Consider the following 47,982-nt stretch of genomic DNA (forward strand, 5'->3'; position numbering starts at 1 on the left):
AGGCAAGCCGGCCACTGCCGCCGTAGGCTGGAGCCGCCGCAGGCAGTCGGCATCATTACTGCCATTGAGCTGTGCTTCAATACGCCGTCTTAGATGTTGCACTTTGCGCAAGCGCACCACCTCAGGGGGCAAGACGTCCACCGCATTGGCACCACCTTGCAGACGCTGGCAGATATCATCCACCACCAGCAAGTTCTCTTGTTGGTTCTTGCTATCCTGCAGCAACCACTGTGCCAATGCCTCAGCCTGCTGTTCATCCTGGTGATTACTCACCGTTCCGGCCAATGCTTCGGTGGACAGATGATGCCCTTCACGCCGGTATAGTCGTTCAGGGCTGGAGCCAAGAAAAGCGGAATGTGCATCAATGCGCAGCATAAAGTGGTAACATTGGTGATTCACCCTACGGCTGGCGGCCATCAACGCTGGCGCAAACAACGGGCTCTCGAGCGTTAACAACGAGCTACGAGCCAATACCACCTTATCCATCTGCTGACTTTTTATCGCTTTCAGCGCATCGCTCAGCATGATTTCCCAACCGGAACGTACCGGTTGATGTTGCACCGAACGCACTTTCACCTGTAAACCAGCGATCGGTTTTGCCACCAATAGCTTTCCCAGCCAGGCTCGTGCGGCCCTGGCGTCTTCTTGCAGCGCATGTTCAGAGAACAGATTAAGCGTCAGTTCGCCTTTGCCTTTACAACTGAAAATTTCCAAGCGCGGCAATAGCAACAGTGCATCACCGTCGAAAGCATTAAGCCCCCAGAGACGGGCTCCCGGGTGAGCATCAACAAAGGCCTGTGCTTGTGCAGGTTCGGCAAATTGTCTTGCTGAACCGCATACCGCCGCCTCTTGCATCCCATCGCGATGGCACCAGTAAAACTGGGGGAACAGACGCTGTGCCGCCAGCCACTCTAACAACCGCACAGTCAGGTGGCCGGGAACCGCCATGGTGATCTGCCGAAATCCGGCTTCCAAGGGAAAGTCCTGCTCCAACTGCTGGCTTAGCTGCCGCAGCAATCCCGAAAGTTGTTTCACTACCACCTCATTCACCAGACTCGTCGGGGGGAATTATACGGCAAATCAGCATTTAGGGGCGGAAAAATAGTGTCTATTTATCAATGCGCTGACAACACGATTGTTTATTAAAAATAATTATTTTGATTAAAAAACAAGCTCGAGAAAAAGACGGGATCCGCGTTGGCTACCGGGTTCCCATCACCATTAACCCTATCCAGATCAAATTAAGGGTTAAAAATGATGCTCACAGCCTTCCCGCGCTAATGCCACCAGCCCTTTTGGTCAGATGCAAGGAGCTTTTACATGAAAGAAAGATTTATAGGTTGGTTGAAAAACACCCAAAAAAACACCAAAGTCACCCGGTGGCTATCACGGCATCACCAGGCGGTTGCCGACATCCTTCCCGCCAGCAACATCAAAGCCGAGCTATTTTCTATCGACCAAATGGAACGCTACGGTCAACGCCTGGCTCGTTCACATAAACTGGCAAGCGGTAAATCCCCCTACCATTTGCTCAAACGCCTTAATGATAACGAACAGGTTTTGGCGGAAAGTTGCCGCCAATTAAGCAACGGCAAGAAAAGCATTATGACCCCCGCAGGCGATTGGCTGCTGGACAATTTTTACCTGATTGAAGAACAAATTCGCGTGGTCCGCCATCATCTGCCAAAAACCTTTGGCCGCTGGTTGCCCCGGTTGATGGTGCCACACAACTGTCCACGGATTTACGATATCGCCACCGAGGCGATTGCTCATGGTGATGGGCGTTGGGATGCCGAAAGCCTGATGCGCTATATTGCCGCCTACCAGACAGAAGTGAATTTAACGCTGGGGGAACTCTGGGCGTTGCCCGGTATGCTCAGGCTGGCACTGATTGAAAACTTACGCCGAGTGGCGTTAGAAGTAGCCCAGGTGCAACAGGAACGCAATCTGGCGGATAGCTGGGTGACTAAAATGCTCGAGTCGGCAAAAAACGACCCCGCCAACTTGATTATCGTCATTGCCGATATGGCGCGTTCTAACCCGCCGCGCACCAGTGCCTTCGTGGCCGAACTGGCCCGTCGCCTACGGGGCCATGGCACCATGTTGGCGCTACCACTGACCTGGGTTGAACAACGCCTGGCGGAAGTCAGCTTGACCTCAGATGAGTTGATTCATCGTTTCAACCAGCAGTTGGCCTCTAATCAACTCTCTGTCAGCAACAGTATTGCGGGTCTGCGTCAACTGAGCGAAATGGATTGGGCGGAATTTGTCGAAGCCATGAGTCACGTTGACCATACTTTGAGTGAAGACCCCGCAGGCATCTACCCATTAATGCATTTCAATACCCGTGACCACTATCGCCATGTGATCGAAACCCTCGCGCGCCAGTGCCCGCATAGTGAGGTCCAAGTGGCAAAGCAGGCGCTAAATATGGCACGGGCCGCCGCTGAAAAGGCCAATAGCAACCCACGAACGCACCATATCGGCTATTACCTGATTGATGATGGCCGCCCACAACTGGAACAACAACTCCAGGTCCGTTTTGGGCGCATAAGCCGTATCAGTCAACTCTTCAATCAGTACCCGCTGCTCTCTTGGGTCGGTAGCCTCAGCCTGCTCACTACCGCAGCCTGTGCCGTGATATTGCACCATACTTATCACACCGGCATCACTTGGGGGTTGCTGCTGCTGATCTGCCCATTAGTGGTCGTGGTCAGTCAGTTGATGGTCAACTTACTCAGTGAAACTACCAGCCGTAACTGTTCACCAAAACCGCTACCCAGGCTCGATTTCTCCAACGGCATCCCGGAAAAATACCGCACCCTGGTGGTGTTCCCGACCTTGATCAGCCATAAAGCGAATATTGACCAACTGATCAATACGTTGGAAGTCTGTTATCTGGGCAATTCGATGCCGCATCTGCATTTCGCCTTACTGACCGACTTTAATGATGCCGCACAGCAACACCAGGCGGATGATACCGAGTTACTGGCTTATGCCAGCCAAAAGGTCAACGAGCTGAATACCCGCTATAGCAGCGAAGGTGCCAGTCACTTCTTTCTGTTCCACCGGGAACGCCTGTGGAATGAAAAGCAGCAAACCTGGATGGGGTTGGAACGTAAGCGTGGCAAGCTGAATGCCTTGAATGATTGGCTACGCAATCGAAGTAATGGATTTTCCAGCCAAATAGGGCAAGGGTTAACGCAGTTAAAAACCGTTAAATATGTTATTACGCTCGATAGCGACACCATTTTGCCGCGTGAAACCGCCCATCAGTTGATTGCTGCTATGGCACACCCATTGAATCAACCGCAATACGATGCCACACACAATCGGGTAGTGGCTGGCTATGCTGTCCTGCAGCCACGAATGGCAGAAGAGATCCCCACTTATGGTCAGAGCCACTATGCGGCACTCTGTAGCAGCACACCGGGCAATGACCCCTACACGCAGATCTCCTCTGATATTTACCAGGATCTGTTTGGTGAAGGTTCGTTTATTGGTAAAGGGATTTATGACGTCGATGTCTTTTCCCACAGTCTGCAAGGCTCTTTCCCAGAAAATCTGGTCTTGAGCCACGACCTGTTGGAAGGTTGCTATGCCCGCTCGGGTTTACTCAGTGATGTGTTGCTTTATGAGCAATATCCCGGCACTTATCTGGTGGACGTGGCGCGCCGTTCACGCTGGATCCGTGGCGACTGGCAATTACTCAACTGGCTGCGCCCCCAGGTGGTCACTGAGGATGGCAGCCGTGCAACCAATCCGCTGAGCCACCTATCGCGCTGGAAACTGCTGGATAACCTGCGCCGTAGCCTGGTCTCCCCTTGTTTACTGTTGCTGTTGTTCCTTAGCATTGGCTGGTTACCGGATACCGGCTACTGGTTTGCTGTCTTCGCCATTATTCTGCTGCTACCCACGCTGCTGGCACTGTTGCAAGATGGGGTACGCAAACCGCCGCACCAGCCTTATCGCCAGCATTTACAGTTGAAACTCAAAGGATCACTACACCGGCTGGCGCAGGTTGGCCTACGACTAACCGAATTACCCCATGAAGCCCTCTACAGCCTGAAGGCCATTGCTATCACGCTGTGGCGTTTACTGGTGAGCAAACATCGTCTGCAAGAGTGGAGCAGCTATGCTCAATCCCAACAGCACCAGGCGGTCACGCTGGCCAATTACTACTGCAAGCTATGGTTCAACCCGTTGGCTGGCGTACTGCTCTTGCTACTGGCGGCGTTTTCTGGCGCGATCGCTATATTGCTCGCACTGCCATTAGCCATTTTGTGGGTGCTGTCGCCGTTCCTGCTTTATCACCTCAGCCTTGAGCCACTGCGAGTTAAAGCTGCCCTCACCCTTACGCAACGCCGCTACTTGCGCCAGACCAGCCGCGAAACCTGGGCGTTTTTTGCCACCTTTGTCACTGAACAAGAGAATTGGTTACCGCCGGATAACTTCCAGGAGATCCCGGAGCCGATGATCGCCCATCGTACTTCGCCCACCAATATCGGGCTGTCGCTGCTGGCGGATCTCACCGCCTATGACTTCGGTTATCTCACCCTCAGTGGTGCCTTACAGCGCATTACTCTGACCTTGGGCACACTGGAGCGTATGGAGCGTTACCGGGGTCATCTGTACAACTGGTATGACACCCGGACACTGGAACCCCTGAGCCCGCGCTATGTCTCCAGCGTGGACAGTGGTAACTTCGCTGCTCATCTACTGACATTGAGTGCCGGGCTACCGCCGTTGGCTAATCAACCGGTGGTCGACCCGTCACGCCTGCTTGGCGGGCTTGATGACACCCTGTTGTTGCTAGAGCAGCACTGGGGAGCCACCTCCCCCCAAGCCTTGCAGCAGTTGCGCAAACTGTGGCAACGGGCAAACAATGCCCCTCCGGCAGCACTGCAAACTGAACTGAATACGCTGCTTAGTGAGAGCCAAAACCTGCAGGAAAGCGCACGGCAACAGGGCGAAGCGACTCAACGCTGGGCAGCGGCTTTTCAGCAACAACTCAACGAACTCAGCAGCGAGTGGAGCTTATGGTTTGATTGGTTGAACAACAGCCTGCCGGCACTGGAGCAAGTGCCCAGCCTGCACTGGTTAGCCAACCCGCCCAAACAGCTGAGGCTATCAGCAGAGCAGCAACTGCAACTTGATAGCGTGACTCAACTGGCTACCGAACGCCTGGCACAATTGACGCTGTTGCAACAGCGGTTAGAAAACATGGCGCAGATGGACTTCAGTTTCCTGTACGACAAAACCACACATTTGCTGACTGTCGGTTTCAACTGCGATCAAAACCGCGCAGACAGCAGTAAATATGATCTGTTGGCCTCAGAAATCCGCCTGACCAACTATGTCGCCATTGCCACCAACCAAATCCCGCAGCGCAGTTGGTTTGCACTGGGGCGACTGTTTACCCTGATCAATAAAGAACCGGCCCTGATGTCCTGGAGCGGTTCGATGTTCGAATATCTGATGCCGCAATTGGTGATGCCGGCCTACCCCAATACCGTTCTGGTGCAAATGTGCCGTGCGGCCGTAAAACGGCAAATTGCCTGGGGCAAAGAGTGCGGTGTCCCGTGGGGGATTTCTGAATCCGGCTATTTTGGCTTTGATGTGTTGCAAAACTACCAATATCACGCCTTTGGGGTGCCGGGATTAGGCTTGCGACGCGGACTGGGGGATGACATGGTCATCGCCCCTTACGCCACCCTACTGGCGTTGATGGTTGACCCCGACAGTGCCTGCAACAATTTGCTGACGCTGGAAAAAAACGGCGCCAAAGGGCGTTATGGTTTCTACGAAGCACTGGATTACACCGCGTCCCGCCTCAGTTGGGGGCAACTGTATGTGATTGTCCGTTCCTATATGGCTCACCATCAGGGGATGAGCTTCCTGGCGTTATCGCATCTGTTGTTGGATGCGCCAATGGTAAAACGTTTTTCCCGCTACCCTGCTTTCCAGTCAACCCGGCTGGTTTTGCAGGAACGGGTGCCGGATGCCATTGAGCTTTACAGCACCCGCCGCCACTTCGAAACTCATGAAGGCACCATTACACCGGCCAGTTTTGCAGCCCGCGAATTCACCGGTGTCGATTCCTTCATCCCCGAAGTGCAACTGCTGTCTAATGCCAACTATCACCTAATGATCAGCCAAAGTGGGGGTAGCTATAGTCGCTGGCAGGATCTGGCATTGACGCGTTGGCGCGAGGATGCCACCTGCGACAACTGGGGGGCTTTCTGTTACCTGCGTGATCCACAAACCGGTGAGGTGTGGAGTAACACCTGGCAGCCTACCGGAGGAAGCGAGAAAGGGGGTTACCGCGCCACCTTCAACGCCGCTGGTGCGGAGTTCCAGCGCCAGCAGGGGATGCTTTCAGTGAAAACTCAAGTGGTGATTTCACCTGAGGATGATATCGAACTGCGCCGCCTGACCTTGGTTAACCGTGGCAAACAAACGCGTATCATCGAAATTACCAGCTATGCCGAAGTGGTACTGGCCCCAGCCAACAATGACCTGGCCCATCCTGCATTCAGCAATCTGTTTGTACAAACCGAGTTACTGCCTGATCAGGACGCCATTCTGTGCCACCGCCGCCCCCGTGAACCGCAAGAAAAATCGCCGTGGTTGCTGCATATGATGATCCTGCCAGGGGGCAGTAACCAGACCTCGTTTGAAACCGATCGTGCCAAATTTATCGGCCGGGGTCGCACGCCAGCCAACCCGCAGGCGCTGCATCAGAACCGCCCCCTGACCAATAGCGCCGGCGCAGTGCTCGACCCGATCATGGCTATCCGCCAGCAGGTGGTGCTTAAACCCAATCAACCGTTGACGCTAGATATCTTCTATGGCGTTTGTGAAGACCGTGACAGCAGCCTGGCAATGTTGGAGAAATACCGTGACCGCTATATGGCGGACCGTATTTTCGAACTGGCCTGGTCACACAGCCAAGTAGTGCTACGCCAGCTTAATGCCAATGAAGAAGACGCCAATCTGTTTAATCGCTTGGCCAGCGCGGTGGTATTCCCGGCACAGGAGATGCGTGCCGCCAGCAGTGAAATCATCAATAACCGCCGTGGGCAATCCGGGCTTTGGGGCTATTCCATCTCCGGTGATCTGCCTATTGTGCTGTTATCTGTCAGCGACAGTGAGAATATCGCGCTGGTGAAAAAGCTGATCCAGGCACATAACTACTGGCGCTTGAAAGGGCTACAGGTTGATCTGGTGATTATTAATCAGGATCTCGGGGGTTATCGGCAAGATCTGCAAAATCAGATCATGGGGATGATTGCCGCTGGCATGGAGTCATGCCTGACTGACAAGCCTGGCGGGATCTTCGTTCGCTCCGGCGAATTGATGTCGCCGGAAGACCGAACCCTGCTACTGAGCGTAGCGCGGATTTATCTGGATGATCGGCGCGGTGGGCTGGTGGAGCAACTCAACCAACGTTTGCAACAGCCACCAACCCAACAGCAACCATTAGGCCCGCCAACCGCCGCCTCTAAGCTGGCTGTCCTGACTCGTTTACCGCACAACCTGCATTCACCCCAGCTACCTGACATCGATAACCTGCAATTCTACAACGGCTATGGGGGCTTCTCGGAAAATGGCCGCGAATATGTCATCGCCGTTAACGAAAGCCGGGTCACACCAGCACCTTGGGCAAACGTGATTGCCAATGAGATGTTCGGCTCAGTGGTCTCAGAAAGTGGTCAGGCTTATACCTGGTATGAAAACGCCCATGAGTACCGCTTGACCCCGTGGAATAACGACCCGGTGAGTGACCGTAGCGGTGAAGCCTTCTACCTGCGTGATGAAGAGAGTGGGCATATTTGGTCACCTACACCACTCCCCGCCAAAGGGAGTGGTCATTATCTGACGCGCCACGGTTTTGGCTATAGCGTGTTCGAGCACCGGGAAAGCGGTATCGATAGCCAACTGACGGTGCTGGTGGCCAAAGATGCACCGGTGAAGTTGTTCTTGCTCACCCTGACCAATGCCTCTGGGCGAACCCGTAGGCTCTCTACCACCGGATATATGGAGTTTATCCTCGGTGATTCGCGCCAAAAAGCAGCAATGCATGTCGTGACCCGCAGCGCAACCGTGCCTGGGGGTTGCGGCATCCTCGCCAACAACTATTACACCAGTAGTGGTTCGCCACGCACTGCGTTCTTCGGCGTGACTGGCGTACATTGCTCAATCACCGGTGATCGGCGGGAATTTATTGGCCGCAACGGTACGCTGGCCGACCCTGCCGTTCTGAAATTACGACGGTTATCCGGCAAGACCGGCGGCGGTCTGGACCCTTGTGGGGCGGTGCAGTCTGCCATTAGCCTCATTGATGGCGACCAACGCAGTTGGGTATTCGCTCTAGGCCTGGGGCAAGATACTGACGAAGCCGAAGCCCTGCTACGCCATTATCTGCAAGAAGATGTGCTGCATCACGAGTTACACCTGGTGGAGCAACACTGGGACCGGCTGCTGAACAAGGTACAAATCGCCACCCCCTATCCGGCTGTCGATCTGCTGGCTAATGGCTGGCTGCTGTATCAAACCATCGCCTGCCGCCTTCAAGCCCGCAGTGGCTATTATCAATCGGGTGGTGCGTTTGGCTTCCGCGATCAACTGCAAGATACGCTGGCACTGACACACACCCAGCCTGAACGTCTACGCGAACAAATCCTGTTATGTGCTTCGCGGCAATTTATTGAAGGGGATGTTCAGCACTGGTGGCATCCGCCACAGGGCAATGGGGTACGCACCCGCTGTTCCGATGATTACCTGTGGTTGCCTTTGGCTATTTGCCATTACCTTGATGCCACGGACGATCAGGCCGTTCTTCAACAGCAGGTAAGTTATCTGACAGCACGCCCATTGGCAGCGGGTGAAGAGTCATGTTACGAACAGCCGGGTACCAGTACCGAACAAGAGAGCCTGTATCTGCACGGTGTCAGAGCGCTGAAGCATGGCCTGAGACTGGGTGAGCACGGGCTGCCACTGATGGGCAGTGGTGACTGGAACGACGGCATGGATAAAGTCGGATCGGAAGGTCGTGGCGAGAGTGTTTGGCTCGGTTTCTTCCTGTTCTCTATTCTGCAACGCTACGGCAAGCTGGCTCACCAGCATAGTGATCCAGAATTAGCGCAATGGTGCCAACAGCAAGCGGAACAACTGCGCGTTAACCTGCACGCTCACGCCTGGGATGGTGAGTGGTACCGCCGTGGCTACTTCGACAATGGCGAACCTTTGGGGTCGCAGCACAGCGCGGAGTGCCGCATTGATGCCATCGCCCAGAGCTGGTCAGTTCTTTCCGGCGGTGGCGACTCTGCACGCAGTACGCAGGCGATGCAATCGTTGGATAAGCACCTGGTGGATAACCAGGCCGGGATCATCAAACTGCTGACGCCACCTTTTGATGGCAAGGGCCCGAACCCAGGTTATATCCGTGGTTATCTGCCCGGTGTGCGGGAAAACGGCGGACAATATACTCATGCGGCCATATGGGCAGTAATGGCCTTCGCCGAAATGGGCAATATCGAACGCGCCTGGGAATTGATGGCCATGATTAACCCAATCAACCATAGCCTAGACAGCATGGCGGCAGATCGCTACAAAGTTGAGCCTTATGTTGCTACGGCGGATATTTATGCCGTCGCCCCGCATATTGGCCGTGGTGGTTGGAGTTGGTATACCGGTTCCGCAGGCTGGATGTATCGGCTGATCATAGAGTCACTACTTGGGCTAAAACGCCGTGGCAATACCCTGGCCATCAACACCCGGTTGCCCGTTGGTTGGCCGCCAGTTACGCTAACCTACCGTGAAGGAAGCAGCGAATATCGCTTAGTCCTGCGCCAAGGCGAGGGCCACACGCAAGTGTTCATTGACGGTAAACTGCAGCCACAACCGGTGATTACCTTGCTCGATGAGGGGAAAATCTATCAAGTGGAAGTGATATTGGGCATTGAGGGCGATCATCAAGCGTAAAGTGAATGGGTAATCAGCCGCAAAAACAGGGGGTAAAGTGTCGCCTTCCCTGCCTGCGGCTATTACGCTAACAAACAGCGCCGCAGACAGGGAAAGTGTTCACGCTTTAGAAGTTGTATTTAGCACCCAGCATTACCGCAGTATCACTGTAGCCGTTGTTGCCCAGTTGCTGGCCAACGTTGCCCCACAGATTCACCTGCTTGTTGACTTGCCCTTCCACGCCCAGTTTCAGCTCGGCAATATTGGCGGCTCCGTCTTGCTTGACGGTGATGCCATTCATCGTAGTTTTGCATAAAAATAAAAGCACCCAACAACGGGTGCTCTATTGATATTAAGGACAGACACATCGGCCTGCCCTGCTGTACTAATGTTTGTTGTCCAGTTATGACCCGCCAACGATCAAAACATCGGTTTTGCCATCTGCACCAGGGTAATCAGTGGTTGCGGGTAGAGCCCCAACAACAGTACCAACACCGTTGAAATCAGCACCACCACCCCACCGGCGGTCAATGCCCAGTTGTTGGGGGTATCCCGTCTCAAGGTTTCTGGGGCGCTTAAATAGAGGCTGACGATCACACGCAAGTAGTAGTACAAACCAATGGCACTACCGACCACCACCGCACCGGTCAACCACCACAGATGCGCGCTAACGCCCATGGCAACCACATAGAACTTACCAATAAAGCCCAGCGTCATCGGGATACCGGCCAGTGACAACATCATCACCGTCATCACCGCCGACAAAATAGGCTTATGCCAAAACAGACCGCGGTAAGAGAACAGCGAATCGGCATCCGGCCCACGGTAAGGGCTGGACATTAAACTCACCACCCCGAAGGCGCCCAAACTGCTGAACAGATAACCGGTCAGATAAACACCAGCGGTTTCCAGTGCCAGATCGTGGCTTTGTACCGCGATCAGCGCCACCAACAGATAACCCAGATGAGCGATGGAGGAGTAACCCAGCAAGCGCTTAATGTTCGTCTGGTTAATCGCCATCAGGTTACCAAACAGGATCGAACAGAAGGCGATCACCGCCAGCACGATGCGCAGCGCTTCATGATCAGCAGCGGGCGCATACAGGAACAAACGCATCACTACCGCAAAGATCGCAACCTTGCTGGCAGTTGCCAGAAAGGTTGAAACCGGTGCTGGGGCGCCTTGATAAACATCCGGCGTCCACAACTGGAATGGCACCAACGAAAGTTTAAAGCCGAGGCCAACCAGCATCATGCCCATCCCTGCCAACACCAGTGGCTGGTGAACCAGATGTTCCTGCAAACTCTTGCCCAGGCTCGCCAATGATAGGTCACCGGATTCGGCATACAGCAGCGCCATACCAAACAGCAGGAAGCTGGAGGCAGCAGCAGAGAGCACCATATACTTGATGGCGGCTTCTAACGAACGCTTCTGGCGGTAGGCATAACCAATCAGGCCAAACAGCGGCAACGAAACCAGTTCAATGCCGAGGAATAGCGAAGCCAGATGGTTGGCACTGGCGAGTAACAGCCCCCCCATGGTAGCAATCAATACCAGCAGGTAGAACTCTTCACGATTATCCGGGTAACCCGCCAGCCAAGGGTAGGCAAAGGTACAGGTTGCCAGGCTGGCCAACAGCACCAGCCCGCTATAGAACATCGAATAACCGTCAATCCGTACCAGCGGAGTGACGTCTATCGGACCCACTTGTCCGACAAAATAGAGCGAAAGCAGTGCCAGGTTAAGGCCGACGACAGCCAGAGTAGCATTGATAAAGTGGTCGCGTCGCCACGCAATGCACAGCATCACAACCACCACCGTCAATCCGACGATCAACAGCGGTAACAGTGCGATCAGTTGTTGAGGAGTTATTGTCATGGCGAATTACGGCCTTGTAGTTAAAATGGCTGAAACTGACGGACCAAACCAGTGTTGCACGTTGTCCATCGCTGCACTTGAGGTATTCAGAACCGGTTGAGGATAGACCCCCAACAGCACCAACAGCACCACCAACAGCAGAACGATAAACAATTCACGAGCACTCATGCCCGGCAACGGTTGGTCTGACTTCGGCGCACCGTAGTAAGCACGTTGCATCATCATCAAGGCATAAACCGAAGCAAACACCAGACCGAAAGCTGAAATTATCGTGATCACCGGGGTAACCTGGAAGCTACCAAACAGGATCATAAATTCACCGACAAAGTTACCGGTACCCGGCATCCCTAGAGTGGCCACGGCAAAGAACAGGGAAAGCGCAGGGATATACTTGATCCGCCCCCACAAGCCGCCCATCTGACGCATATCGCGGGTATGCAGGCGTTCATACAACTGGCCACAGATAATAAACAACCCGGCGGCAGAAAGACCGTGAGCAATCATCTGGATCACCGCCCCCTGGTAAGCTAATTGGCTACCGGTATAGATGGCAATCAGCACAAAACCCATATGGGAAACGGAAGTATAAGCAATCAGACGTTTGATATCGGTTTGGGCAAATGCCATCCAGGCACCGTAGAAGATACCAATCACCCCCAGCCACATGGCGATCGGGGCAAATTCTGCAGAAGCATTAGGGAACAGCGGCAAGCTGAAACGCAACAGGCCATAGGCCGCCGTTTTCAACAAAATCCCCGCCAAGTCCACCGAACCCGCAGTCGGTGCCTGGCTATGAGCATCCGGCAACCAGCCGTGTAATGGCACCACTGGCATTTTCACCGCGAAAGCGATAAAGAAGCCCAGCATCAGCAGGTATTCCACTTGGTGCGACATTGGCGTGTTCAACAGTTCTACATAGTTGAAGGTCCAGGCTCCGGTGGCATTATGATGAACAAACACCAAACCGAGGATGGCAACCAACATCACCAGACCACTGGCCTGGGTATAGATAAAGAACTTGGTAGCCGCCGTAATACGGGTTTTACCATCCGATGCCTTATGCCCCCACAGAGCAATCAGGAAGTACATCGGCACCAACATCATTTCCCAGAAGAAGAAGAACAGGAACAAGTCAATGGCGAGGAACACCCCAATAACCCCACCGAGGATCCACAGCAGGTTCAGGTGGAAAAAACCCTGATTTCGCTGGATTTCATTCCAGGAACAGAGAATTGCCACCACCCCCAGCAAGCTGGTCAACACCACCATCAGTAGCGACAAACCATCCAGTGCCAGGTGGAAGCTGATACCAAAGCTCGGGATCCACGGCACAGAAAACTCAGACTGCCACTGTGGAATCCCCAACGGCTTAAGTAGTGAATAGTTGCCCTGCCACCACAGTTGCAAGGTGAGAACTAATGTCAGCCCCATCGCGATCAATCCGATCCAGCGCGGCATTTTAGTGCCGAAACGCTCACTCTGCCAACACAGCAGACCACCGATAAAGGGGAGAAGAATTAGCCAAGTTAATATCATGGCGTTTTGTATCCCTTATTCTACCCGTCTCTTTCAAGCTGGAGCGTTGTTGGCTACGTTTACTCACCCCAGTCACTTACTTGTGTAAGCTCCTGGGGATTCGTGCACTTGCCGCCTAGCTCCAATTTGAAATTCTTGGGTGTAAAGCAAAAACGTTGTACATAGCGCTAAATTAACGAGCGCTACGCCCGATAATTGTGTCCAAACTGCTCTGTTAAACCATCATCAACAGCGCCAATACCAGCACGGCACCCACCCCCATAGAGGCGATATACCAGCGGATATAACCGTTCTCACTCACCGCCAAACCACGATTACCCCAGCGGGCAAAGATTGCAGGCAAGTTCATCAGTGAATTCAGTGGATCGCTTTGCAGCAATCTGGCAATCGCCAGGTAGGGTTTGACAAACACCTTGTCATACAGCCAGTCAAAGCCCCAGGCATTAAACCACCAGGTTGACAAGAAACGCCCCGGCGCACTTTGCGCGATGCTGTTTACCAGGGTACGTTTACCTAACCACAGCGCAGCTGCCAGCAGGATACCGATGATGGCTACCACCCCAGAGGTGATTTCCAGCGTCAGCACATTGCCATGTGGCAACTCGGTGGTTGACGGCAGTACCCCAGAAAGTGGTGGAACAATCATCGCACCCACAAAGGTGGACAGCACCAACAGCACCAGCAGTGGCAAGTGGTGAGTAATCCCTTTCACGGCATGGGCTTTGATTTTCTCTTCACCATGGAACACGATAAAGATCATACGGAAGGTATACAGTGAAGTCATAAATGCCCCCACCAGCCCTGCCATCATCAGGTTGAAATGGCCGTTAGCCATCGCGCCAGCCAGGATCTCATCCTTACTGAAGAAACCTGCGGTAACCATAGGCAGTGCCGACAAAGCAGCGCCCCCCACCAGGAAGCAGACATAAACCAGTGGAATGCTCTTGCGCAAGCCCCCCATTTTAAAAATGTTCTGTTCATGGTGACAGGCCAGAATCACTGAGCCAGAGGAGAGGAACAGCAAGGCTTTGAAGAAGGCGTGTGTCATCAGATGGAAGATTGCCGCATCCCAAGCCTGTACGCCCAGCGCCAGGAACATATAACCAATCTGGCTCATGGTTGAGTAGGCTAACACGCGTTTGATATCGGTCTGCACCAGCGCGGCAAAACCCGCCAATAGCAACGTTACCCCACCGACCACGCCCACCAGCTCCAACACTTGTGGCGCCATCAGGAACAAACCGTTCATACGGGCAATCAGGTAAACACCCGCAGTCACCATGGTGGCCGCGTGAATCAAAGCAGATACCGGGGTTGGGCCGGCCATTGCATCTGCCAGCCAGGTTTGCAACGGTAACTGTGCAGATTTACCCACCGCACCGCCCAGTAACATCAGGGTTGCCCAGGTGATCGCAGCGTCGCCCACCGCCAATTTCTGTGGTGCCAGCACCATCAGTTCACGAATATTCAGCGTGCCCAGTTGCTGATACAGAATAAACAGCGCAAAAGCCAAGAACACATCACCCACACGGGTGACGATAAAGGCTTTCATTGCCGCCGCCCCATTAGCCGGGTTTTTATAGTAAAAACCGATCAACAGGTAACTGCACAGACCAACACCTTCCCAGCCCAGGTACATCAGCAACAGGTTATCGGCCAGAACCAGAACCACCATGCTGGCAATAAACAGGTTGGTATAAGCGAAGAAACGTGAATATCCCTCTTCGCCACGCATATACCAGGAGGCGTACATGTGAATTAAGAAACCGACACCCGTGACCACCGACAGCATAGTAAGTGACAGGCCATCCAACACCAGGGTAACCCCAATGTTGAAATTGCCTACCGCCATCCAGGTCCACAGGTGTTGTTCAAACAGCTGAACACCCGTAGCCTGTTGAGCAAGAAAATCCACAGCGGCATAGGCCGTGACCAGTGCTGCCAGGCCAACTGAGCCAACGCCGACGGTTGCGGCCAGGTTTTCACACCAGCGCCCCCGGGAAAACGCCAGCAACAGGAAGCCGAGCAGCGGCAGCAGAATGGTTAAATATAATAGATTCATCCGCGCATCTCACTGACAGTATCAATATTCAGGGTATGACGACGACGGTAGAGCTGTAGCAGCAATGCCAAGCCGACACTGGCTTCAGCGGCTGCCAGGCTGATCGCCAAGATATACATAATCTGCCCATCTGGCTGGTGCCAATAACTCCCCGCTACGATAAACGCCAATGCCGCAGCATTGATCATCACTTCCAGGCTGATGAGCATAAACAGCAGATTACGCCGGGATATCAACCCGCCCAGCCCCAGTGCAAACAGAATTGCCGCCAGGATAAGCCCATGTTGAAGAGGGATCATGCTTGCTCCTCCGATTTTCTTTTCGCCATGTCACTGCTTGCGGCGCTATTACTCAGCACTTCACCGGCTTTTTCTTCACGGCCAATATGGAAGGCAACCACCAGCCCCGCCAACAGCAGCATTGAAGCCAGTTCAACCGCCAGCACATAAGGGCCGAACAGACTGATACCCACCGCTTTGGCATCGATCACTTCCCCGCTGATGTCTTGATCCGCTACACTGCGGATAGCAAAAATCAACACCAGCAATAAAACCAGTGACAACAACGCGGGGCCAATCCAGACAGAGGGTTTCAACCACTCACGCTCTTGCTGTTGTACGGAACCACCCAGGTTGAGCATCATCACCACAAACACGAACAGCACCATGATGGCACCCGCATAAACGATGATTTCCAACGCCCCGGCAAAATAAGCCCCCAGTGAGAAAAAGACTGCCGAGATCGCCAAGAGAGACACGATCAGATACAGCAGCGCATGTACAGGATTGGTATGCGAAATAACGCGCATCGTCGCGACTATCGCAATCAAACCTGCCAGATAAAAGGCAATTTCCATGCTTGCTCCTACGGCAACAGACCTTTGACGTCGATCGGTTTGGCTTCATTTTCGGCTTCGCCCTTGGCTTTGCCGTCAATCGCCATACCGGCCATGCGGTAAAAGTTATATTCCGGATATTTACCCGGCCCCGAGATCAACAGATCTTCTTTTTCGTAGACCAAATCCTGCCGCTTGAACTCACCCATTTCAAAATCAGGGGTCAATTGGATCGCGGTAGTTGGGCAGGCCTCTTCACACAAACCGCAGAAGATGCAACGTGAGAAGTTGATACGGAAAAACTCCGGGTACCAACGCCCATCTTCATGCTCGGCTTTTTGCAGTGAAATACAGCCCACCGGGCAGACCACGGCGCACAGGTTACAGGCCACGCAACGCTCTTCACCATTGGGATCACGCGTCAGCACGATGCGACCACGGTAACGCGGTGGCAGATAGACTGGTTCTTCCGGATACATTAGGGTTTCGCGTTTGGCGAAGGCATGCAGGCCAATCATCCAAAGACTGCGCACCTGGGTGCCGAAACCAACCACCAACTCTTTCAATGTCATGGTTTATTCACCCCTTATTCAGCTTGATACAAAATGACCGCAGCGGTTGCCAACAGATTCAGCAGCGTCAATGGCAGACAAACTCGCCAACCAAACGACATCACCTGGTCATAACGCGGACGTGGCAGCGAAGCACGGATCAGAATGAACATCACCATGAAGAAGGCGGTTTTCAGTGCGAACCAGATAAATGGTGGCAAAAACGGCCCATGCCAACCGCCGAAGAACAGCGTGACAATCAAGGCTGATACCGTCACGATGCCGATATACTCCCCCACAAAGAACAGACCGAACTTCATGCCGGAGTATTCAATATGGTAACCATCCGCCAGTTCCTGTTCAGCCTCGGGTTGGTCAAAGGGATGACGGTGACACACCGCAACCCCGGCAATGGCAAAGGTCAGGAAACCAAAAAATTGCGGGATGACATTCCAAACATGGGCTTGCGACTCGACAATCGCCTGCATGTTGAACGAGCCCGCCTGGGCGACGACGCCCAACAGCGACAGGCCGAGAAACACTTCATAGCTTAGCGTTTGCGCAGAAGCACGCATCGCCCCCAGCAACGAGTATTTGTTGTTACTCGACCAGCCAGCGAACAGCACTGCATACACCGCTAACCCAGCCATCATCAGGAAGAACAGAATGCCGATGTTAAGATCCGCCACCACCCAAGTCGGGCTGACCGGGACAATGGCAAAGGCCAGTAACAGGGAAGTAAAGGCGATCATCGGTGCCAGGGTAAAGATCACCCGGTCAGCAAAGGTCGGTACCCAATCTTCCTTGAAGAACATTTTGATCATGTCAGCGACTAACTGCAGTGATCCCCCCCAGCCAACACGGTTTGGCCCATAACGGTTCTGGAACAGCCCCAACAGGCGGCGTTCGCCAAAACTCATAAAGGCACCGCAGGTGACCACCACGAGCAGGATCACCACCGCTTTTAGAATGGCGATCAGAATGTCGATTACCTCAGGTGTAAACCAGCTCATCGTGCTGCCTCCCGCAGATTTTCAACCATTTCCCCCACCAGTATCGGTGGGATCCCTGGCAAGCCAAGCGGCAGACCGATCTGGCCCTGGCTTAAGGTTTCACTCAAACGTAGCGGCAAACGTAACGTTTGACCCACACAGTCGAACTCCAGCATCGCACCGGCGTTAACACCCAGTTGTGCGGCATCTGCAACGTTGAGCATCACGTAAGCGGGTGACATCCGCTGTTGGAACACCGCTGAACGTTGTGAGGTTTCGTCACTACCAAACAGGTGGTAATAAGGGGCTACACGCCAGCCTTCCGCCATAAATGGCAGCGGAATTGAAGAGAAGTAACCCAGGTTGCCCTCCCCCGCTTCGATCAGGCGTATCCCTGGGTCCCCATGGCGCAGTTTGCCGCCCACTTCCGCCTGGAATTTGTTCCAGGCCTGTGGTGAGTTCCAACCCGGCATCCAGGCGAAAGGGATCTGCTGGCGATCAGCCAGTGGGCTGTTGGTCCCTTCCATCGAGAAGGCAAACATACTGTCTTTATCCTGAGGCTGACGGGGCTCATGCACACTGATGTTAGCCCGCATCGCAGTACGTCCACTATAGCGGTGCGGTGAACGAGCCAGTTTCTGCCCACGAATACGGAATGTTGCATCCGGTGCCGCCTCCTGAACCCCCTGCAGTTGAGGTAATGCTGCCACACAAGCGGCAATCACATCATCCAACTGCATCCAGTCCACCTGGCGGCTGGCATAAGCAGAGTGCAATGAATGCATCCAACGCCAGCTTTCCAATATGATGCTATGAATATCTTTCTTGGCATCATCGTAATAAGACGGATCGTATACCTGGAAGAAACGCTGTGCGCGCCCTTCCTGATTCACCACGGTGCCATCACTCTCGGCAAAACTGGCGGCAGACAGGATCAGGTTAGCCTTATCCATCAGGGTAGTGCGCTGATGATCAGCAACGATCAGGTTGCGAACTTGTGCCAATGCGGCATCCACTCTGGCCGCAGGCGCATGACGATAGAGGTCGTTCTCCATCACAATCGCGGTATCTGCCGCGCCACTTTCCAATTCCCGCAGCGCTTCATCAAGGGAACCACCACCGATCATCGACAAACCGAGGCTGTTGGCATCCGCAGCAACCAAAGTGATGCCCACGTTAGAACCACGAGCTTTCAATGCGTTGGCAATGTTGGCGGCCGCAGCAATAATCGCTTCGCTGCCCACATTGCTGCCGGTGACGATTAATGGTTTCTGTGCACCCGCCAAGGCCTGCACGATCACATCAATCTTCTTGTTGAGATCATCAGACAACCCGGCTACCGCTGGCGCTGAGTGGTCCAGTGCATGGGCGATGGCGAAACCGAGACGGGCTTGCTCATCAACCGGCGCGTGATAACTCCAGGCGGCAATATCATCCAGACGCGTGCTATCAACATTGGTGACAAACAGCGGATGTTTCGCATGTTGGCCAATGTTCTGTACTGCGGCGATCTGCCAATCAGCCACCCGTTGCGCGGCTGCCATGGCACGTGCTTTACCTTTCACCGCCTGACGAACCGACAGCGCAATACGGGCCGCTGTCTGGGTCAGGTCTTCACCTAATACCAGTACCGCGTCGTAGCTTTCGATCTCACGCAGGCTCGGGGTATAAACCCCACTGTTTTTCAGCACGTTGAGCATCAGGTGCAAACGTTGCTGTTCCGCTTGGCTAATGCCGCTATAAAAGTTTTCCGCACCAACCAGTTCACGTAACGCAAAATTGCTTTCCAGGCTGGCGCGAGGGGAACCGATACCGATGGTTTTCTTCGCTTGACGCAGAATATCTGCCGCCCCTTGCATTGCCTGTTCGGCATTCAAGGTGATCCAGTCACTGCCGCGCAACTGTTGTGGCAGCCGAGGACGATCTTTCAGATTCACATAACCATAACCAAAACGGCCACGATCACACAGGAAGTAGTGGTTTACGCTACCGTTATAGCGGTTTTCAATGCGGCGCAATTCACCATAGCGCTCACCAGGGCTGGTATTACACCCCACGCTGCACTGTTGGCAGATGCTTGGCGCAAACTGCATATCCCACTTGCGGTTATAGCGCTCGGAGTGGGTTTTGTCGGTAAATACGCCAGTTGGGCAGACTTCTACCAGGTTGCCAGAAAACTCGCTTTCCAGCGTGCCACTTTCCGGGCGGCCGAAATAGACATTGTCGTGTGCCCCATAGACGCCAAAGTCGGTACCATCCGCGTAGTCTTTGTAGTAACGCACACAGCGGTAACAGGCAATGCAACGGTTCATCTCATGAGAGATAAATGGCCCCAATTCCTGATTGTTATGGGTACGCTTGGTGAAACGGTAGCGACGGAAACTATGTCCGGTCATCACCGTCATATCCTGCAAGTGACAGTTACCGCCCTCCTCACACACCGGGCAGTCGTGCGGGTGATTGGTCATCAACCATTCGACCACACTCTCACGAAACTGTTTGGCTTCAGCATCATCGATGGAAATAAAGGTTCCATCCGATGCTGGTGTCATACAAGACATCACCAAACGGCCACGGGTATCGTCCGCATTTTGGTATTGCTTTACCGCACATTGGCGGCAAGCGCCGACGCTTCCAAGCGCCGGATGCCAGCAAAAATAGGGAATATCAAGGCCCAGAGAGAGACATGCCTGTAACAGGTTATCTGCTCCATCAACCTCGTATTCTTTGCCGTCTACATGAATCGTAGCCATAGTCAGCATGCTTCCAAATGGCCTGAGGTAACTGTCAGCTTTTACTTCGCAGTCTCGCTGCCAGGTAAATTGCCGGTTACTTTTCAAGCGTTAATTATAAAAAATTTCTTGGCTGGTAGGCCAGGAGCCGCCATTGCGTCTCTTGACACCGATGTGATTACCAGCGTTGCTTCAATAAGTTGTTTGGCTGAATACCACCAATCGCCTGAACATTGCCCAAATACTGTGGCGCAATACCGGCTTCAAACTCATCACGGAAATATTTAATCGCACTTTGTAGCGGCTCTACGGCACCAGGTGCATGGGCACAAAACGTTTTGCCCGGCCCCAAGGCGCGGCACAACTGCTCCAGGGTTTCAATATCCCCCGGCTGCCCTTCGCCCCGCTCCAGTGCACGCAGAATCTTTACGCTCCATGGCAGGCCATCCCGGCAAGGGGTACACCAACCGCAGGACTCGCGCGCAAAAAACTCTTCCAGGTTGCGCACCAGGGGAACCATACCAATCTCATGGTCTACCGCCATCGCCAGCGCAGTGCCCAAACGGCTGCCCGCCTTAGCGATGTTTTCAAAATCCATCGGGAGATCCAGGTGGTCAGCGGTGAGGAAATCGGTACCCGCGCCCCCTGGCTGCCAGGCTTTAAAACGCAAACCATCACGCATGCCACCAGCGTAATCTTCCAGAATTTCACGGGCGGTGATACCAAACGGCAACTCCCACAAACCCGGGTTTTTCACCCGACCAGAGAAGCCCATCAATTTGGTACCGGCGTCGTTACTCTTCCCTGCCGAGATCCCTTTATACCAATCCGCACCGTGTTCAAGAATGGCAGGCACGTTACACAAGGTTTCTACGTTGTTGACGCAGGTGGGTTTACCCCAGGCCCCAGAAGTAGCGGGGAACGGCGGTTTGGAACGTGGGTTGGCACGGCGGCCTTCCAGCGAGTTGATCAGCGCCGTTTCTTCACCGCAGATGTAACGGCCAGCTCCGGTATGCACCAACAGCTCAAAATCGAATCCACTACCCAGGATATTTTTGCCCAGCAAACCCGCTTGTGTCGCTTCACTAATCGCGCGACGCAAATGTTCTGCAGCTTCGACATATTCACCACGCAGGAAGATGTAACCGCGATAGGCCTTCAGCGCAAAAGCTGAAATCAACATCCCTTCCACCAACAGGTGTGGCAATTGCTCCATCAATAAACGGTCTTTGTAGGTGCCTGGCTCCATTTCATCCGCGTTACACAACAGGTAGCGAATGTTCATGGATTCATCTTTCGGCATCAGGCTCCACTTCAACCCGGTGGAGAAACCGGCCCCACCACGGCCTTTCAACCCGGCCTCTTTCACCAGGTTGACTATCTCGTCGGGCGCCATTCCTTTCAGGGCTTTTTCTGCCCCCTGATAACCATTTTGGCTACGATACTCATCCAACCACACCGGTTGTTGATCATCACGCAAACGCCAGGTGAGCGGATGCATTTCAGCAGTACGTTTGATATCCATCATCATTTATACCGCTCCAACAATTCGACCGCGCTTTCCGGCGTCAGGTGAGCATGGGTGTCTTCATCGATCATCATACTCGGCCCCTTGTCGCAGTTACCCAAACAGCAGGTAGGCAGTAATGTAAAACGGCCATCAAACGTGGTTTGACCTGGCTTGATAGCCAATTTCTTCTCCAGAGCGGCTTGAACTCCCTGATAACCGTTGATGTGACAAACCACACTGTCACAATAACGGATCACATGGCGCCCTACGGGTTGGCGGAAAATTTGGCTGTAGAATGTGGCCACCCCTTCTACGTCGCTGGCAGGAATACCCAGCACCTCTGCGATGGCATAAATCGCCCCATCGGGAACCCAACCACGCTGCTTCTGCACTATTTTCAGGGCTTCAATGGAAGCGGCGCGCGGGTCTTCGTAATGGTGCATCTCGTGCTCGATCGCCTGACGTTCGTGCGCACTCAGCACAAAAACATCGGCTTCAGACTCAAGCACCTGGTTCACCGGGTGATTGTTTTCATGATCATGCATAGTTAGCGGTCCACATCTGACATTACAAAATCGATACTACCCAGATAGACGATCAAATCGGAAACCAGGCTACCGCGGATCACCGCTGGAATTTGCTGCAGGTGAGCATAGCTGGGTGTCCGAATTCGAGTGCGGTAACTCATGGTGCTACCATCACTGGTCAGATAGTAGCTATTGATCCCTTTGGTGGCTTCCACCATCTGGAATGACTCGTTAGCCGGCATCACCGGGCCCCAGGAAACCTGCAAGAAGTGAGTGATCATCGTTTCAATATGCTGCAACGTGCGCTCTTTCGGTGGCGGCGTAGTCAGCGGATGATCCGCCTTGAACGGCCCTTCCGGCATGTTGTTCAAGCACTGTTCAAGAATACGCAAACTCTGGCGCAGCTCTTCTACCTTGAGCATCACTCGGGTATAGCAGTCACTGTTGCCGTCACCCACCGGTACTTCAAAATCAAAGTTCTCATAGCCGGAATAAGGGCGCCATTTACGCACATCAAACTCAACCCCGGTGGCACGCAAGCCTGCACCCGTCACGCCCCACTCCAATGCCTCTTTGGCATTGTAGGAAGCGACACCAATAGAGCGCCCTTTAAGAATCGAGTTTTGCAGTGCTGCTTTTACATAGGAGTCGAGGCGCTTAGGCATCCAGTTGAGGAAGTCACGCAGCAGACGGTCCCAACCGCGGGGCAGATCATGGGCGACACCACCAATACGGAACCAGGCGGGATGCATACGGAACCCGGTAATCGCTTCCACCAGATCATACACTTTCTGGCGGTCGGTAAAGGCGAAGAACACCGGGGTCATCGCCCCCACATCCTGAATAAAGGTACTGATGTACAGCAAGTGGCTGTTGATGCGGAACAGTTCAGAGAGCATCACACGAATGGTGTTGACACGATCCGGCACCACGATCCCGGCGAGTTTTTCAACCGCCAGTACGTAAGGCATTTCGTTTACGCAGCCACCGAGGTATTCGATACGATCGGTGTAGGGAATGTAACTATGCCAGGATTGCCGCTCACCCATTTTCTCAGCGCCACGGTGGTGGTAACCCACATCCGGCACGCAATCGACAATTTCTTCACCATCCAACTGCAAAATGATACGGAACGCACCATGGGAAGAGGGGTGGTTCGGGCCCAGGTTAAGGAACATGAAGTCTTCATTGTCTGTACTGCGCTTCATCCCCCACTCTTCTGGTTTGAATTTCAGCGACTCCATCTCCAGATCTTCTTTCTGCTTGGTCAACACAAAGGGATCGAATTCGGTTGCGCGCGCCGGATAATCTTTACGTAGGGGATGACCTTCCCAGCTTTGCGGCATCATGATGCGCCGCAGGTGCGGGTGACCATCAAAAGTGATACCGAACATCTCCCAGGTTTCACGCTCATACCAGTTGGCATTAGGGAATATCTTGGTCACTGTGGGCACATGAAGGTCTTTTTCAGACAGTGCCACTTTCAGCATGATGTCGCGGTTACGCTCAACAGAGATCAGATGGTAGAAAACAGAAAAATCTGCCGCTGGCAAGCCTTGGCGATGAGTGCGCAAACGCTCGTCCATACCATGCAAGTCAAACAGCATCACATAAGGCTTTGGCTGTTTTCTCAAGAACGTCATGACGTCCAGTAACTGATCAGGTTTGACCCATACCACCGGCATTCCGGTACGGGTAGGCTGAACAGTGAAGGCTTCCGGCCCAAAACGGTTGCGCAGTTCACCAATCACCGGATCATTCAGATGATCCCTGGTTTCCCAGGCAGGTAGGGCGTCGTGCGTCGCTAAATCTGTCATAATTTTTTCACCACACTAAAGGGTCATTTCGCCGCAAGTTCGATTAAATCTCGTCTGGCGTCCGCAGATTGGTTACCGCAATACGCTCCGCGTGCTTACGCGCTTTTTCTGACTGCATATTGGCACGGTAAACCCCCTGCTCGCCCACAACCCACGACAATGGGCGGCGCTCTTTACCAATCGACTCCTGCAGCAGCAGTAACGCCTGCATATAAGCCTCTGGACGCGGTGGGCAGCCTGGAATATACACATCAACAGGCAGGAATTTATCCACCCCCTGCACCACAGAGTAGATATCGTACATACCACCGGAATTGGCGCAGGCGCCCATGGAGATCACCCACTTGGGCTCCAGCATCTGTTCATACAAACGCTGAATAACGGGGGCCATTTTAGTGAAGCAGGTCCCGGCTACCACCATAAAGTCCGCCTGACGTGGGGATGCACGCAATACTTCCGCACCAAAACGTGCCACATCGTTAATGGCAGTAAATGATGTCACCATCTCCACATAACAGCATGAAAGGCCGAAATTATAGGGCCAAAGAGAGTTTTTACGCCCCCAGTTCACCATGTCATGCAATGCATGTTCAAGTTTACCCATGTAGACCGTGCGATGAACCTGCTGGTCCAGAGGATCACCAACGATTTCCTGTTTTTGCAGGGGATAACGGTCGTTCTCACCGTTAGGGTCTATGCGGGTGAGCGTATAGTCCATCTTAATGCCTCACTGTTACTGCGGATGACTGTTGCTGGCGTTCTTGATTGTGCTTGGTTTGCTCAGGCGCTGAGAGCGCACAGGGACCCAATCCAATGCGCCGATACGCACCAGATAAACCAACCCTGCCAATAACACCAAAATGAAAATGGCGGCTTCGATAAAGCCTACCCAACCGCTCTCACGAATCGAGACCGACCAGGCGTACAGATATAAGGCTTCAACATCGAAGATAACGAAGAACATGGCGACCAGATAAAATTTGGCTGAAAGGCGCATACGCGCTGAGCCGACAGAGTCGATCCCCGACTCATAAGGTGTGTTTTTAGCACGCCCCCGGGCTCTCCCACCCAAGAAAAATGCGCCCAGCAACATAAAGCCGCAAAGCCCAATAGCCATGATGACAAATACGACGAATGCCCAGTGATGAGCGATAACTTCAGTGGTTGTTGACATACTCTATGCTTACTCATCAAAAGTGGTGGCGAACGCCTGCTCTAATCACCGGCGGTGAGCGAACCACATCGATTCAAGGGAAGGAGATATCCCCGTCGCCATTCTAACTGCAGGATTGTTGACTGCGCTGATTCACCCTAGTCACATAGTTGACTATGCTGCTAGAGACTCATTCGTTTGCCTTTTACCTGCAACTGGAATGAACTTGGGTCTATATACCCATCATCTTTCAAGTAACAAACAGTTGACTGCAGAACTCGGCTCTCTTGCCTGGTTGGCAATTCACCCGCGTGCCAGCTGGCTATAACCTGAAAGAGGTTGAGTAGAGCCACGCAAACACATTGCTTTTACAGAGAATTAGGCAATATTTTGCTGTGAGCTTTTACTCCTTTCAATAGCCTTTTGTCAATTTCAACAAAAGAATCTACACATTAATTTACACACAAACCAATTTGTTAACATCATCGCACCAGAAGCTCAGCTAAATCGTGTCAGTTAGTCGTTAGATAACTGCACTCAGAGATAACCCAATGGCGACATTTCAGTTTTACTATACCATTCTCTCAGGAATTCCCTGTTGTTCCACTCACTAGCTCGGGGTATTTTTTTGATCCAGGACACGTTTCGGGGAAAAAACTAAAAATAAGTGTGGCGGCTTAACCATTTTTGTCAACTTTCGTTCATAAAATGCACAACAAATCAGCCGGATAACCTTGAAAATAACAAGGGTTCGCCTTTCATACCTGCCGGATCGCGCTATAAAAATCTATGGTCACCCCCGTTTTTGCAACACAGATTTTGATTTATGATGGGCTTGCTTAAATCTATTCGGCGTCTGGTGGACAAGGATGTCCGCGCCACGATGAGTTCCGCGCCTGCCGAACCTTAAAAAACCGTCGGCTTCAAAGAGCCATTTTTTATATCAGGTTCATCAGCAGGCCGCTATGCCGTTCATGTCATCAATTATCTGTCGTCGCAAAACCAGAAAGTAACGTGTTAATTAACTGAGCTGACGAGTTTTTCGTTGGCTCTTTTATTTACTGAACGCCGCCTGATGTGCCGTAACCGCCCAGGCTATGCGTGCCAGTTTGTTTGCCAGCGCGCACGCCACCACGTTAGAGTGATGGCTGGCAAGTTGCTTTTTAACCCACTCTGCCAAACGCCCTGGATTGTGTTCCAGCCGCTGCATAAACACCCGCGCGCACTGCACCAACAACCGTCGCAGATTTTTATCACCCCGCTTGCTGATGCCCATCAGTGTCGTTTTTCCACCCGTACTGTACTGGCGGGGAACCAGCCCGGTTGAAGCCGCAAAGTCACGGCTGCTGACATAGTTTTTCCCGTCCCCCAGCCGCGTGGCTAACAGGCTCGCCGTTACCGGCCCAACGCCAGGAATGCTCAGCAGGCGCTGTGCGGTTTCATCATCCGCAAGGTGGGTTTTCAGTTCCTTATCGATTTCATCAATTTCCCCGCTAAGGTAAACATAATGACTGTGGAGTCTACTCAGAACCCTTGTCAGATAAGGCGGGAAATCATTTTCTTCCAGCACCGCGGCCAGACGTCGTATCACGGCAATCCCGCGTGGCAGACTGACACCGAACTCCAACAAAAAAGCATGCATCTGATTGGTGGTTTTAACGCGTTGCCGTATCAGTGAGTCTCTGACGCGATGGAGGGCGCTCATCGCCTGTTGGTCTTCTGTTCTGGGTGTGACAAAGCGCATTGAAGGACGGGAGGCGGCTTCACAGATGGCTTCAGCATCAACAAAATCGTTCTTATTACTCTTAACAAAAGGGCGGACGAACTGCGGAGAAATCAGCTTTGCCTCATGACCTAAATCAGCAATCCGACGTGCCATAAAGTGAGCCCCACCACAGGACTCCATCACCACGGTCGCCGCCTTGCAGGAAGCAAGAAAATTAATGAGCTGAGTGCGGGAAAATTTTTTACGCAACAGGGCATTACCTTTTTCGTCCTGACAGTGCACGTGAAAGGAATGTTTACCGAGATCGATACCAATAAGCGTAACGTTTTGCATGATGGTTCCCTCTAAAGTAAAACACCCTGTCAGCTTACCGCTCACAGGGTGGGGGTGACCATCTCATTAAACCTCTGCCCAAAAGACAGAGGTTTTGCTTAACGAGGTCTCACCATGGCGCAAAACAGCGCCGGTGATAGCCATACAAATCGTATGTACGCTTCAATCGGTTACCCCCTCAAGTCGCCAAGGGGGTAATTGACGATATTACTCGTCATCCTCCAAGAGGCCGAAATCTTCAGCAACCAAGACACTATCCGTATCGAAATGGTAAGTCTCATTACCCTTTTTCACGGCATTAAAAATCGTCATGGCCAGTTCGTTCTCACACGTCACATTTTTGCATAGTGAATATTGAGTATCCGGCAATGGAGGTAACCCCTCTGCTGCACCCAGTACCCGCAAGTCTGGGGTCATCATCTCAATAGGCCGGGCAGTAATTCCTAAACCAGCCCTACATGCAGCACGCACCGCTGATAACGAGGAAGCAACGTAGGCGATACGCCAAGGAATATCAGCAGCATCCAGATGTTTAATCGCCATGTCACGGAACGGGCTAGGTTCGTCGAGCACCACCAACGGCAGCGGCTCCCCTGGCTGTACAAAGTAATCTGCCGCGCAATACCACAACGTTGGGGAGTTGCGCAGTACAACATGCGGATGATCACCTGTAGCGGTGGTGGTAATGGCTAAATCCACTTCCCCTTTTTCCAGCATATCGATAGTTTGTGCGCTACGTTTCACCCGCACATCGACGGTCAGCCGTGGGTAAACCGTGGTCACACGATTAAGCAGAAAAGGCAGAAGAGTATCTGCGGTATCGTCAGAAGCACCGATAGTCAGCACGCCATCGACATCGTCATAAACCAAAGAAGCATAGGCTTCATCATTGAAACGCAGAATTTTCCTGGCATAACCGAGAAGTTGGATACCATGTTCGGTTAATAACTTATTGCGCCCATGGCGAGCAAACAACTCTTTGTTAACTAATTGCTCTAACCGCTGCATTTGTTGACTCACGGCTGATTGAGTACGACGGACGGCAACTGCCGCCGACGCAAACGTCTTTAAATCAGCCACAGCAACAAATGTTCTCAGCAGATCGAGATCGAGATTAAGTAACGGACGTTTTGCACTTATCATAGTGTTTTCTTCACTTTTTAAATTATTACTTACAAACTACCCTGGTGTATTTCCAAGACGCCGCCGAAAATGGCAAGCGCCGGACATGACAGTAACCCACTCATTAGAAGAGGGCAAAAAATTCCTTATATTTCGTTACCTCTATCGCTTTTTCTATAACCAAGTTCATACGAGCGGCGGCCAAGTGGCGAATGCACACATCACAATGAACCCCCAAAAACAACCAACTGAGTAACAACACCATTGAGCTAATCAGTCAGGAATCGATTTATCTCAGACTTGCGGCTGACAAGCAATCCGAATTATTTCGGCTCAATGCCCAGATACTCAAGAGCTTACTGTGTTACTCGACCCTAGTCGCCCCCGCACTGCAAGCGCCTGCGCTGTTCAAACCATACCGCATTTTATCCAGCAACTAGAGATAGTTAGAATATATAAAGTTGTAATCAAAAAAAACTTCAGTGAATTACTGAAATATATTTAATGTGATCTCCGATAACTGAATTGTGGCCGCATTTACCTTTTTCATCCACCATATAATAACTCTGCAAACAGTTTTTTACATTTTGTTATCATTTATACTGATTTTGACATTCCGAACGCTCATCGTGTGCCATACCAACAAAACCGTTCTCCTGCTTTAATAGCATAAACTTAAATCAATACACTATTAATAATCATCTTTTAAGATTTTATCACCAATAACAAACCAGCCAAAACCTTTAATCACTTAGAATGCCGTTCAAGTCGAATGTTAGCACCAAAGCTTTGCAAGACACTTCAAAAAGAGCGCTTGCAGGAGTACATTGGACCAACTGTGGTGTTCCATGGCAGAAACACCCCTCTCTAAAAGCTCAATCTAAGTAAAAGGCTCAACTTTTTATGTCCCCCATTGATAAATCCAGCAAGCTGGACAACGTCTGTTACGACATTCGAGGCCCAGTACTCAAAGAAGCCAAGCGTCTTGAGGAAGAAGGCAACAAAGTACTGAAGCTGAACATCGGCAATCCGGCACCGTTTGGTTTTGATGCCCCAGATGAAATTCTGGTGGATGTCATCCGTAATCTTCCTACCGCACAGGGTTATTGCGACTCCAAGGGGTTGTTCTCTGCGCGTAAAGCGATCATGCAGCACTATCAGGCCCGTGATATGCGTGATGTGACCGTCGAGGATATCTATATTGGCAATGGGGTATCCGAGCTCATCGTTCAATCCATGCAGGCATTGCTCAATTCTGGTGATGAAATGCTGGTGCCAGCCCCAGACTACCCACTGTGGACCGCCGCCGTTTCGCTTTCCAGTGGTAAAGCGGTGCACTATCTCTGTGACGAAGAGGCTGGCTGGTTTCCGGATCTGGATGATATCCGCCGCAAGATCACACCTCGCACCCGTGGCATTGTCATTATCAACCCTAATAACCCGACCGGTGCGGTATACAGTAAAGCCCTGCTGGAAGAGATTGTCGAAATCGCCCGCCAGCATAACCTGATCATTTTTTCTGATGAAATTTACGACAAGATCCTCTATGACGACGCGGTTCATCACTCGATTGCCGCACTGGCACCAGACCTGCTGACCATCACCTTTAATGGCCTGTCGAAAACCTATCGTGTCGCGGGTTTCCGCCAGGGATGGATGGTGCTCAACGGGCCGAAAAAACATGCAAAAGGTTATATTGAAGGCCTGGAAATGCTGGCCTCCATGCGCCTGTGCGCCAACGTGCCTATGCAGCATGCTATCCAGACCGCGCTGGGGGGATACCAGAGTATCAGCGAGTTTATCCAGCCTGGTGGCCGTTTGTATGAACAACGTAATCGCACTTGGGAACTGCTGAATAACATCCCTGGCGTTTCCTGCGTAAAACCGCAAGGGGCACTCTATATGTTCCCGCGGATTGACGCCAAACGCTTTAATATTCATGACGACCAGAAGATGATTCTGGACCTGCTGTTACAAGAAAAGGTCCTGCTGGTTCAGGGCAGTGCGTTCAATTGGCCTCATCCAGACCACGTACGTATTGTCACCCTACCCCGTGTAGATGAACTGGAAATGGCCGTAGGTAAATTGGGGCGTTTCCTCGAAAACTACCGTCAGTAATCAGCTTGTTGGGTGCACGCTGTGCACCCATACTGTCTGCCTGTTGTTGTCATATCGCTGTAGAAAGAGAGCACCATGAACCAGAGTCATTTCTTTGCTCACCTGTCCCGTTTGAAACTGATTAGCCGCTGGCCGTTAATGCGCAACGTGCGTACTGAAAACGTTTCTGAACACAGCCTGCAGGTTGCGTTTGTCGCCCATGCGCTGGCAGTGATCAAGAATCGGAAATTTAATGGCAACCTGAATGCAGAACGCGTGGCACTGCTGGCGATGTACCACGATGTCAGCGAAGTGTTGACCGGGGATATGCCCACCCCGATTAAATATTACAACCCGCAAATTGCCCACGAATACAAAAAAATAGAGAAAGTGGCCCAACAAAAATTGCTTGATATGATCCCAGCAGAGTTACAAAGCGATTTCCGTCCAATCCTTGATGAACATTATTACAGCGAAGATGAGAAGCTGATCGTCAAGCAGGCAGATGCGTTATGTGCCTTTGTTAAATGTCTGGAAGAGTTATCGGCCGGTAATAATGAATTCAAGCTGGCTAAAGCGCGCCTGGAAAAAACACTCCAGCTACGCCATAGCCCAGAAATGGACTATTTTATGACGGTGTTTATTCCCAGTTTCAGCTTGTCACTGGATGAAATCAGCATTGATACGCCGTTATAACCGGCCGGTTTTCGTCACCACACCAACTCAAGTGCCCCAGCCGCCTAGTCATTTACGCGTCTGGGGCTATTTTGTCTAACTCGTCGCTAAAACCCATATAGCCAAGGAATAACGATCAGACTGACCATCATCACCAGTACGGTGAAAGGCACGCCTATTTTGACAAAATCACCAAATTTGTAATTCCCTGGTCCTAATACCAGCGTATTGACCGGAGAGGACACCGGGGTCATAAAAGCGGCAGAAGCGGCAATAGCGATAACCAAGGCGAATGGATAGGGCGAGACGCCCATCTTTTGAGCGGCGGCTATCGCAATGGGTGCCATCAATACCGCCGTCGCGGTGTTAGAGATAAATAACCCAATCACTGAGCACAAGACAAATAGGCAAGCCAGCATCACGCGGGGCCCGGCATCACCGGCAATATCCATCAGACCGCGTACAATCAGATCAACACCACCGGTTTTCTGCAATGCTTGGGCAAAGGGCATCATACCGACAATTAAAATAAGACTCGGCCAATGGATGGCCTTATAGGCACTCTCCATATCGATACAACGAAATGCCCCCAACAACAGGCAGGCAATCAATGCCGCTATTGGATTCGGGATCTCTTTGGTCAGCATCATCGCCACCATCAGCGCCAGGCAGAACAACGCGTGTGGGGCTTGATTGATTGCCGGTGCCACCTCATCAACTTCTGCCGGTAGATTCAACACCATAAAGTCATGGTTTTCAGCCTGTAACTGACGAATGGCCTTCCAATCACCGATGACCAACAAAATATCCCCCAACTCGATAGGGATATTCGCCAACTGACCTTTCAACGTTTCACCGTTACGACGAATACCTACGACGTTGAGGTCGTAACGGCGACGAAAGCCGACATCACGTAAACTTTTCCCCAGCAGCGCCGAATTGGGAATTAAGGAAACCTCTGCCATCCCGACGTTGCGTGACTGCTCAGAGAAATATTCGCCACGCAATACCATCGGTTCCAATAGTTGTTCTCGGCAGAACTGGCGTAAATCGATATCGTCATCAAATATATCGATCAACAACACATCCCCTTCTCGCAGTTCTGTGTTGGCGAAAGCGCTGACCATCACCCGACGAAAGCGCCGCCAACGCTCAATGCCAATCACATTGGCACTGTAGCGAACACGGAGGTGCAACTCATCCAGCGAACAACCAATCAACGGTGAACCACTGCGGATCGCCAAACGGCGTGCCCGACCAGACAGTTTATAGTCGCGGATCAAATCACGGAAGGTCCGGCGCTGCCAGTCAACGTTGGCGTTAATACCGCGATTGTCTACTAACCAGCGCCGCGCCACCAACATGTATCCCACGCCCAAAACCAAAACCAGTACACCAATCGGTGTCACCGCAAAGAAACCAAAACCCTCTATTCCCTCACGTACCAGTTCACTATTGACCACCATATTGGGCGGTGTAGCAACTAACGTCATCATGCCACTGATCAAACCAGCAAAGCTTAACGGCATCATCAACCGCCCTGGAGAGATCTTCATACGCCCAGCGACACTGAGCACCACAGGAATAAAAATCGCTACCACGCCCGTCGAACTCATGATGGCCCCAAGCCCGGCAACACAGAGCATCAGCAAAACCAACATTTTGGTTTCACTGCTGCCCGCGACTTTCACCAGCCAATCACCCACTTGGTAAACTACACCAGTACGTACCAAACCCTCCCCCACCACAAACAGGGCTGCAATCAAAATCACATTGGGATCACTAAAACCGGTTGTTGCTTCCTGCAAGGTCAAAGTACCACTTAGCACAAAAGCAATAATGACCAGTAACGCCACGACATCCATGCGCAACTTGTTGGTAGTAAACAGCACTATGGCTGCCAGCAGTAACATCAAAACCCAGAGTAATTCGCCGTTCACAACAACCTCTTGCGGTCTGTGGTGCAGGTCAGAAAAAACAGGTGAGAGACTCAGGAGCGGGCCCAATCATGCAGCCCGCACCTGTCGTTTGAATCGCTATTGTTTGAAACGCTATATTGTTTGAAACGCTATATTGTTTGAATCGCGATATATTGTTTGAATCGCTATATATTGTTTGAAACGCGATATATAGCTTGAAACGTTGTCGTTTAAAGCGTGGTTGTTAAGTAACCCTGCGGCTAATCATCAGATAGCGTTTAAACAACAAGTTCAATACGCCCCCCCTCTGGCGTCTTGCTCACCCGGATTTGGGTCAACGAAGAGAGGATTAGATTAACCTGATCCAATTTGGGCGTATCGGCAGGGGCATTGACGGCTATCACCTGGCAACCCGCTGCCAGCCCGGATAAAATCCCTGCGGGAGCATCCTCAACCACCACACAGGACTCAGGTGCCAAACCTAAACTTGCCGCACCTAACAGATAGGCATCTGGCTGCGGTTTACCCCGCTGGACCCGTTCACAGGTTATAAACACCTCAGGATGCGGTAACCCGCCAGCAATACGGCGCGCAGTGGCCACCGGAATGGAGCCAGAAGTCACTATCGCCCAAGGAATACCCATATCGGTAAGCCCTTCCAGCAGCACTTTGGCTCCCGGCAAGGCCACCACCCCTTGCGTATCCTGTGATTCTATCTGCTCCAACAGGGCAAACTCATGTTCCAGTTCGGCTTCCGTGGCATTGGGCATAAAATGGCGCAGCGAGGTTATCGCTTGTTTTCCGTGGATAAAATCCAATACCTGTTGCTCATTAATATCATGACGCTTGGCCCAATGGATCCAAGCGCGCTCCACTGCTGGCAATGAATCGACTAACGTTCCATCAAGATCGAACAGAAACCCCTTACACTCCACGGCAAACCCCATTAAGTTTGATCAGGCATTGATAATTTGCGTAATTTCAACCGCGCTTAAATGATACTGACGTGGGCACGACAACCAGATTGCCAGCATACGCTGGTACTTTTCCCACATTTTAGTCTGAGAATTAAAGCCGTGACTGCCGCAATCAAAATGCGTATATCGCCCTTCGGTATTCACCAAGAAACGGACATAACTCAGAAAACGTGCTTCGGTCGCCGCATCAAAACCCAGGAAAGCCAGACGACGTTCATCTATCCCTTGACGCTCCTTGAGGTTTTCCCACGATACCTGCAGTGCATGGTGCATTTCCATAATATTGATGATGGTACGGCACACTTCCTCACTCATTTCACCGAAGTCTCGATCCAGCTCACGCATTTGCAAGCCAAAACCGCGCTCAATAATGGTCTGCAAGCGGCGATAACGTTCTGCATTATCGGGATCAAGCATCGTCATCATTTTGTATTGATTTGATAAAATCAAACGTTGGGCGTTAGTCATTTCCATTTTATAGTCCTCATTACTACACATTGACACTGCATATTGATGAAAGCATCGCATACTGAGTTAGGGTGTGGAATCACAACCGGGCCTTTTTTTGATTTGACCGGGGTTATCGAAGGGTAGCCTGGGGAAAAGCCGGAGCAACTCCCCTGAACGGTTTAAAGATCATCGAGAAAAGTTTGGTCCAATTGATTGAAGGCACGCTTGAGCACCTCCGCCAATGCCTGATAGGTTGGCGTCCCCTCCACTGGGGCCACAGCTTGCCCGGCCTCCACCAGTTTGTTACGCAGATCAAAGAACCACTGTAATAAAGTGGGCGGCAGAGGCGTAACTGAACGGCGACCCAACCACCATAACCCTTGCATTGGCAAGCTGCAGGCAAACAGCGCAGTCGCAATGGCCGGGCCGAGTTGACCACCCAGGGCAATTTGCCAAGTGAGCGAAAATATCGCCAATGGCGGCATAAAACGCACCGCAAAACGCGTTGCCTTCGCCACGCGATTTTCAGGGAATACCGGTGCCAAACGTTTGTCTGATGGCCAGGTTTTCATGTAATGCTGTCCACGCTGGAAAATCTGGAACCAGCTTAACGAACCGGGGGGTTTGCTTGTCATGCCAACCTCAACTTTATGTACAAAAAATAAAATAATTCCATAAAAACACCAACAAAAAAGTTGAAGCTTTAAATTTATTTTGTATTTATAGCTGGCTATCGGTATCTTATGCCAATAATAGATGATATGAGATCCGCCAGCTTTTTGCTCTGTTCTCTGTCATTTTACAAGGCGCCGCCTGATTGGCGGCAACTTGCATGCGATTGGAATGCAGAGCCGGGTAATTTAATCACCGGATAATCAACACGTTATTCATCATCATGGCCTTTCTGTCACTGACATGATGTTAATCATAAATGTCAAAGCCATTATGCGCTACGCTTGATGAGTAGTTGACATTTTATTCACCACGTGTATTGGACTTTTTAATACCAACACCAACAATTTAAGTAGGTACTTCCATGTCGAGTAAGCTAGTACTGGTTCTTAACTGCGGCAGTTCTTCTCTGAAATTCGCCATTATTGATGCCATCAACGGTGAAGAACACCTCTCTGGTCTGGCCGAGTGTTTCCATCTTCCTGAGGCCCGCATTAAATGGAAAATGGATGGCAGCAAACAAGAAGCGGCACTGGGTGCTGGGGCTGCGCACAGCGAAGCGCTGCACTTCATCGTTAATACTATTCTGGCACAAAAACCTGAGCTTTCCGCCCAATTGGTCGCCATCGGTCACCGCATTGTTCACGGTGGCGAGAAGTTCACCGCCTCTGCCGTTATCAACGACGAAGTGCTACAGGGTATCAAAGATGCCGTCCCTTTTGCACCACTGCATAACCCTGCCCATTTGATCGGTATTGCAGAAGCGTTAAAATCTTTCCCTGAGCTGACGGATAAAAACGTTGCCGTCTTCGACACCGCGTTCCATCAGACGATGCCTGAAGAATCCTATCTGTATGCCCTGCCGTACAATTTATACCGCGACCATGGCGTTCGCCGTTACGGTGCACACGGCACCAGCCACTTCTACGTCACACAAGAAGCGGCAAAAGTCCTGAACAAACCGGTTGAAGAAGTGAATCTCATTACCTGTCATCTGGGCAATGGCGGTTCCGTTACTGCGGTTCGCAACGGTCAATCTGTCGATACCTCTATGGGCTTGACCCCACTGGAAGGTTTGGTGATGGGTACCCGCAGTGGTGATATCGACCCGGCCATCATCTTCCATCTGCACGATGCTATGGGGATGAGCATTGACGAGATCAACAAGATGCTGACCAAAGAGTCAGGTCTGCTGGGCCTCACTGAAGTCACCAGTGACTGCCGTTATGTAGAAGATAACTACGAAACCAAAGCCGATGCCAAACGTGCTATGGATGTCTACTGCCACCGTCTGGCCAAGTATATCGGCGCTTATTGTGCTCTGATGGATGGCCGCCTGGATGCCGTTATCTTCACTGGTGGTATCGGTGAAAATGCTGCCATGGTCCGTGAAATGGCCCTCGACAAACTGGGCCTGCTCGGTTTTGAGATTGACCATGATCGCAACCTGGCTGCTCGTTTCGGTAAATCGGGTAATATCACTAAAGATGGCAGCCGCTTGGCGCTGGTGATCCCAACCAATGAAGAGTTGGTCATCGCACAAGATGCGTTCCGTCTAACCCATTAAGGTTCTTCACACCGTCAGCTTAGGCTGACGGTGTTGTTTTAGAGCCCATATATGGTTTTAGACCCAAATATGTTTTAGAGCCGCATATTGTTTTAGAGCCACATTTTGTCTGCGCCCCGTTGCAGGCTATAAACCGTGAAGAGGACTATTCTGTGTCACGTACAATTATGTTGATCCCAACCGGCACCAGCGTTGGTTTGACCAGCGTCAGCCTGGGTGTTATCCGCGCCATGGAGCAGAAAGGCGTTCGTCTGAGCGTATTCAAACCGATTGCCCAGCCACGCAGCGGCGGCGACACTCTTGACCAGACGACGGCGATCATCCGCAGTAACTCCACCATTCCGGCAGCAGAACCGCTGCGCATGAGTTATGTGGAAGGTCTACTGAGTTCCAACCAGCAAGATGTGTTAATGGAAGAGATCGTGGCCCGTTACCACGCGAACACCAAAGATGCAGAAGTAGTGCTGATCGAAGGCCTGGTTCCCACCCGTAAGCATCAGTTCGCCAATGCGCTGAACTATGAAATTGCCAAAACGCTGAATGCCGAAATCGTCTTTGTTCTGGCACTGGGCAATGACTCCCCGGCACAACTGACCGAGCGTATTGAACTGGCCCGTACCAGTTTTGGCGGCAGCAAGAACAAAAACATTACCGGCGTGATCATTAACAAATTAAACGCTCCGGTGGATGATCAGGGCCGTACACGCCCAGACCTGTCTGAAATTTTTGATGACTCAAGCAAAGCCAGTATAGCTAATATTGACCCTGCGGTGTTGTTTGCCAACAGCCCCCTGCCGGTTTTAGGCTGCGTACCTTGGAGCTTTGATCTGATCGCCACCCGTGCTATCGATATGGCTCACCACCTGAAAGCTTGTGTGGTTAACAAAGGTGACATCATGACCCGCCGGGTCAAATCCGTCACCTTCTGTGCGCGCAGTATCCCGCATATGCTGGAGCACTTCCGCCCGGGTTCTCTGCTGGTCACCTCAGCCGACCGTCCTGATGTGCTGGTTGCCGCTTGTCTGGCCGCCATGAACGGGGTGGAAATCGGTGCTATTTTGCTCACCGGTGGCTACCAGATCGAAGCCTCAATTAACAAACTGTGTGAACGTGCCTTTGAAACCGGCTTGCCGGTCTTTATGGTTGATACCAACACCTGGCAAACGTCACTCAGCCTGCAAAGCTTCAACCTTGAAGTGCCCGCAGATGACCATCAACGTATCGAAAAAGTGCAAAACTATGTGGCAAGCCACATCAGCAATGAATGGATCGATTCGTTGACCGCAGCGTCAGAGCGTTCACGTCGCCTGTCGCCACCAGCGTTCCGTTACCAACTGACTGAACTGGCACGCAATGCAGGCAAACGTATCGTGCTGCCAGAAGGCGACGAGCCACGTACCGTGAAAGCCGCTGCTATTTGTGCCGAACGTGGTATTGCCGAATGTGTGCTGCTGGGTAATCCAGAAGATATTAAGCGCGTTGCGGCAGCGCAAGGCGTTGAATTGGGTAAAGGCATCGAGATTGTCGACCCAGTCGCGGTGCGCGAACTCTACGTACCACGTCTGGTTGAACTGCGTAAGAGTAAAGGGATGACCGAAGTGGTTGCCCGCGAGCAACTGGAAGATAATGTGGTTCTGGGTACGCTGATGCTGGAGAAAGGTGAGGTTGATGGCCTGGTTTCCGGTGCAGTCCACACCACCGCCAATACCATCCGCCCACCTTTGCAGTTGATCAAAACTGCACCGGGCAGTTCACTGGTGTCTTCAGTATTCTTTATGCTGTTACCGGATCAGGTACTGGTTTATGGCGACTGTGCCATCAACCCAGACCCAACGGCTGAACAGTTGTCAGAAATCGCTATTCAATCTGCTGATTCTGCGGCGGCATTTGGTATCGACCCACGTGTAGCGATGATCTCTTACTCTACCGGTAACTCCGGTGCTGGCAGCGATGTTGATAAAGTGCGTGAAGCCACGCGTTTGGCACAAGAAAAACGCCCAGACCTGATCATTGATGGCCCACTGCAGTACGATGCGGCGATCATGGCGGATGTGGCTCAGTCCAAAGCACCTAATTCACCGGTTGCGGGTCAAGCCACAGTGTTTATCTTCCCTGATCTGAACACCGGTAACACCACTTACAAAGCGGTACAGCGCTCTGCTGATCTGGTGTCCATCGGGCCAATGCTGCAAGGGATGCGTAAGCCAGTAAACGACTTGTCCCGCGGTGCGCTGGTTGACGATATTGTCTATACCGTAGCACTGACGGCAATTCAGTCTGCTCAGGCGGATGCGCAAGCAGCCAAAGCCTAAGCACTAATAACCAAGCAGTAAGCACCTTGTCAGCTCCAGGCACACCTAGCCTGGAGCTGACTGTTTGCTGTTCTCCCCCCAATTTCTACTCATGCTCCATGTATTTTCGCACCATCACCATCACCATCACCAAAAATAATCCCCGCCCAAAAGCAAGAAAATGGCACTGCTAAGGTCTTAACTGGAAATAAAGCGCTCGAAATAGACCTTATGCTCGGCAATGGGGTGAGCCGATAACCAGTTACTGGCCGCTTCAATCATCGGTGGAGGCCCGCATAAATAGGCATCAAAGGGTTGTTGCAGTTGATGTTCTTCTAGCGCATCCGTCACCCAGCCCTTTTTACCTTGCCACTCAGCGCCTGGGGTGGCGACCACCACCTGATAGCTAAAATGATCAAGCTGTTCCACCAGCGCATCAAGCCGTTGCAACTCACTGATTTCACTCTCGCGATTAACACCATAGTAAAGCCGGATCGGCGGGTAACTCCCCCCCTTCTCTGCCAGACTCTCCAGCATGCTGAGAAACGCGGATAACCCGGTGCCGCCTGCAATAAACAGCAGTGGGCGCGTTACCTCACGCAGATAAAATGCACCAAACGGAGCGGTAAAGTTAATGCTCTCCCCCACCTGACAACCCGAGCGTAGATAGTCACTCATCAATCCGCTCGGCAACAAGCGGATCAAAAAGCGCACCCGGCCTGATTGGACACTACCACTGGCATAAGAGTAAGCGCGGCTTTCCCCACTGCCAGGCACCTCAATACGTGCGTACTGCCCGGGCAGATAGTGCAATTCAGCTTCCCCTGGCTCCAGAGTAATTTCCAGCGTTGCTACGGTATCCGAGAGCAACGCTAACGCGCTCACTCGCCCACGGTAGCTCTGCTGGGCAAGATGGCAAATGCTGGAGTCGATATCAAAATAGAAAGTCCCAGATGACTTCAACCTTGTCTGGCAAGCCAGCATATGCCCTTGTTCAAGCTCGTGAGCACTCAGCGCTTCATCATCGACATACTCCATTTCGATGCTGCCCGCTTCACATACCCCACGGCAGGTGGCGCACACCCCTTCACGGCAATCCAGGGGGAGCTGGATCCCGTGACGAAAAGCGGCATCCAGCAGGGTTTCACTCGGCTCAACCTGGATAAATTGCGTAAGCCCATCGCGAAAAATAATGGCTGCGCTGTGAGTCATGATTGCTCCTGTGTTTATACGGTTGATGTTTATACGGTTAATGTTAATACGGTTGGCGTCAAGACGGCTAGTCGTCGCGGTGGTCATCGCCACCGCGCTGTAGCCAATCAGAGATGGTAAAAATCCAGCACTGAGTCAATTTTGTCATTCAGCACCAGGACGTGTTTCCGCGTGATTTTTAGTTGTTGGTCTTGCCAAAGCAGATGGTAAGTCGCTCGGCCAAAAAAATGGCGGCTTTCACCAAAGCGGTAATAATGGGTCAACCAGTTGACATGGATAACCTGTTGCCCCTGCTGTTCAGGCTGGCAACGGACGTTATTAATCAAATGCAACGTGCGTGGCATTGGCGTACAGGCGGCGGACTTACCCGTACGGATACGAAATACCCGATCCTCCAAGCCTGCACGGTTGGCATAATAGATCAGCGACATTTCCCGTCGCGGATCCTGGGTATATTCATGCTCACTGCGCCACTGAGGAACATGAAACTCAACATTTTCTGCAAAGTAACTGAGGTAGTGATCCCAATCCTGATTATCACAAGCCTCAGCCATCTGGTATAAAAATTGCTCGACGGCATATTGCCGTTGCTCAGGTGTCATATTCTGCATGATGTCTCTCCGTCATCGCGGGCTAATCGCCGATTCAGCAGGCCGCCTGTATTTTTTTCTTTAATCCCGCGAGCATCATCTGCTGCCATGCGCGGTGCTGGTTGACATACAATCCTTCATGGGTAATTTCGACACCGGTGATCGCTGGCGAGATCTGCAAAATCTCACTGTGCCGCGTCGGACCATATTGCCAATGCTGGTGACCACGTGAAATATCGTTCCATAGTGTGCTACGGGCCTCAAAACCCCGCTGCTGCTCACGGAACTCCACCAGGTCGTCTGGCGTCCCCATGCCTGAAACGTTGAAGAAATCCTCAAACTGGCGAATACGGCTTTCGCGATCGCTGTCTGACTCCCCTTTAACCCCGAGACACAAGCTGATCACTTCGGTTTTGTTCCAACTCACCGGACGAATAATTCGCAGTTGAGAACTGATCTGATCCATAAAAAACAGACTGGGGTAAATATTAAGGTTACGCAGACGATGCATGGTCCACTGGGCACGTTCCTGCGGGTATTTATCCAGTAGTTTCGGCATGATACGGCGATAACCGGGGCGCACATCGGCGGCATTGGGCATATCACTGAACAACAGGCCATGGCCTTGTTTGAACGAGAACCAGCCATCGTCAGTGTCTTTATCCCCGGCCCCCAACTTGCTGTAATCCAGTGTGTTATCGCTGACACCATTGCGCTGGATATTCAACTCGCGCCGATGGGCGACCGTCGAAACATAGTTATAGTGAACGGTGCTGACGTGATAACCATCCAGCCCATTCTCATTCTGTAATTTCCAGTTACCGGGATAGGTGTAGGTTGACATGCCAGGCAACACCTCAAGTTCGGCGGTGTCTGACTGTTCCAGCATCATGTCGAAAAACAGCCGGGTATCCCCCAGAAACTCGTCTAAACTCTGTTCGGACTCATTATCCAGATTGATAAAAACAAAACCTCGGTAGCTGGCAATACGTGCCTGTTTTAAACCGTGCTGGCTTTTATCAAAATCACTGCCATATTCCGCTGGTGCTTTCACTTTCGCCAAGGCGCCATCGGATTTATAGCACCAGGCATGAAATGGGCAGGTAAATGTACTCTGATTCCCTTGGCAAACACGGGTCAATGTCGCCCCTCGATGCTGGCAGGTATTCGCCAGAGCATGTAGCTCCCCTTTGCCATCTCGGGTGACCAGCATCGGCTGTCGGCCCGCTTGCACCGTAATAAAATCATGGGGGTTGGGGATCTGACTTTCGTGACAGGCGAAAATCCACTGCTTCTCAAAAATCAGCTCCATTTCCAACTCAAACAACGCCTGGTTGGTAAACATCGATCGAGCAATCCGATAGACCCCCTCTTGCGGGCGAAAATCGAGGCTATTCTCAATCACCTGTTGCCAGTTTTGTAATTCTTGTGGTGTGCTCACATCAATACTCCTGTTATACCTTGGGTACCCGGCCTCTGACTGGTCCCCTGCCACCCCAGGTAGCTGATAGTTACCCGCCGCCATTCAAGCTGTCGCAGTGTTGTCTGCATGACTCGGGCCCATCTGGGCCTCGCTCCTTTGCAGCCAGCGCAAACGCGGTTCACAACGTCATGCGTTTTGTCCTGCAACATATCTGAATCTGGGTATCGTAAAATGGTGAGGAGAGGCGTTGTCCCGGTTGAGAACAACGCAATGTTAAGCTGGCTCCATTGCCTCAGCGCGAGACAGTGAACAGCCTGATCAAGCCTTGGCGCGTTTGCGCTCAACGTTAGCTTCCGGTGCAGCCGCACGCTCTTTATGCAACGTAAAGTTAAAATCGATGGAGGCAAAAGGCTGGCTGAGTTGCTTACGGTCTAGCTGCTCCGCTGCAGAGATCTTTTTCACCTGTGGTACCAGTCCTTCACGGCTCGCAAAGGCAAAGTCATCCCACAGATACTCGTCACCGTCGATATTGATCTGGGTAGTCAGTTTGCGATAACCATCGGCATAGACGAAAAAGTGGATATGCGCAGGGCGGCGACCGTGGCGGCCCAGTAAGTTCAGCAACTGCTGAGTGGTACCCTCCGGTGGACAGCCATAACCACGGGGTACAATACTGCGGAACTGATAATTGCCTTCGCTATCGGTGATAATGGTGCGACGCAAGTTGAACGCCGATTGGCTCTTGTCGAAGAATGAATAATTGCCCATCAGGTTGGCATGCCAAACCTCTACAGTGGCACCAGGCAACGGTGTGCCATTAGCATCCAATACCTTCCCCTGCATAAACAGCACTTCACCTTCGGCACTCTCTTTACCATCATCCAGGCGTGCGAAACCTTGGCAAACCGGCGCACCAGCCACGTACAACGGCCCTTCGATGGTGCGTGGTGTACCGCCGGTCAGGCCGACTCTCGCTTCAGCCTCATCGGCGCAAATATCAATGAAACGTTCAAGTCCCAACCCAGCGGCCAGTAATCCCATTTCATGGCTGGCACCGGTTTGTGCCATATACTCCAACCCTTTCCAGATCTCACTGGGCTGAAGATCCAGATCCTCAATCGCTTTAAACAGGTCACTGACTAAACGTACCGTCACCTGTTGAACACGTGGATCCACTTCGCCTTTTGCAGTGTCAACAATAAAGCTGTTGACCAAGGTATCGATGTCATTGTGCGTCATGTCATTGCTCCGTATTGATATTGGCAGTAAAAAATTACTGAGCCGAGGGGGTACATTCCTGCGGCTGTTTTTTTTGGTTTAACGGTTTTCTTTTTTATTCTCCCCGGCAGTATTTCCCTGCCAGGGAACAGCGACATAAACTGGGGTAATGGCTATTAGAATGGCTTAGCGGTCATCCTCTCTGATCGAAGAGGGATGGCGACACAAAGGCATTACCTGAATCGTCATGTAAGGAAATAGGGGTAATTGCGACAGCAGTTGATGCAGTTCATCAATACTGCTGACATCAAACAGGCTAATGTTGGAATAGTGACCTGCAATACGCCACAGGTGACGCCACTGCCCACTGGCCTGCAGGGCTTGTGATTGAGCCTTCTCCGTCGCCTTCAGTGCCGCGGCCTCTGCCTCCGGCATGGTGGCTGGCAAGTTCACATCCATTTTCACGTGAAATAACATAGCGGGTCTCCTTGGTAGCAGATTCTATCGGGGGCGGCGTAGAGCAGCCAGCTTGTCACGGTCAATCTCAATGCCCAAGCCTGGACCAGTGGGCACGTGCAACATGAAATCACGGTAGACCAGGGGTTCTGTCAGGATATCTTCCGTCAGCAATAATGGGCCAAACAGTTCGCTGCCCAGTTTCAACTCACTGAAAGTGGCAAATAGATGAGCTGAAGCGGCGGTGCCTATTGCCCCCTCCAGCATGGTGCCACCATAAAGGTCGATCCCCGCCTGGCTGGCGATATCGGCAACCTGCCTCGCCTGAGTTAACCCACCGGACTGGGTGATTTTTACCGAGAACACATCGGCACCAGCACGAGAGGCTAATTCAAATGCGTCCTGTGGTCCTTTTAGCACTTCATCAGCCATGATCGGCACCGTAAAACGCCGGGCCAAACGGGCCAAACCTTCACGGTTTTCTGCCCGGATTGGCTGTTCTATTAAATCGATGCCCCCCGCTTCCAGTGCCGCAATGCCTTGTTCCGCATCCCGCTCGCTCCAGGCCTGATTAACATCAACACGCACACTCACCGCATCGCCCAATGCGCGCTTGATAGCCAGCACATGTTTGACATCATCCTCTACCGCACGCAGGCCAATCTTGAGCTTAAAAATACGGTGGCGGCGCAAATCCAGCATTTTCTCTGCTTCAGCGATATCTTTTTGGGTATCACCACTCGCCAATGTCCAGGCGACTGGCAAGGCATCGCGGACCCGCCCCCCTAACAGTTCACTGAGCGGAATATTCAACCGCCGTGCTTGTGCATCCAACAGGGCGGTTTCCAACGCACACTTGGCAAAGCGATTCCCTTGAATCGACTTACGCAGCCTGGCCATGACCTTGGCTACTTGGCTCGCTTCCATCCCCACCAGCATCGGAGCCAGATAGGTATCAATGTTCACCTTGACACTTTCCGGGCTCTCTTCGCCGTAGCTCAGGCCACCGATAGTGGTCGCCTCCCCCCAGCCTTCAATGCCGTCTTCACACAACACCCGGACCAGGACCAAGGTCTGCACATTGACCGTGGCCATCGACAGCCGGTGAGGACGGATGGCAGGTACATCCAACAATAGGGTTTCAATCGTTTTAATCATATTTTTACGGTATCAAGTAGATATATTCAGGTTGTATATGACCATATAACCAGCTTATGCTGGCCGTCTAACACCGATTTAGCATCAACTTGATACCTTAAAGGTATAATCAAGGGCGGGTGTCATTCTAGGAAAGGGATAGTTATGGAGCTGCGCCATTTACGTTATTTTGTTGCTGTCGCGGAAGAGTTGAATTTCAGTCGCGCTGCAGAACGGCTACATATCAGCCAACCGCCGCTGAGTCGGCAGATTCAGCAGTTGGAAGAGGATCTGGGGGTCTCGCTGTTTGAACGGGGTTTCCGTCCACTGAAGCTGACGGAGGCTGGCCGTTTTTTTTACCGCCATGCATTACAATTCCTGGCGCAAAGCGTTGAACTCAAGTCAATGACCCAACGTGTTGGTCAGCTCGAACGATCGCTGTCGATCGGTTTTGTTGCCTCAACGTTATATGGCATTTTGCCGCGCCTGATCCGTCGCTTTCGCACCCAATACCCGGAAGTCGCCATGAGTCTGAAAGAAATGACCACCATGGAGCAGATCCAGGCACTGAAAATGGGCGAGATCGATGTCGGGTTTGGCCGTATCCGCTATGAGGATGCCAACGTACGCCGCGTAGTGCTGCGGGATGAAATCTTAATGGCCGCCATGGCTGCCGACCATCCTCTGGCACAAAGTGCTCAATTGACGTTACGCAACCTGCAAGCAGAAACCCTGATTGTTTACCCGCAAACTCCGCGACCCAGTTTTGCCGACCAGGTGTTGGCCACCTTCCGTGATCGTGCACTTGAACCTGCCAGGATCATGGAGGTACGTGAGTTACAGGTGGCTTTAGGATTGGTCGCCGCCGGGGAAGGTATCACCTTGGTTCCCCAGTGCCTGCACAGCTTGAAACGCCAGGATGTTGTCTATAAGACGCTAAATGAGCAATACCTGGTCTCCCCCATTATCATGAGCACCCGCTTGCTGGATGAATCGGATGATATCAAGACCCTGTTGAAAATGATCTACAGCCTGTATGAAGAAGAAGGCATTAGCTATATTAAACCCGCGCCATTACCCTGAGCCCGTTGCTGGAACTACAGCAATAACGCCAGTTCCATCGCAGCCCGCTGTAGCTGGGGTAATACCCGTTCCCGCAGTTCCGCTGCGGAAACCTGTGAGGCATTAACCCCCACATTCATCGCCGCCACCACGCCCCCTTTACGCGAATACATGGGAACGGCGATCGAACGCAGGCCGATTTCCAGTTGCTGTTCGTTGATGGCGTATCCCTGGCGGCGAACTTGTGCTAATTCGGCACGTAATACCTCGGCTTGGGTAATGGTAAACTCAGTGAGTGGCGAGAGCGTGACCCGTGATAAGTAATTATCTAGCTGTTGAGTATCAAGTGCGCTGAGTAATACCATCCCCATCGAGGTCGCATAGGCCGGCAAGCGGCTGCCACGGCCCAGATCAATGGTCATAATGCGTTTTACCCCAGCACGGGCGACATAGAGGATCTGGTCACCATCCAACGTTGCCACGGAACAGGATTCATTGAGCAGCTTACTCAGATAATCCAGCGAATTTTGTGCCGCTTTCGCCAGTTCCGAAGACGAGAGATAAGCATGCCCCAGGGTCAGCACCCGGGGTAACAGGCGATAGTGACGGCCATCTGGACAATGAACAAAGCCCAACGCTTTCAAGGTATAGAGACAACGGCGCACCGCTGCCCGGGGAATGGCGGTGATCTGTGCAATTTCCGAGACGGACATCTCCGAGTAGTTCGGTTTGAACGCCTGTAACACTTCCAGCCCTCTGGCCAACGAGGCCATAAAGTTCGGGTCGCCCTTATATTTATCGTTGGTTAACTCACCAATTTCCTGCAATCGCTGTAGCTCTTCGCTAGGTAACTTCAGGTCACTAGGGAACTTCGGTTCATCACTCATCACTGCTTCTCTTTTTTAATATGAATCATCGTATTAAGCAGATAGTTGGCAAGCAGTACAGGACGTACAGCGGCAAATATCAAATTATCTACCTGCATCACAAAATTAACATCAAAATAACAAATAAACCGATAATCGCACAAACAGCCGATAGTCGAACTTGTCGCTCAAATTTTAATCCCCTAAGTTGAGATCCTCAAGTAAAAACAACCGCAGATGCAGGAGAAGAGATGATCAACAAAAGCATAGCTTCCATCGATAGCGCCGTAGCCGATATCGCGGATGGAGCCACTTTGATGGTAGGTGGGTTTGGCCCTGCCGGGCAGCCTTATGCCCTGCTCGATGCGCTGATCCGCCGGCGTCCACGGGACCTGACGCTGATTAGCAACAATGCCGGTAACGGTGATTTTGGCCTGGCGGCACTGCTAAAAGCCGGCTGTGTCCGCAAGGTGATTTGTTCCTTCCCACGCCAATCAGATTCATGGGTATTTGATGATCTCTATCGCAGTGGCGAACTGGAGTTAGAGCTGATCCCACAGGGTAATCTCGCCGCACGGATCCAGGCCGGGGGCTCGGGGCTGGGCGGGATCTATACCCCAACCGGGTTTG

The 47,982-nt window shown here is 52.0% G+C and carries 34 protein-coding genes and 1 pseudogene; 7 read left to right on the forward strand and 28 right to left on the reverse strand.

Going from position 1 to position 47,982, the window contains the following annotated elements:
- Positions 1 to 1,035: chorismate-binding protein (locus IO95_RS16825; protein WP_037386243.1), on the reverse strand; the 1,035-nt coding region annotated here is incomplete at its 3' end.
- A 285-nt stretch (positions 1,036 to 1,320) separates the two neighbouring features.
- On the opposite strand from IO95_RS16825, the gene IO95_RS16830 reads away from it, so the two are divergent.
- A complete protein-coding gene (locus IO95_RS16830) occupies positions 1,321 to 9,987 on the forward strand; it encodes a GH36-type glycosyl hydrolase domain-containing protein (protein ID WP_023491583.1) in 8,667 nt (2,888 codons plus the stop codon).
- Positions 9,988 to 10,093: 106 nt separating this feature from the next.
- Here the strand turns inward: IO95_RS16830 and IO95_RS24290 are convergent.
- From IO95_RS24290 to lrhA, 16 genes and pseudogenes are all read right to left on the reverse strand, one after another.
- Positions 10,094 to 10,273: pseudogene (locus IO95_RS24290) on the reverse strand (autotransporter outer membrane beta-barrel domain-containing protein); the annotation flags it as partial.
- A gap of 113 nt (positions 10,274 to 10,386) precedes the next feature.
- Positions 10,387 to 11,844 (reverse strand): NADH-quinone oxidoreductase subunit NuoN, encoded by a 1,458-nt coding sequence (gene nuoN, locus IO95_RS16835; RefSeq protein WP_023491580.1) that lies wholly within the window; start codon positions 11,842 to 11,844, stop codon positions 10,387 to 10,389.
- A gap of 6 nt (positions 11,845 to 11,850) precedes the next feature.
- Positions 11,851 to 13,380 (reverse strand): NADH-quinone oxidoreductase subunit M, encoded by a 1,530-nt coding sequence (gene nuoM / locus IO95_RS16840; RefSeq protein WP_023491579.1) that lies wholly within the window; start codon positions 13,378 to 13,380, stop codon positions 11,851 to 11,853.
- A gap of 214 nt (positions 13,381 to 13,594) precedes the next feature.
- Positions 13,595 to 15,442 carry an NADH-quinone oxidoreductase subunit L gene (nuoL, locus tag IO95_RS16845; protein WP_023491578.1) on the reverse strand — a complete coding sequence of 616 codons (1,848 nt, stop codon included), beginning with the start codon at positions 15,440 to 15,442 and terminating at the stop codon, positions 13,595 to 13,597.
- Positions 15,439 to 15,741: an NADH-quinone oxidoreductase subunit NuoK gene (gene nuoK / locus IO95_RS16850; RefSeq protein WP_023491577.1), complete on the reverse strand. Its 303-nt coding sequence runs from the start codon at positions 15,739 to 15,741 to the stop codon at positions 15,439 to 15,441. The genes nuoL and nuoK overlap by 4 nt, the downstream gene beginning before the upstream one ends.
- Positions 15,738 to 16,298, reverse strand: a complete 561-nt coding sequence (gene nuoJ / locus IO95_RS16855; protein WP_023491576.1) for an NADH-quinone oxidoreductase subunit J — start codon at positions 16,296 to 16,298, stop codon at positions 15,738 to 15,740. The genes nuoK and nuoJ overlap by 4 nt, the downstream gene beginning before the upstream one ends.
- An 8-nt stretch (positions 16,299 to 16,306) precedes the next feature.
- Entirely contained in the window at positions 16,307 to 16,849 is a 543-nt protein-coding gene (gene nuoI, locus IO95_RS16860; RefSeq protein ID WP_023491575.1) for an NADH-quinone oxidoreductase subunit NuoI, read from the reverse strand.
- A gap of 14 nt (positions 16,850 to 16,863) precedes the next feature.
- Positions 16,864 to 17,841 (reverse strand): NADH-quinone oxidoreductase subunit NuoH, encoded by a 978-nt coding sequence (nuoH, locus tag IO95_RS16865; protein ID WP_023491574.1) that lies wholly within the window; start codon positions 17,839 to 17,841, stop codon positions 16,864 to 16,866.
- Positions 17,838 to 20,573, reverse strand: a complete 2,736-nt coding sequence (gene nuoG / locus IO95_RS16870; RefSeq protein ID WP_037386246.1) for an NADH-quinone oxidoreductase subunit NuoG — start codon at positions 20,571 to 20,573, stop codon at positions 17,838 to 17,840. The genes nuoH and nuoG overlap by 4 nt, the downstream gene beginning before the upstream one ends.
- A gap of 157 nt (positions 20,574 to 20,730) precedes the next feature.
- Positions 20,731 to 22,083 carry an NADH-quinone oxidoreductase subunit NuoF gene (gene nuoF, locus IO95_RS16875; protein WP_023491572.1) on the reverse strand — a complete coding sequence of 451 codons (1,353 nt, stop codon included), beginning with the start codon at positions 22,081 to 22,083 and terminating at the stop codon, positions 20,731 to 20,733.
- Positions 22,080 to 22,607, reverse strand: coding sequence for an NADH-quinone oxidoreductase subunit NuoE (gene nuoE, locus IO95_RS16880; protein WP_023491571.1), 528 nt, complete (start codon positions 22,605 to 22,607; stop codon positions 22,080 to 22,082). Before nuoE ends, nuoF begins: the two co-directional genes overlap by 4 nt.
- Before the next feature lie 2 nt (positions 22,608 to 22,609).
- Complete coding sequence (nuoC, locus tag IO95_RS16885; RefSeq protein WP_023491570.1) at positions 22,610 to 24,406, reverse strand: NADH-quinone oxidoreductase subunit C/D; 1,797 nt, start codon at positions 24,404 to 24,406, stop codon at positions 22,610 to 22,612.
- A 43-nt stretch (positions 24,407 to 24,449) separates the two neighbouring features.
- Positions 24,450 to 25,124 carry an NADH-quinone oxidoreductase subunit B family protein gene (locus IO95_RS16890; RefSeq protein WP_023491569.1) on the reverse strand — a complete coding sequence of 225 codons (675 nt, stop codon included), beginning with the start codon at positions 25,122 to 25,124 and terminating at the stop codon, positions 24,450 to 24,452.
- A gap of 15 nt (positions 25,125 to 25,139) precedes the next feature.
- Entirely contained in the window at positions 25,140 to 25,580 is a 441-nt protein-coding gene (locus IO95_RS16895) for an NADH-quinone oxidoreductase subunit A (protein ID WP_023491567.1), read from the reverse strand.
- A gap of 1,033 nt (positions 25,581 to 26,613) precedes the next feature.
- Positions 26,614 to 27,618: an IS110 family transposase gene (locus IO95_RS16900; RefSeq protein ID WP_023491565.1), complete on the reverse strand. Its 1,005-nt coding sequence runs from the start codon at positions 27,616 to 27,618 to the stop codon at positions 26,614 to 26,616.
- A 207-nt stretch (positions 27,619 to 27,825) separates the two neighbouring features.
- On the reverse strand, positions 27,826 to 28,761 hold the full coding sequence (gene lrhA, locus IO95_RS16905; RefSeq protein WP_023491563.1) for a transcriptional regulator LrhA: 936 nt from the start codon (positions 28,759 to 28,761) through the stop codon (positions 27,826 to 27,828).
- An 882-nt stretch (positions 28,762 to 29,643) separates the two neighbouring features.
- On the opposite strand from lrhA, the gene IO95_RS16910 reads away from it, so the two are divergent.
- Together IO95_RS16910 and yfbR are read left to right on the forward strand one after the other, a co-directional pair.
- Positions 29,644 to 30,858, forward strand: a complete 1,215-nt coding sequence (locus tag IO95_RS16910; RefSeq protein ID WP_023491561.1) for a pyridoxal phosphate-dependent aminotransferase — start codon at positions 29,644 to 29,646, stop codon at positions 30,856 to 30,858.
- A gap of 75 nt (positions 30,859 to 30,933) precedes the next feature.
- Positions 30,934 to 31,533 carry a 5'-deoxynucleotidase gene (gene yfbR / locus IO95_RS16915; protein WP_023491559.1) on the forward strand — a complete coding sequence of 200 codons (600 nt, stop codon included), beginning with the start codon at positions 30,934 to 30,936 and terminating at the stop codon, positions 31,531 to 31,533.
- An 86-nt stretch (positions 31,534 to 31,619) separates the two neighbouring features.
- On the opposite strand, the gene IO95_RS16920 is transcribed toward yfbR, so the two are convergent.
- The 4 genes from IO95_RS16920 to yfbV form a co-directional block, all read right to left on the reverse strand.
- Complete coding sequence (locus IO95_RS16920; RefSeq protein ID WP_023491558.1) at positions 31,620 to 33,452, reverse strand: SLC13 family permease; 1,833 nt, start codon at positions 33,450 to 33,452, stop codon at positions 31,620 to 31,622.
- 257 nt (positions 33,453 to 33,709) lie between these two features.
- Positions 33,710 to 34,366 carry a sugar phosphatase gene (locus IO95_RS16925; protein WP_037386257.1) on the reverse strand — a complete coding sequence of 219 codons (657 nt, stop codon included), beginning with the start codon at positions 34,364 to 34,366 and terminating at the stop codon, positions 33,710 to 33,712.
- A 21-nt stretch (positions 34,367 to 34,387) separates the two neighbouring features.
- Positions 34,388 to 34,882 carry a YfbU family protein gene (locus IO95_RS16930; RefSeq protein WP_023491554.1) on the reverse strand — a complete coding sequence of 165 codons (495 nt, stop codon included), beginning with the start codon at positions 34,880 to 34,882 and terminating at the stop codon, positions 34,388 to 34,390.
- Between the two features lie 155 nt (positions 34,883 to 35,037).
- Positions 35,038 to 35,493: a terminus macrodomain insulation protein YfbV gene (gene yfbV, locus IO95_RS16935; protein ID WP_023491553.1), complete on the reverse strand. Its 456-nt coding sequence runs from the start codon at positions 35,491 to 35,493 to the stop codon at positions 35,038 to 35,040.
- 401 nt (positions 35,494 to 35,894) lie between these two features.
- Here yfbV and ackA point away from each other — a divergent pair, with 401 nt between their 5' ends.
- Together ackA and pta are read left to right on the forward strand one after the other, a co-directional pair.
- Positions 35,895 to 37,097, forward strand: a complete 1,203-nt coding sequence (gene ackA / locus IO95_RS16940; protein ID WP_037386249.1) for an acetate kinase — start codon at positions 35,895 to 35,897, stop codon at positions 37,095 to 37,097.
- A gap of 152 nt (positions 37,098 to 37,249) precedes the next feature.
- The gene (pta, locus tag IO95_RS16945; protein ID WP_023491551.1) at positions 37,250 to 39,409 is read left to right on the forward strand and encodes a phosphate acetyltransferase; all 2,160 of its coding nucleotides are present in this window, start codon (positions 37,250 to 37,252) and stop codon (positions 39,407 to 39,409) included.
- A gap of 177 nt (positions 39,410 to 39,586) precedes the next feature.
- Here pta and antC read toward each other — a convergent pair whose 3' ends face one another.
- From antC to IO95_RS16975, 6 genes are all read right to left on the reverse strand, one after another.
- Positions 39,587 to 40,600, reverse strand: a complete 1,014-nt coding sequence (gene antC, locus IO95_RS16950) for an anthranilate 1,2-dioxygenase electron transfer component AntC (protein ID WP_023491550.1) — start codon at positions 40,598 to 40,600, stop codon at positions 39,587 to 39,589.
- A 107-nt stretch (positions 40,601 to 40,707) separates the two neighbouring features.
- Positions 40,708 to 41,211, reverse strand: coding sequence for an anthranilate 1,2-dioxygenase small subunit (antB, locus tag IO95_RS16955; RefSeq protein WP_023491549.1), 504 nt, complete (start codon positions 41,209 to 41,211; stop codon positions 40,708 to 40,710).
- Between the two features lie 34 nt (positions 41,212 to 41,245).
- Positions 41,246 to 42,631: an anthranilate 1,2-dioxygenase large subunit gene (antA, locus tag IO95_RS16960; RefSeq protein WP_023491548.1), complete on the reverse strand. Its 1,386-nt coding sequence runs from the start codon at positions 42,629 to 42,631 to the stop codon at positions 41,246 to 41,248.
- A gap of 300 nt (positions 42,632 to 42,931) precedes the next feature.
- Entirely contained in the window at positions 42,932 to 43,852 is a 921-nt protein-coding gene (catA, locus tag IO95_RS16965; protein WP_023491547.1) for a catechol 1,2-dioxygenase, read from the reverse strand.
- 165 nt (positions 43,853 to 44,017) lie between these two features.
- A complete protein-coding gene (gene catC, locus IO95_RS16970) occupies positions 44,018 to 44,308 on the reverse strand; it encodes a muconolactone Delta-isomerase (RefSeq protein ID WP_023491546.1) in 291 nt (96 codons plus the stop codon).
- Positions 44,309 to 44,332: 24 nt separating this feature from the next.
- Positions 44,333 to 45,445, reverse strand: a complete 1,113-nt coding sequence (locus IO95_RS16975) for a muconate/chloromuconate family cycloisomerase (protein ID WP_023491545.1) — start codon at positions 45,443 to 45,445, stop codon at positions 44,333 to 44,335.
- Between the two features lie 144 nt (positions 45,446 to 45,589).
- On the opposite strand from IO95_RS16975, the gene IO95_RS16980 reads away from it, so the two are divergent.
- Positions 45,590 to 46,507: a LysR family transcriptional regulator gene (locus IO95_RS16980; protein ID WP_023491544.1), complete on the forward strand. Its 918-nt coding sequence runs from the start codon at positions 45,590 to 45,592 to the stop codon at positions 46,505 to 46,507.
- Positions 46,508 to 46,521: 14 nt separating this feature from the next.
- Here IO95_RS16980 and IO95_RS16985 read toward each other — a convergent pair whose 3' ends face one another.
- Positions 46,522 to 47,373: an IclR family transcriptional regulator C-terminal domain-containing protein gene (locus IO95_RS16985; protein ID WP_023491543.1), complete on the reverse strand. Its 852-nt coding sequence runs from the start codon at positions 47,371 to 47,373 to the stop codon at positions 46,522 to 46,524.
- Positions 47,374 to 47,603: 230 nt separating this feature from the next.
- Here IO95_RS16985 and IO95_RS16990 point away from each other — a divergent pair.
- Positions 47,604 to 47,982, forward strand: a 379-nt coding sequence (locus tag IO95_RS16990) for a 3-oxoacid CoA-transferase subunit A (RefSeq protein WP_037386252.1), incomplete at its 3' end; no start/stop codon positions are given.

Source organism: Serratia sp. DD3 (genome assembly GCF_000496755.2).

Bases quoted from the DNA above. Each gene is read 5' to 3' on its own strand.
- IO95_RS16830 (WP_023491583.1), top strand. From the start codon at position 1,321: ATGAAAGAAAGATTTATAGGTTGGTTGAAAAACACCCAAAAAAACACC.
- nuoN (WP_023491580.1), bottom strand. From the start codon at position 11,844: ATGACAATAACTCCTCAACAACTGATCGCACTGTTACCGCTGTTGATC.
- nuoM (WP_023491579.1), bottom strand. From the start codon at position 13,380: ATGATATTAACTTGGCTAATTCTTCTCCCCTTTATCGGTGGTCTGCTG.
- nuoL (WP_023491578.1), bottom strand. From the start codon at position 15,442: ATGAATCTATTATATTTAACCATTCTGCTGCCGCTGCTCGGCTTCCTG.
- nuoK (WP_023491577.1), bottom strand. From the start codon at position 15,741: ATGATCCCTCTTCAACATGGGCTTATCCTGGCGGCAATTCTGTTTGCA.
- nuoJ (WP_023491576.1), bottom strand. From the start codon at position 16,298: ATGGAAATTGCCTTTTATCTGGCAGGTTTGATTGCGATAGTCGCGACG.
- nuoI (WP_023491575.1), bottom strand. From the start codon at position 16,849: ATGACATTGAAAGAGTTGGTGGTTGGTTTCGGCACCCAGGTGCGCAGT.
- nuoH (WP_023491574.1), bottom strand. From the start codon at position 17,841: ATGAGCTGGTTTACACCTGAGGTAATCGACATTCTGATCGCCATTCTA.
- nuoG (WP_037386246.1), bottom strand. From the start codon at position 20,573: ATGGCTACGATTCATGTAGACGGCAAAGAATACGAGGTTGATGGAGCA.
- nuoF (WP_023491572.1), bottom strand. From the start codon at position 22,083: ATGATGATGGATATCAAACGTACTGCTGAAATGCATCCGCTCACCTGG.
- nuoE (WP_023491571.1), bottom strand. From the start codon at position 22,607: ATGCATGATCATGAAAACAATCACCCGGTGAACCAGGTGCTTGAGTCT.
- nuoC (WP_023491570.1), bottom strand. From the start codon at position 24,406: ATGACAGATTTAGCGACGCACGACGCCCTACCTGCCTGGGAAACCAGG.
- IO95_RS16890 (WP_023491569.1), bottom strand. From the start codon at position 25,124: ATGGACTATACGCTCACCCGCATAGACCCTAACGGTGAGAACGACCGT.
- IO95_RS16895 (WP_023491567.1), bottom strand. From the start codon at position 25,580: ATGTCAACAACCACTGAAGTTATCGCTCATCACTGGGCATTCGTCGTA.
- IO95_RS16900 (WP_023491565.1), bottom strand. From the start codon at position 27,618: ATGCAAAACGTTACGCTTATTGGTATCGATCTCGGTAAACATTCCTTT.
- lrhA (WP_023491563.1), bottom strand. From the start codon at position 28,761: ATGATAAGTGCAAAACGTCCGTTACTTAATCTCGATCTCGATCTGCTG.
- IO95_RS16910 (WP_023491561.1), top strand. From the start codon at position 29,644: ATGTCCCCCATTGATAAATCCAGCAAGCTGGACAACGTCTGTTACGAC.
- yfbR (WP_023491559.1), top strand. From the start codon at position 30,934: ATGAACCAGAGTCATTTCTTTGCTCACCTGTCCCGTTTGAAACTGATT.
- IO95_RS16930 (WP_023491554.1), bottom strand. From the start codon at position 34,882: ATGGAAATGACTAACGCCCAACGTTTGATTTTATCAAATCAATACAAA.
- yfbV (WP_023491553.1), bottom strand. From the start codon at position 35,493: ATGACAAGCAAACCCCCCGGTTCGTTAAGCTGGTTCCAGATTTTCCAG.
- ackA (WP_037386249.1), top strand. From the start codon at position 35,895: ATGTCGAGTAAGCTAGTACTGGTTCTTAACTGCGGCAGTTCTTCTCTG.
- antC (WP_023491550.1), bottom strand. From the start codon at position 40,600: ATGACTCACAGCGCAGCCATTATTTTTCGCGATGGGCTTACGCAATTT.
- antB (WP_023491549.1), bottom strand. From the start codon at position 41,211: ATGCAGAATATGACACCTGAGCAACGGCAATATGCCGTCGAGCAATTT.
- catA (WP_023491547.1), bottom strand. From the start codon at position 43,852: ATGACGCACAATGACATCGATACCTTGGTCAACAGCTTTATTGTTGAC.
- catC (WP_023491546.1), bottom strand. From the start codon at position 44,308: ATGTTATTTCACGTGAAAATGGATGTGAACTTGCCAGCCACCATGCCG.
- IO95_RS16975 (WP_023491545.1), bottom strand. From the start codon at position 45,445: ATGATTAAAACGATTGAAACCCTATTGTTGGATGTACCTGCCATCCGT.
- IO95_RS16980 (WP_023491544.1), top strand. From the start codon at position 45,590: ATGGAGCTGCGCCATTTACGTTATTTTGTTGCTGTCGCGGAAGAGTTG.
- IO95_RS16985 (WP_023491543.1), bottom strand. From the start codon at position 47,373: ATGAGTGATGAACCGAAGTTCCCTAGTGACCTGAAGTTACCTAGCGAA.